The organism is Woronichinia naegeliana WA131, from assembly GCA_025370055.1.
Classification (GTDB): Bacteria; Cyanobacteriota; Cyanobacteriia; order Cyanobacteriales; family Microcystaceae; genus Woronichinia; species Woronichinia naegeliana.
In genome coordinates, this window is the sequence record CP073041.1 from 5,478,789 (window position 1) to 5,536,459 (window position 57,671).

A 57,671-nucleotide genomic window follows, 5' to 3' on the forward strand; every position below is an offset into this window, starting at 1 on the left:
ATGATTGCGCTGAGTGTACCAAGCCGTTGTTTCTTGCTCTAAAGTTTCCCGATCTGGAATTCGACGAGCTAGGCATTGCCGAGTCATTGCGGACAGCTCGTTTTCAGCAATATTAAGCCAACTGCCATGTTTTGGGGTATGGTGAATTTCCAACCGTTCGACTAGACGACGAGCCGTGGAAGGCTCAAATGCTTCATATAGTGAGGCAAGTTTGTGAGTATTTAGGGCTTGCTGAAAAAGTCCACAAAACGAACCTAGATGCCACAGGGCGCGAAAAATGGTGACTTCAGAGCTCAGTTTCCAGTTTTACCTCACATTTTTCCAGCAAAGTGCATGGATTTTGAGCCTCCAAATGCCATAACCTTGCATCTGATCGTTTGTAAAATGCCTGAAAGTATTGTCTAGCAAGGATTTCATCCTTATTCAGCAAGCCCCATTTAGCTGATCACATACTAAAATGACTTTGTCGTTATCAGCATAGTCGTTATCGAGTAAATTCTTAATTTCTGTTGCCCAGTCAACCGATGTTCTACGTTCACTGACAACTGTCTTTCGCCACCCAGACAAGGGTTCTGTAAACATAAAGATATTGGCTGTTCCATTGCGTTCATATTCGTAATCATGCGCCTCTGGCTGTCCAGGTTTGGCTGGTAGAGGAAGGCGGGTTTCTTTGACCAATTGTATAGGTTGCTCATCCATGCAAATCACTGGACAATTGGGGTCATAGGGTCGGTGATAAATTTCTAGAACATCTTCCATGTTAGACACAAATTCGGCACTCTTTTCTGGTGGAATCACGTACATCTGTCGCAGATGAGGTTTTAGTTCATTTTTTTTAACACTTGACGCACGGTTTCGTGACTAATTGCTGGCACAATTTCTAACTCGACCGCCTTGTCGGCTAGTAACCTCAATGTCCAACGGGCTTGACCAGCAGGCGGTTCTCCACAACGTAAGGCGATTAGTTTTGCTTCTACCTCTCCATCAATAATCGGTTGACGAGGCGGCGTTTTGCGGGGCTTGCGGCTTAATGCTGACTCCACACCTTCATTGACCAATCTGACTTTTCCCGTTAAGTGCGGATTGCAAGCTGCCAGCCTTGGCAAAGGTCATGCAACTTCAACCAACCGCGCCAAAGGACTTGGATACCGAGAGGAGTTTTACGACGATGTTCAAGATAACCACCAAGAAAAGCAACAGACTCGACAGCCCAAGCAACAGTCAAAATAGGGGGAAGTTTTTGAGAGGCGGCTGCTTTTAACACCTGAAGTTGAAGAGGATTAAGAATTTCAATCGCGAGAGCATCGGGCTGGGTACGATGAAGATAAGTAACGTGTAAAAGTTCAACAGCAATGACACTTAAAAAACCCAAAAGAGTTTTCATTCCATCAGAGGCAAGTCGATAACGCTCACTCTGACAACCAGACTTAAGGACTTTATGAAATTCTTCAACCCGCCATCGGTAGGTGTACCAACGAAGAATAGTGACAGCCATCTCAATAGTCTCAACAACTTCTGTAGTCAGAAGCATCCAAGATAAAGGAGTTTCGCCTTCGGGACAATCGATTTCTGTCGCATAAACAGCATAGACATTCAACGGGTCACGATTATCAAAACGATAGGGAGTTCGTAGATTAACTGAGCAAAATCGGACGGCAAGCTTAACCTTCCGTGCTTTTCTTTTTCCTGTACTCGGAATCTCGATTTCTTGATGAAAACGAATCGGTTCTGATTCCAAATGTTGCCAAAGTCGTTCACTATTTTTGTCTAAACTACGATTATGAGACGCTCTGACCAGCACTCCTGTATGCTTGAGTTGACGCACTGAGTCAAAGACTTCTGAAACATCTCCTTCTCTGTCAAATACATGAATTACCCTCGTTGAACTTTCTACCTGTTTCTCACAGGTGTTTAGAGCCTCTACCCATTTGTAGGATTCTTTTTCCTCAAATGGTCTTTGACGAGCTGCTTTTCTTTGTTCTTTCTGTCTTTCTTTTTTCTGCTTCGCCGTTTCATCTGTTGGGGGCTTTTCTTTTACCTCCCTATTCCACAGTTTTTGCCATAATAAACCTAATACTTGTCCTTTTTCTGGCTCAATTGCTAAAGCACTATGCAGTATTAATCCATTCCCTCCTTTTCCAGTCGGCCCATACCCTTCCCTTTTTTCCTTGATATTGCGATAATCTAAGAAGGTCGTATCTCCGACTGATAGCATTATCTTATATTCTTCTACGGCGGCAGTTGTCATTTCACAGTGCGGCTCTATTATCTTGACAAAGTCTGTTTTCGGATTCCCAAAAATTCATAGGCCCTCTTTAACTCGTTTCCTCCCTTAAACACTTCTGATAAGGCTTTTCCAAACCCCTCACTTAACTTTTTCCCAATCGAGAAGGCACGATTGTTTAGCCTCTCGTCTCCCAATTCACAACTGGCAAAGTTTTTTGTCCACCATTCCAACATTTTTTGACCTGCCCTTTAAGATTTTCTCCATTTTACAGTCTCATACTCCCTTCATCCTTTGTTTTTGAAATTTGAACGATAAGCGGGATGATGGCTTCAGAATATTTTTTTCCTGTCAAGAGAATCATTACTCAAACCCTTGCCAGATAAAGCCTCTAGAAGTTTGCATTGCTGGATTTTGGACTTAACGGGAAAAGTCAGATGTATCTATTGCCGAACGGGTACTGGTATCGTGTGATCAAAGCTAGAAAAAGTTATGGTGTAAGAGTTTGAGAAAATAAAAAATAACTTACGACTGGACATATTCCCGTTTTTGTTATACTATTATTATTGTCATTATATTAAAGAAAGGGAAAACAGAAAGCAATGTCAACATTGAATAAAAGCTCAATTGACCTCCTAAGTGATATTGGCTTACCCCAAGAGAAAGAGGAAGCCTTATTTCAGAAAAACTGCCCTCATTGCTATAGTGAAAACGTAAAAATACATTCTCATTATCAAACGAAAGGTAACGGGGAACGTAAAATGTTCATTTGTCAAGAATGTAGTTCTTGTTTTGCTGAGACTTATGGTAGCGTAATCGCTGGCTTAGAAACCCCATTAAGTGAAATTGTAAAAGTATTAAAAGCCAGAATGGAAGGAATAGGATTAAATGCAGCAGCCCGAGTATTCGGCTACGCGAAAACAACAATATTGAATTGGGAAAAGAAATTATCAGGATTACAAGAGACATTATTTTTATACGCCTTAGTGAATGAATTTATTAAATTAGTAATAGAAGGGGATGAACTATACACAAAAGTTGGAAAAAATAAAGAAGCAAGTGCCTCTGAGGGGTGGACAATCGTTCTCATGGACAGGGCTAGCCGCTTTATTTGGCATTTAAAATGTGGTCGAAAAGAGCAGAAATTATTTCTAGAAGCAATGATGACGGTAACGGAATTATTTGAAAGGAGTGCAGAATCTCTCCAGTTATTTACAGATGGAGAAAAGCGATATAGTCAACTGCTATTTAATATTTGTCACGAAGTATTAAGGACTGGAAAGCGAGGTCGTCCCACCAAAGTATTACCGAAGGGTATGGTGGTAAGACTAAAAAATAAGAGTAGTAAACGTCGAGATTCTGAGGGTAAACTAAAGAAAGTAGAAACTCCGAAACCAGAACATCCAGAGACAACAGAAAAACCAGAAGAAAAGGACATCCATGCCAACCACGTTGAGGCATTTAATAGTGCTATCCGACGCTATTTAGCCGCCTTTCGTCGTCGTACAAATACTTATGCTAAATCTGTTGTGGGATTACAGCGAGTCCTAGATATTTTCTGGATGGTTCATAACTTTGTTCGCAGCCATTTTACGACTAGAGAAGTTCCTGCTGTAGCTCTCGGTATAATTGAAAAAGGGTTAACTTGGGAGGACTTACTCCAAATTCGCCTGATTTCTTAAACCTCTCGTATTGCAACGTTTGTAGCTTCTAGCTAGACGATACCAGTGCCGCCGAACGGCAACAATGGGTAAATCGTTTGCAAGCGGATCGTCAGTTACAGGTTAATGGGAAAGATAGCGGTTTACTTGATCCAAATAAACTATTAATTGAAACTTTTGGACGGGATGATATTGCAGGAAAATTATTGATTTTGGGTGCGCCTGGTTCAGGTAAAACGACAGCATTATTGAGTTTAGCGGAACAATTGGTTATCGGGGCAATTGATCAACCGCAAACGGTAATTCCAGTTATTTTGGAGCTTTCGACCTGGCGCGAGGATAGTCAAAGTATTGAAGCTTGGATTGTTGAGCAGTTGTATGATTTGCATGGGGGAAATCGTAAATTTTATAAGAAATATCTAGAGCGACAGGTTTTATTGCCGTTATTGGATGGGTTAGATGAGTTGGGTTTGAAACGACAAAAAAAGTGTACAGAAAAGTTAAATAAATTTGCGCGAACCTATCCGCAATTAGTGGTTTGTTGTCGGGTTAGGGAATTTGAAACGGCGAATATTAAGTTGAGTAATCTGAATGGGGCGATCTGTCTTCAGGAATTATCGGATGGACAAATTGAAGCTTATTTTCAGAGTATTAATCGGGCTGAATTAGGGTCAGAAATGGAAACTAATTCGGCGTTACAAGGTTTATTGCAAGCAACGGTAGAAGGTGAAGCTGGTTTGTTGCGAGTGCCTTTATTTATTAAGCTATTGGCTGATGTTTATAATCCCCAAAAGCCAATTAAGAATAAGGCTGATTTGTTAGAAAAATATATTGAACGTCAGCTATCTTTTGATCAACGTTCTTCAGATCACAGAAAAGGTATGAAAAATCATCTTTGGGCTTACAAAACTGTAGAAAAAGAACCAAGATTAGATGGGGTGTGACCTTTAGTTGATGAAGGAAAAGAAAAGTGTTAACATGAGATGAAAAGTGACAAAGAGGAAACAATGATGACAGCAAAACTAATTAATGTAGAGGGTTCAAAGATAAAAATAGAACTAACATTAGAACTAAGTCGTTCAATGTTGGATACAGAAATAAATATTCAAAAAGGCTTAAACGAAGTAGGTTGCATCGCCAGCAAAGAAGCCTTGAAATATTTAGATACAGATGGTTCACCCTTAAAAATCGGTGAAGAAATCTGGAAGAGTAAGGGAGAGCAACCGAAAGAATATCAAACACCTTATGGTGAGGTTATAGTGAATCGTCATGTATATCAGCGTTCACCTTTGAGGAAAAACGTATTGCCCCTTAGAAAGAGAAGCAAGGATAATCATAACATCAACGCCATTATTGGCAAAACAGGTATCCTCAAAAATGTCAGGGATGGCAGGCAAAGAGGTGAAAAATGATTTATTAGAAAATCATGGTAGAAAAGTAGCGCTATCCTATATCCAAAGATTGAGTGAAGCAGTAGGAAGTGTGGTACAGGCAAAAGAAGAAGCGTGGAGTTATGCCCCGCCCAAGGAGGATAGCCAAATTGCAACAGTGGGAATAGGATTAGATGGAACCTGTATGCTGATGTGTGAGGATGGCTACCGTGAAGCAATGGTGGGAACCGTTTCTCTATACGATAGTGAAGGCGAACGTCAACCTACAATCTATCTAGGTGCGGCACCAGAGTATGGAAAAAAGAGTTTTCTAGAAAGATTAGAAAGAGAAATTGAGCGAGCGAAAAACCGTTATCCAGAGGCAACATTGGTCGGGATAGCAGACGGGGCAGAATCAAATTGGAAGTTTTTAGAAAAGCAAACGGAAGAACAGATATTAGATTTCTATCATGCCTCTGGTTACTTAGGTGCCTTGGCAGAAGCGTTGCATCCGAATACCGTGTCAAAACAAAAAGAATGGTTGACTGAAAATTGTCGAGAACTCAAGCATGAAAAAGGAAAAGCAGGAGAACTGCTAAATCTGATGAAAGAAGTCAAAGAAGAAAAAAGTCATTCTAAGAATCTTACCGAGAAACTACAAGCGGCGATTACTTATTACGAGAATCATCAGCATCAAATGGATTATGCTGAATACTTAGAGAAAAAGTATCCGATTGGTTCAGGTGTTACGGAAGCAGCTTGTAAGACGTTGGTCAAACAACGATTATGTTGTTCAGGGATGCGATGGAAGGAAAAAGGAGCAGGAATTATTTTGAGCCTACGAGCTTTGGTATTGACCAAGGAACGATGGAGTCAATTTTGGGCAAAACTTGATCAATATGGGTTCCCTGTAGAACCCTGATTACAACAGCTTTTATCAACTAAAGGTCGCACCCATTAGATGAAACGATTAATAGTTTAAGTTGGGTTGCTAAACAATTACAGGCAAATAACACAGTGGAGTTATTGATTGAGCAAATACAACCGAGTTGGCTCGAATCTAAAGCTCTAAAATTACGCTATCGGCTGATTATTGGGCTGATTATTGGGCTGATTATTGGGCTGATTATTGGGCTGATTATTGGGCTGATTATTGGGCTGATTATTGGGCTGATTATTGGGCTGATTATTGGGCTGATTAGGGGTGATGTTGAGGTCGTCGAAGCCTTTCAAATACCCCGCTCAAAAACTGCCAGACAAAGCTTTTTCAAGGAATTTTGTAAGGGGCTGATTAGGTGGGCTGATTGAGTGGGCGATTGTGGGGCTGATTGCGGGGCTGAGTTGGGGGCTGATTATGGGGACTGATGGACTGATTGATGGGCTAAAGCAAGAACTAAAGGAGCAATCGCGTCCGAATCAGGTCATTTGGAATTCTCTGCAAAGTGTGATTTGGACAACCGCTTTCAGTTATCCTCTGGGCGTGATTTTGGGTACTTCATTCTCTTTACTTGAGAAAGGTTCTGTTAAAAATCCTGACTGGCTCCATCTTTTCAGTTCTGCCCTACCCAACTCTTTACTTGTGGGACTTTTCTGGTCGCTATATTTCGGGATTCTCCTGGGTGGCGGTCTTGCTTGTATTCAGCATTTTTGTCTGCGTTTTGTCCTCTGGCAAAGCGGCACAATTCCCTGGAACCCATATCCCGTACTAATTTTGAAAAAATAAAAATAGATTCAAAAATAGCAACAGAATAGTTAAAATAAAAAAGCTAACAAACCGAGGAGAAAATGACCCAATTAAACGTTAAAAATCTCGACCATTTAGGAATAATCGCGGCCGTAGTTGATGAACTAGGTCTAGTGGATTATATCAATGAACAGTTACAAGAAAATGACCGTGCGAAAATCAGTGCGGGTCTGGTGGTTAAAGCCATGATTCTCAATGGCTTAGGATTTATTAATTCTCCCTTGTATTTATTCAGGGAGCATCTCACCTTTGCAATAAGTAGAAATACTTAACGAGGTAAATGAAAGAGTCAAAAAAGGTAATCATTTAAATAGGAACAGCGATGACGAAGGACTTGTGGTACATTGTCAGAATTCCAACTCGCACCAGTAATTTTAAGACGATGACCAATTTGTTTAACTTGAGATTCGACAGAGCCAGAGCCAATGGAAATGCCCTCTGCCTGCAAATAACCATAATTGACAATCCGATGTTTATGCTTGTTTAAATAAATGATAAAATTCTCAGCTTGAGGCTCTGACCATCCCTCAAAACAGGAGATAGCGGCATCCACTTCACCCGTCCAAAGAAAAGACTTGACCTCCTCAATTCGCTGGAATGACCCCCCAACTTTATAGAGGTTTTCAATTAAGTGATACCAGTCCAAAATTTCAATTCGCTCATGTTTCTGTCCTATCTCACGAAATAAGTTCCAGATACCATCATGTCCATCTCCCAAACAAATTAAAGGCTTAGCCAAAATTTGAGAATTAACCAAATCTAATAAAGCCGAGTTATCTTGAAAAAAGGCAGCTACCCCCAATTGATGAAAACTGACTCCTTTATAATCACGCCAAATTAAGGGTTCTCCCTTGGGAGTTCTGAGTCGTACCTTCCCACCATCTATGCTAATTTCTTCGACTTCTGTGTTAGAGCCCGTATTCCGTACTAGTCTTGAAAAAATAAAAATAGATTCAAAAATGGCTACAGAATAGTTAAAATAAAAAAGCTAATAAACCCAAGAGAAAATGACCCAATTAAACGTTAAAAATCTCGACCATTTAGGAATAATCGCGGCGATAGTTGATGAACTAGGTCTAGTGGATTATATCAATGAACAACTAGGAGAAAATGACCGTGCTAAAATCAGTGCGGGTCTGGTAGTGAAAGCGATGATTCTCAATGGCTTAGGCTTTATCAACTCTCCTTTATATTTGTTCAGTCGTTTTTTTGAAGATAAACCAGTAGAACATCTTTTAGGAAAAGGAATAAAAGCCAGCGACCTGAATGATGACCGTTTAGGGAGAGTCTTAGATTTAATCTTTATGGCCGGCATCAGCCGTTTGTTTCTCGGAATTTGTCTAAAAGCCGTAGAAATCTTCAAAATAGTGATGAAAAGTTCCCATTTAGACTCCAGTTCATTATCGGTACAAGGGGAATATAAATTATCGGTGGAGAGAGAAGACAAAGAAAGCCAAATAATCCATATCACTCATGGCTATTCAAAGGATAAGCGACCAGACTTGAAACAATTTGTCTTGAATCTAGTCTGTTGGGGGGATGGCGACATTCCCGCTTTTCTCGAATTAGGAGATGGCAATCAAAGTGATAAAAAAGAGTTTGCTAAACTCTTGAAAAAGTTCAATGAGCAGTGGCAATTCGATGGTTTGTATATAGCAGATTCAGCCTTATACAGTGCCGATAACTTGCAAAAGTTAACCGGCATATACTGGTTATGTTCTGTGCCGAAAACGATTAGAGAAGTGCAGGATGCGGTCAGTCAATTAGCCTCGGAGCAATTCATCACAACTGATTTAGAGGGCTATCGTCTTACCTCCTTAGAAAGTGAATATGGGGGAGTCAAACAACGTTGGATAGTGGTAGATAGCGAGCAAAAAAAAGCTTTAGACCTCAAACAACTGACGAAGAAGACAGAGAAAGCAACGGCTCAAGCTCAAAGACAATTAGAACAATTACAGCGTCAGGAATTTGCTTGTCGGGAGGATGCTTTAACCGCCCTGAGCCGATGGGAGAAGAGTTTAGAATGGCATCTTCTTCAAGACCTAACTGTCGTCGAAAAATGTCATTACGGTCATCGAGGTAAACCCCGTCCCCATGAACAGCCCATTCGTCGTAGCTATCATGCCCAAGCCACTTTCAGCCTCAATAGTGCGAAAGTTCAAGCTTCAGAGCGGGCAGCAGGACGTTTTGTCTTGGCGACGAATCAGCTAGATGGAGACTCTTTGAGCGATGAGCAACTGCTTGTCCACTACAAGCAACAGCAAGGGGTAGAGCGAGGTTTTCGCTTCCTTAAAGACCCTCTGTTTTTGGCGTCCAGTGTTTTTCTCAAAACCCCTGAGCGGATTATGGCATTGAGTTTCATCATGGTGTTGTGTTTACTGGTGTACAGCTTGGGACAACGTAAACTGAGACTGGCTCTGGCAGAGCAGGAGGAGACTGTGCCTAATCAGTTGGGAAAGCCGACTCAGCGTCCGACACTGCGTTGGATTTTTCAGATGTTGAGAGGAGTTCATTGGGTTGTACTGGATAATTGTCCCCAAATAATCAATCTAACGCTTGAGCGAGAGAGGATTTTGCGCTTTTTTGGGGCTACTACTTGTCAGTATTATCTTTTGTCATAATGACTTTTCTTATTTTCTTTGTTCTTTTTTTATGTACGGAATGTGGGCTGGAACTTTGCCCGTTTCCTCAACTACTGCGTTGAACGGCGTTTATTGCTACGAGTCGGGGGTCGTTACCGTTTTCTGCACCGTGAACTCCTCGATCACTTTGCCCAATTACCGCCTGGAACACAGATTAAATAGATTACGCTGATTTCACGGATTTTTAGTTATTAACTCACAATTGGCTCTCAAAATTATAGTCAATAGTTTTCCCGTCAATTCCTTTACAGCGATCGCCTTAACAGACCCTTTACCAGAAACTAACCCTCGCCGTCCTATCAAATTTTACAAGTGCGATTACTAAAAAATATCAAGCAAGGATTAATATTGAGTCAAAATTATTGGAAAAATCCTCAATTTTTTGTTTATATTTTATGATTAATTAGGGCTTGCTGAATAAGTATAGAACCCTTGCCAGATGATGCTTTCAAGCATTTTAAAAACGATCAGGTGCAAGGTTATGGCCTTTGGAGGCTCAAAGCCCATGCACGTCGTTGAAAAACTGGGGGTTGAAATTGGAAACTACTCTCTGAAGTCACCATTTTTCGCCTCCTGTGGCATCTAGGTTCGTTTTGTGGACTTTTTCAGCAGACCCTAATTACAAGAGAATGTCACGATTACAATTCCCAATCCGAAGCCAAATTAATTTGGGTGGATGACCGTAAAGTAATGCCCGTTGATAAAAATCTGAATCTTTAGAAATCACAATGAAATTATTATTTTTGGCATATTCCCAAATTATTTCATCGGCAAATCCTTTCATCCCAATATCCCTAACGTGAAGACTATTAGGAAATTCAGTAGCCAGTAAACGCGGCAATTTGGGTGATAAATTTTCATCAAACAGTAATTTCATCGGGAATAATCATTAAATGGCGATTGCGGTCAGCAGCAAAAGCGAAACAGGCTTGTATATCTTCTAAAGTTAGATCGGGAAAATCGTCTAAAACTTCCTCAATCGTCATCCCTCCCCCCAAATAGTCTAAAACATCATTAACGGTGATGCGAGTGTTAATAATACAGGGCTTTCCGCTACGAATGGAGGGGTTAATTGTAATTCTTTGACGATAATTCATCGTTTTTTCTCAATAAATTAACATAAGAAACTAAATTTATGATCGCGCCGTCTTATCAAATTTTTTAAAAGCGATCGCGTATAGAGATAACATCTATTTTCAATGATTCTGATTAGCGACAAACTGATCAACTAAAGCAATATCAATATCCAACTCCTCAGCAATTTCCGCGATCGTTAACCCTAACTTTATCAGTAGGGGAATTGTCTCAAGTTTGCCCTTAAGCAGACCAATCTGTTCCCCTTTTAAAAGACCGCGTTGTTCCCCTTTGAGAAGACCTCGCTGTTCCCCTTTGAGAAGACCCCGCTGTTCTCCTTCCTGTAAAATTTCCTGATAAACGGCTGATTCCTTCATGATTTCACTCCGTAAAATTGTTTTAATAAGCTCAGGCTTTAGAACAAGTCCTCCAAACACCGAGGCGGCTGTCATCAGATTTCCCCTAACTCGATTGTCCGTAATTGTCTCTAAGACCTCGGCAACCTGTCTCAATTTTAATTCAGGATCGGAACTTTGGGTTAATACCGCTAGGGGCAATAACCCTGGACTGATTAGAAATAAATCGGAAGATTCTTCCCAGAGACGAATCACTCGATAGCGATGAGTTGTTTCTCCGAGTTGAAAGCTATCTTGATAGACCAAATTCGATTGAGTAGGTTTCAGGTAAATGACAACCTGGTGCATGGTTTTAAGCGGAAAACGGCGATAGACCCTGACTCGATAATCTAACATCCTAAAACCCATATTTTCGTCAGGTTCAGTCTGAAATTCCAGGTGCAAAACCAAATCTTCCGATTGTTCGAGAATGAGAGAATCAGCGCGGATCGGTTCTAAAGATAATTCCGTTGGACTCAGTTTTGTCAAGGTAACGGCACGACCGAGTAACCAAGTGGCATAATCTTCAGAAAAGTTTTCGGCGAGAAATTTGGAGACATTATCAAACATGGACAAATTCTAACATTTCTGGGATCGCCGTCTTATCAAATTTTCAAAAAGCGATCGCCACTTTCCCCTTCACCTCACCAAAAGCGATCGCTTAAAAACCACGACTCAAAGTAATAGCGATCGCCTTTAGAAGATAGATTGTTAATGCGATCGCAATAACTTTGATATGGGGAATAAAAACTATGGGTAAATATAGATTTTCTCAACGAGTTATTTCATTTCAGTGCGATTCAGTTACACTTTATAACGTAATCAACCAATTCATTCACGAAATCAAACAAGGGTCTGTCACACTAATATCAGAGACCAGAAGGTTTCTAATTGGTTTCAAATTGATTAAATTAAGGAGAATAACAATCATGGGTATTGATGTTCATGCTGTTCAAATTGGTCGACACATTACTTTGGAGGAATTGGCGGAAGTAGGCATCCAATTATCAGATTGGCTGCTCTTGAAGCATGAATTCACTCTAACAAACAAAGATTGGGAGGATGGTGAGCATTATGTGGTAAACGTGGAAAAGACAGTTTCTTCCGTCAAATGTCTGGGTTGGTCTTCTCATATAAAATCGAAATGAGCCGAGCAGATCATTCACTGCTCATTTCGGTTGATGATGGTGATATTCGCAACCAATTGGTAGGGCTGGGCATCGCTTGGTTTATAGCTTGGCCCATACTTCTTACAGCTGGATGGGGAATGTTTATTAAAGGCAGCAATTCTCAGTTTTAGACACAGCAAGCCTTTTAGGGATTTAAAGAACATTTAAAAGAGGGTTTTTGGGGCAATCCTAGGTGTACTATTATGCCCAAAAGCCTGAAGACTCGTAAAATGAACTTGTTAATCCCGTTGAATTTTACCCCATATTACGCGAACTAAAACCTGAAACCCTTGCTACAGCGCAAATTTAGAATTGCTGTATTAAAGGTGAATTCCGCCAAACAATTTTTTCAAAAAGGCTCTTCTGGATTGACGTTGAAAAATGTATAATAAGATACCCTATATGAGGACGGCATCAATGTTATTTTTTCTAGAAAATCTGGTAGATTTGCCAAAGGTAAAAATAAGAAATGTTATTCAAGAAGGAACAGAGGCTTTTTTGATACTGAGTTGTCAAGAGGAAGAAGTCAAATGTAATTACTGTGGAAGATTAACCGATGAATTACATCAGACCAACAATCTACTCATAAGGGATTTGCCCATTTCTGGTCAAACGGTGTACCTACAAGTCCCTCGTCGTAAGTTTTATTGTAAAAAATGTCAAAGGTTTTTTACAGAAAACTAGAATTTATGGAAGCACGTAGAAAATATACAGGGAAGCATCTCACTTATGCAATAAGTATTAATACTTAGGGCTTGCTGAAAAAAGCTGAAACCTTTACGGAGAAAAATAGTAGGCGAATTAAGAACCGCTAGAATGCACGAAAATAGGGTAGAATGCCTCAAAACCATTGCATTAAGAAGAGAGAAAGCAGATGTACCGAAAGCAACAGTACTCAATTGAAACACCAGAAAACTTGAAAAATCTGTTCGGCGGGCAGTTAGACGAAGAAAATCGTTGGATAGAAATGTCAAAAATGATTCTTTGGGAAGAATATGAGGAAGAATATGCAAAAAACTTCACAGAAAAAAAAGGAGCCCCAGCCAAATCATTTAGAATGGCATTAGGAGCATTAATTATCAAAGAAATTTCAGGAAAAAGTGACAGAGAAACAGTAGAACAAATAAAAGAGAACCCTTATTTACAGTACTTTATAGGAATGGAAAGCTATAGTAGCAAAGAAGCATTTAATGCGTCAATGATGGTTCATTTTCGTAAAAAAATAGGAATGGAATTAATAAATAAAATTAATAAAGAAATAGAAAAAAAAGCGACGGGTGTAGCGTCAGAAAAAAAAGAAAATGAAGGAAAGTTATTGTTAGATGCGACTTGTACACCAGCAGATATAAAATATCCAACGGATATAGGAATATTGAATGATGCCAGAGAAAAAACAGAAAAAATAATAGATAAGCTGTATGAAGAAATAAAAGAGAAAAGGAAAGAAAAGCCGAGGACTTATAGGGAAGTGGCAAGAAAAGAGTACTTAGCCATAGCAAAAAAACGTCGTGTGTCAAAAAAAGAAAGAAGAAAAGGAACAAAAAAACAACTAGGATATATAAAAAGAAACTTGTCTCATATAGAAAAAATGATAGAAGAGGGAGCAAAGTTAGAAAAACTAACGAAAAAAGAGCAAGAAGAGCTTGTAACGATAGGAAAAGTGTATGAGCAACAGTTAGAAATGTATGAAAAAAAGACAAATAAAGTAGAAAACAGAATTGTGAGTGTAAGCCAACCTCACGTGCGTCCAATAGTGCGTGGAAAAGCGGGAAAAGCAGTAGAGTTTGGAGCTAAAATATCGGCAAGTAATGTGAATGGCTTTGTCTTCTTAGACAAATTAAGTTGGGATAATTACAACGAATCGGGAGATTTACAAGCGCGAATAGAAGAATATAAAAGGGAAACAGGATGTTATCCGGAATCGGTTCATGTGGATAAAATCTATCGAACAAAAGCGAATCGAGCTTATTGTAAAGAAAGGGATATAAGAATGAGTGGTCCCCGATTGGGAAGACCGCCGAAAGAGGTGAGCAAAGAAAAAAAGAAAGAGGCACGCTCAGATGAAAGAGTGCGTAATGCCATTGAGGGTAAATTCGGACAGGGAAAGAGGAAATTTAGTCTTGGTCGAGTGATGGCCAAACTACCTGAGACCTCGGAAACGGTAATTGCGATGAACTTTTTGGTAATGAATCTTTCTACTCTACTTCAGAAGACAAAAAGTAAAAAGTTGTAGAGTCGTTTTTCTTGTGAAAAATGGTGTTAATTTTCCTCTCTTTTGTGAGGAGTGATTTGTGTTGACCTTTTTAGACAGAAAGGAACAATAGATTAAACAAAATCTGTATTTTGATTTGTTTCCATAAGGATAAGTTATCTATGCTTTTTCAGTCCATACTTCCCTAACCCACATTTCTTTCGTTTTTTGACTTTTTCAGCAAGCCCTACTTATGGGCAGAAAAATAAGACTTTGAACTTCAGGGCAAACGCATCTTATCCGAGTAAAACCTTAAGGAGATAGTCCTCGTCCCAACCAGCGCGTAGCCGTTTATTCTTGATACCAAGTTTCAGAGTATTTTCCTTTGTGAGCAAGTTAAGAGCGATATGGCGTAAGACGGCTAAATTCTCAGGAGCAAAATCCTTACGAATGCGACAAGCATCCTCGTTGAAGGCCAAGTCTAGAACCCAATGTAAAGAGTTTTCTATCAACCAATGACTACGAACAGATTGGGATAATTTTTGAGCATTACTCGGCAGGCTACTGATATAGTAGCGAGTCTCATACTCTGTTTTGTCTTTCAATCGTCTCTCCGCTTTAATCATACAGATGCTCGTCAACTTTGCCCATTTCTCCCCACCCAGCAAAAATTCTGTTTGTTCCATCGTCCAGCAACGGCGAATTTCAATCCGTCCATGTCCCTTGTCTATTGTTTGATGAAAATCATGCTTAATTCCCACAAAATTAACCGATTGAGCATGAGCAAATAATTGTTCAACATCCTCACATAAATTACCTTGATTGCCTTTCAATGCCAAAACATAATCTCCCCCTCGCCCTACTATCTGTTGGGCAATCTTTGTCTGAGTTCCCATGGCATCAATCGTTACGATACAACCTTTGACCTCTAGCATTTTCAGGAGTTTAGGAATCGCCGTGATTTCATTCGATTTGCTTTCCACCTTGCACTGTCCTAGTACTAGACGATTTGCTGTTGCCCATGCACTTACCATCTGAATTGCGCCCTTTCCGTTGGCATTGTCATAGGAGTGGCGAAGGGTTTTGCCGTCAATCGCTATCACTTCTCCTTCACTTACCTCCGCTATACTTTTGACCCAATGCAGAAAACAGTCTTGAAATTGCTCTGGATTCAGACTAGCAAATACACGCGCAAACGTATCGTCGGAGGGGATGCCATTCGGCAATTCCAAAATTTTTTTTAGCCATTGATGTTTAGCCTTGCCGAAACTTTCCATGGCTACCCAACCTTCTGCTCCACAAATGACGGCTAAGATGGCAATCGTTAGAATATCAATGAGTTTATGCCGTTTTGTTCGTTCGATGCGAGGGTCATCTATTTCGGCAAAGTGTTCTACCAGTCTATATTTGGGTCGGAGTTTCATCGCTTTTGTTTTCTATGCACTTTCCCTTATTTTCCCTTATCCATCCCTCTATAATGTTCTTGTATCTGTATCATTTTTAGATGCGTTCGCCCTGCTTTGAACTTTATCGAACTTTATCAAAAAAAGAAATGAGAGTATAATAGTCGAGACCCACTTTCCAAAATCTATCCCAATTGAGGAACAATCTCATGTTATCAGTGTTATCAGAAAATGAAAAAAGGATTCAAGAGTTATGTCAAGAGTTGGGAGAATGTCTCTATCAACAATCTCAAGTTAAAACATTTAATAATTTGGGCGAAATAGAGGAGACTGTCAGAGACTTAATGATTCAGTATGTCAACCCAGAAATAGGTATTTTTTTGTCAAAACAAGTACCGAGGAAACCACAGGTCGGATACGAACAGTAAAAAGTATTTTGGGGGAATTGCCCATTACAGAAAAACAAGCGAAGAAATTAGAACTAAAGCCTCGAACTCAGATGAGTCCAATGTTAGAGAAGAACTGTTTGCTACTGAGTGGCGATGAGTCTTATGAAAAAGCAGCTAAGAAAATCCAATCATTGACGGGAATTGCTGTTTCTCACAGTACGCAACAACGCCTTGTACATCGCTATCATTTTGAAGAATTACCCTCTAACACAGAAGTCGAAGAAATTAGCATAGATGGTGGGAAGGTACGACTCAGAACTCCCAAGGGAGAACCCTTAATTTGGCGTGATTATAAAGGAGTCAGTTTTCATCAATTGGGGGTAGCTGCCTTTTTTCAAGATAACTCGGCTTTATTAGATTTGGTTAATTCTCAAATTTTGGCTAAGCCTTTAATTTGTTTGGGAGATGGACATGATGGTATCTGGAACTTATTTCGTGAGATAGGACAGAAACATGAGCGAATTGAAATTTTGGACTGGTATCACTTAATTGAAAACCTCTATAAAATTGGGGGGTCATTCCAGCGAATTGAGGAGGTCAAGTCTTTTCTTTGGACGGGTGAAGTGGATGCCGCTATCTCCTGTTTTGAGGGATGGTCAGAGCCTCAAGCTGAGAATTTTATCATTTATTTAAACAAGCATAAACAGGCACTGGTATCGTCTAGCTAGAAGCTACAAACGTTGCAATACGAGAGGTTCAAAAAATCAGGCGAATTTGGAGTAAGTCCTCCCAAGTAAACCCTTTTTCAATTATACCGAGAGCTACAGCAGGAACTTCTCTAGTCGTAAAATGGCTGCGAACAAAGTTATGAACCATCCAGAAAATATCTAGGACTCGCTGTAATCCCACAACCGATTTAGCATAAGTATTTGTACGACGACGAAAGGCGGCTAAATAGCGTCGGATAGCACTATTAAATGCCTCAACGTGGTTGGCATGGACGTCCTTTTCTTCTGGTTTTTCTGTTGTCTCTGGATGTTCTGGTTTCGGAGTTTCTACTTTCTTTAGTTTACCCTCAGAATCTCGACGTTTACTACTCTTATTTTTTAGTCTTACTACAAGACCCTTCGGTAATACTTTGGTGGGACGACCTCGCTTTCCAGTCCTTAATACTTCGTGACAAATATTAAATAGCAGTTGACTATATCGCTTTTCTCCATCTGTAAATAACTGGAGAGATTCTGCACTCCTTTCAAATAATTCCGCTACCGTCATCATTGCTTCTAGAAATAATTTCTGCTCTTTTCGACCACATTTTAAATGCCAAATAAAGCGGCTAGCCCTATCCATGAGCACGATTGTCCACCCCTCAGAGGCACTTGCTTCTTTATTTTTTCCAACTTTTGTGTATAGTTCATCCCCTTCTATTACTAATTTAACAAATTCATTCACTAAGGCGTATAAAAATAATGTCTCTTGTAATCCTGATAATTTCTTTTCCCAATTCAATATTGTTGTTTTCGCGTAGCCAAATACTCGGGCTGCTGCATTCAATCCTATTCCTTCCATTCTGGCTTTTAATACTTTTACAATTTCACTTAATGGGGTTTCTAAGCCAGCGATTACGCTACCATAAGTCTCAGCAAAACAAGAACTACATTCTTGACAAATGAACATTTTACGTTCCCCGTTACCTTTCGTTTGATAATGAGAATGTATTTTTACGTTTTCACTATAGCAATGAGGACAGTTTTTCTTGAATAAGGCATCCTCTTTCTCTTGGCACAAGCCAACATCATTCAGGATTTCCATAGAGCTTTTCTTTAATATTGACATTGTTTTCTGTTTCCTTCTTCTTTGATATAATGACAATAATAATAGTATAATAAAAACGGGCCGATGTCTAGTCTTAAACTATTTTTCTATTTTCTCAAAGCCTTACACCATAACTTTTTCCAACTTTGATCAGACGATACCAGTTCCCGTTTTTCCTCGACAATCCATAGGTGGTAAATAATTTTTTCCTGCCCAAATAATGGGATTATGTTTTGAAGAATGGAAAGCAAAGAGGGCTTGTCTTGACGACTAACCCGAAATACAATAATTCCTAAGAATTGTTCAGGGGGATAATTTCTAATATTAGCAAAATCCAGATCAAGAGTAACTAATATCCTACCTTCTTGTTGACAAATCTCTAAAAGAATTGGGTCTTTTTCTCCTTTTAGTTTTTGCTGATGTACAGTCATTGCATCATAACCGTATTCTTGAAGTATTTCCGCAAATTCTATTGGTAAGTTTTCATCAATTTTAAATTTCATGTTATCCCTATTAAGCCGATATGATTCTTTCACGAGCTAGTTCTGCGGCATAGGAAATCGCTGCTTTTAGATCAAGTTCGCTCAGAGATGGATAGCTTTTTAATATTTCTGCATTACTGACTCCAGCCGCTAAGTTATCTAGAATAACAGACACCATAATGCGGGTTCCTTTAATGCAGACTTTACCATGACAGATGGAAGGATCACTTGCAATTCTTTCTTGCCATTTCATATTTTTTACTCTGAATGTCTTTCATCTCGAATTATATCAGACAATTTCCGTAAGTGACAGATGCTCACGGTAAGCGATCGCAATCATTACTTAAACTAACTAAGAGAGGCGATCTCACTCTTTCTTTACACTAACTAAGAACGGCGATCGCAATCATTCTTTAAACAAACAAAGAGCGGCGATCGCCTTTTTTAACTTCGATTCTTTAACCAACGCTGAAATGAGGTTTGACTTTCGCCCGATGGCTGTCCTAGAATTAAATTTTTAAGACTAATATCTTCATCCAGTTGATGCCAATGAATACCACTACCGTCAGCAATTAAACGATAATCATTACGCTCTAAAATGGAACCATTTAACAGACGTGGATACCATGCCAGAGGGACGGAAATGGTGCGTCCATCGGATAAATCTACGGAAAGAGCCTCGTCAGTGATGGTTACTTTTTGAATGATTGGTATGGTCAATAATTCAATCGTTGAAGAAGTCATGCCAGCCTCTTAGTAATTGTTCTTGATGAGTTTCAACTAATTTTTGAATGCGGTTAATTTCTACACGGCTAAATCCTTGCTTATTTTGAAGACGGACGGGCTGAAGCCAAAATTTAGTGAGAGATTTATCCCGTTCAATGTGAATATGGGGAGGCTCATTTTGATCCCCTGCATAGCAAAAAAATCGGTATGGGCCAACGGTTAACAGGGTGGGCATTCAAAAATATTAACTCTATTCTTTACAACATAACTGATGTCTATATTAAGTGTCAATAAAAATTTGTATTTTTTTAAATTGTCCTTACTAGGGTGATCGCCATATTTCTTTAAGGAGATTAAGAACAGCGATCTTGGAGTATATTTTTAAATTTCTCCGCGTATTCTGAATGCGTTTTTCCTCGACAATCCATAGGTGATGAATAATTTTTTCCTGCCCAAATAATGGGATTATGTTTTGAAGAATGGAAAGCAAAGAGGGCTTGTCTTGACGACTAACCCGAAATACAATAATTCCTAAGAATTGTTCAGGGGGATAATTTCTAATATTAGCAAAATCCAGATCAAGAGTAACTAATATCCTACCTTCTTGTTGACAAATCTCTAAAAGAATTGGGTCTTTTTCTCCTTTTAGTTTTTGCTGATGTACAGTCATTGCATCATAACCGTATTCTTGAAGTATTTCCGCAAATTCTATTGGTAAGTTTTCATCAATTTTAAATTTCATGTTATCCCTATTAAGCCGATATGATTCTTTCACAAGCTAGTTCTGCAGCATAGGAAATCGCTGCTTTTAGATCAAGTTCGCTCAGAGATGAATAGCTTTTTAATATTTCTGCATTACTGACTCCAGCCGCTAAGTTATCTAGAATAACAGACACCATAATGCGGGTTCCTTTAATGCAGACTTTACCATGACAGATGGAAGGATCACTTGCAATTCTTTCTTGCCATTTCATATTTTTTACTCTGAATGTCTTTCATCTCGAATTATATCAGACAATTTCCGTAAGTGACAGATGCTCACGGTAAGCGATCGCCATCATTCCATAAACTAACGAAGAGCAGCGACCGCATTTTTTATTTTGTTAGAGGGAAGTCCGCGATCGCAAGTTAAGAGGAAGACAATTTTTGTTGACCATGTACGACAGTCAAGACATCAATTCTATCAACTCCAACGTAGTAAATAACTCGATAATTTGCTTCAATAATTTCACGAATTTGCTCCAGGTTAATTTCAGGTAACATTCGACCTGAATTAGGAAAGTTACCTATTTGTTCTGAACGTTTTGTAATGAGATCAACTAACCGATTGGCGTATTCAGGGGAAATCTGAGCATGGTAGTTATGGACTGCTTTCAATTGCTAAATTGCCTTGTTTGTCCAAAATACTTTCATGGTTGAAGACCAAATTGCGATCGCACTTCCTCTATGGATTTAACCTGCCCCGCTTGGCTGTCCGCTAAACCTGCTTCGACAGTTAAAATCAAATAAACTTGGTGCATAATATCATCCCAAGTACAGTTATCAGGTAATTGTTCAATGAGACTATGGGCTTGTTGTTTAATGTTTAATGTTTTCATGTTTTAGCGTTATCAAGATTTTGTTGAAAATGCAATTGTTGATCATTATAGTCCATTTTTTAAATCATTGTTTACCTTTTCTAATCTTGTTATAGAAAAATCTGCGATCGCAATCATTCTTTGAAGGGATTAAGGATGGCGATCGCCTTTTTAATGTTGTTACGCTAAAGTTGGTGATCGCAATCATCCCTTAAACTAATTAAGAGCGGCGATCAAACTACACATTCATGAAATCTAAAGAGTTAGGTTCAATACGAGCTAAGTTGACTTGTTGTCGCCAAGTTTCTTGTAAACGTTTTCTTTCTTCAATTTGACGAAATTCTGTCCATACAAGAGAGCGTATTTCTGTATCATCTAAGAAAGCAAACCACTCATCTTTCATGCCATCAGCATATAAAATACGATCTATAAACTCCTCAAGCATATAGTATTGAACCTCGGAAGGCACAGTTAACCAGTTGTTCAATGTCACTTCACATTTTTTGATGATTTCATCATAAAGCGATTGAAGATTTTTTTTGACAGTTTGAGGAGTCATTTCTTTTAGCTCAAGAGTATTAGTGTCTGGGGACAAAGAACTATTTAAATGGCCTCTGATAATCCTTAGAAGCAATGAACCATAAGACATTTCATAATCGTAAAATGTCCTAAATCCTAGCTCTAGTTTATTATTTTTTTCCGCAAATTTATCAGCCATTACTAATATAAAATCAGCATTTCTTTTAGTTGTTATGTCTCCCAAACCAACTTGAGAAATAAGAGTGTCGGCCACACGACTCTTGAAATTAGCAATGGAATCTTGTAAGCCACAATCTAATAAATGAAAATTTTGCGATATATTAGCTCTTAATTCAGCGATATATTGTAAATACGCAATTTGATGAGAGCCTTTGTCATCAGGGCTATAAGCCCTTTGAGTGATCTTTCCTTCATCAGGAATATGTAAATGGAGTTTGCAATCCTCCAAGGCTTTCTTAACCTGCTTTTCAAATTCAGGGTCATTTTTTGTCATGCCTTCTTTGAACTCTTCGTTTAAAGTTCTCATAGATTCAGACAACTTGTCCATAAATTGATTAAACAAACCTAGAAATTGACGAGACGTATTTGCATAATTAGATAGCAAGTTGCGAACATTTATCAATTCTTCGTTCACAGTTTTTTCTAATTCTTGCAAACGAATCTGGCAGGAACGTGCATACTTTCTATCCAAGTCATTAATAGAATGAGCTAGATAGTTAAGAATTGTGTCAAGAAAGCCAGCAACTTGATCTTTATCCGCACAATCAACAATTAGAGACTGGATAACATCAATATGCTGTTGTTTAATAGATTTTTGTAAATCCTGACAGTTTACATAGTTGTCAACGAGAGTAGGCGTATAATTTAGGATCATGTAAGACCATAAATTGACGGGAAGTTCAATTAATGACCTTTCAGCGATATCATATAATTTAACGTCAACATCAGCCCAATAATCTCCTTTTTGAGGTTTTTTGATAAAGATAATGACATCAACATCCTCTCCTACTGTCTTGACTAAGCGAGCTTCATCGCCGATACCAGTATCTCCGAGACCAGGCAGGTCAATTAAAGCAATCTTTCCTACTTCCTTTTGAGGAAAAGGACAGAAGATTTTAACTTCCTTAATTGCTAAATAACGAAAGTAGATTCGCTCACCATTTTCATCATCTTGAGCAACATATTCTCTAATTTGCTCTTTAGTAATTTCTAAAGGTTTATCTTGAGTTGTTCCTAAAAATTTGAAATACTTATCAAAATAGTCTTTATATTTTTTGAGATGCTCATACTTAGCTTTATATTCAGCAAGTTTTTTAGATGTTTCAGGAAGTTCAGGGAGTGAGTTTCGAGCAAAATCTTGAATATTTGGTAAATTTCCTAAACTCAATTGCTCATAATAAGGCTTAATAATTTCTTCCAAAAAGCTTTCTTGTGTATGAAAATAAACTAATCCATGAGTTTTTTGACTACCATCTTGTTTATGATAGATCGTACTACGAACACCAGTACAATGCTCTCTGTCTCCATCAGGAATTTCTGAACGAGTTAAACCACTTACGCTTTGTAAAAATCGACTTTTTCCTTGTCTGGCACGTCCGACTACACCGATATTGAGTGTAGAACGCTTAAAACGGCGTTTCAATTTTTGCAATGCTCTTAAATCTTCGTCAATTAATTTTTGTAAATCATCTAAACTGAGTTTTTTAAACAATTCCAAAACAATGGGGTCATCTAACTTAGGAATCAGTGAAATCCTTAAGTTCTCTAATTCTTTAAGATTTTCCTGAGATTCCTTAAGTTTATGTTCAACCTGTTCAATTCTCTGGACAAAAGGCTGTCTCTGCTGAATAATCTTGCCAATAAGCACTTCCCTAGTAACCATAATTTAGATACCTTATAAATAAATTAAATTTGCTCAAAGCAGAATAGCACATCAGGACAATACCACTTTTCAGAACCCTTGTAATAGATCAGCGAGGTCAAAGCCTTACGGTGAGCGGATCGAGTATGTCGGACATTTTGAAATTTGGTATAACTACTGTGCTCTGGTTATTCTAAACCAGTTTTCCTGAAATATCACAATCATTAACAAATCTTTACGTTGCCAATTGCTTTCCTGTGAAATAAAGCCAAGCTTACATCAAAAAAACAACCATTACTTACAGGAACCACGCATCTAACCTTTCTGCGATTTCTGATGATTTTTGTGTATTGTGTTACATACAGATAAAAACTCTTGTTTCTTATGATCAACCTAATTTGAGCAAGATTGGTCTCTAAATCCTTCTTCAAGTAACGAAAATTCAGTCCTTACACCACGTTAATACTAGAAATAGACGGAAGATAAAAAAATACTCAAAACTTAGAGATTTACCTAGTTTTTGGGAAGAGAACTTACAGAAATCACTTTCTCTGTGGTAAATGATACCGATTTGTATGCCTAGTCCATGTCATAACTCAAGGCGGGGTTGTCTTCTCATACAAACAGAAGCCAATATATTAATCAGTTCTTTTAGTAAGCTGGACTAACCAGTGGGGATGAATTAGGTATTGTATTTATGGACAGAGAACACTATTGCTTTGTTTATAAATTCCAAGTTTTATTGTAATTATCATTTAAAATCTCTCAAGCGATCGCAATTAACAGAGCAAAAACTGCTATAATTTCATCAAAAGTTTCTTCTTCCCAATAATGCCCTCTCTCAACATCTCCCACACCTTTAAATTCACCCCTTCCCTCGCCCTAGAAGCCCTACAAAACCAACGATTTGATGATCTAGACCACTATCAAGTGCGTTTAGACCTGTTTAACCTGTCCATCATGGCAGACTACGATCAACTCCTTTGTTTGCCCACCTTAAACGCCATTGATAAATATTGGTATCAAATCGAAACCGCTAGAAAAGTAATGCGTCAATTAGGTGGTAGGGCCCTATTAGCAGATGAAGTCGGACTCGGTAAAACCATCGAAGCAGGATTAATTTGTAAAGAATATTTAGCCAGGGGACAAATTCAATCTATCTTAGTCTTAAGTCCCGCCTCCTTAGTCTCCCAATGGCAACATGAATTAAGCGAAAAATTTAACATAGATAGCATCACCACCGACTCTAAATCACTCCAACAAAACCCCGAAGAATTTTGGAATAATAATCAAAGAATTGTCGCCTCTTTACCGACTGCCAAATCCGCCAAACATTTTCCTTTTGCCACTGGACGCAATTGGGATTTAGTAATTGTCGATGAAGCCCACCATCTCAAAAATAGGAATACCCTTTCCTGGAAACTCGTTAATGCCCTCAATAAACGCTTCATTTTAATGTTGACCGCGACCCCTGTACAAAATTCCTTAGTCGAATTATTTAACCTTTTAACCCTACTCAAACCAGGACTATTAAAAACCGAAGCCGCTTTCAAAAAAGAATATGTAATGTCGGGCAATGGTCGCGTGCCGAAAAATCCCGAAAAACTGCGTCAATTAATGCGAGAAGTGATGGTACGCAATACCCGCGCCTTAGTAGATGTTAAACTGCCCAAACGCTTTGCGACAACCATTTCTGTGACCCCTTCCCCTGCCGAGAAAAAATTATATCAAGATGTAACCGAATTTTTGCGCCATCCTGATGTTCCCCTTGATAAACTTTCCACCACTAATTTATTAATGCGTGCAGGGTCTTCTCCTAATGCCTTGACCGATTCTCTTAAACAACTCAATAAACGCATCGAAAGTGATGTGTTGAAAAGCTTAGTCAAACGTGCTGCCCAAGTTAAAAAAGCCGAAAAAGCCAAAGCCTTAATTGATTTATTGCAACAATCTAGTCAAAAAACCTTAGTGTTTGCTACCTTTAAAGCTACCAGTGATTATTTACAAACCATGCTTCAGGAAGCAGGCATTGTCTTTGTCACCTTTCGCGGCGATATGTCTCTCAAAGAAAAAGATGCGGCCATAGAAGCCTTCCGTAATGAAGTGCCAGTGCTTTTGGCTTCGGAAACAGGGGGAGAAGGTCGTAATATTCAATTTGCCAATGCGATCGTCAACTATGATTTGCCCTGGAATCCGATGAAAATTGAGCAACGCATTGGACGGATTCATCGGATTGGACAAGTGCAGGATGTGTTTATTTTTAATTTTTGTTTAAAAGATAGCATTGAAGAATATATTTTAAGCGTTCTCCATGATAAAATTAATATGTTTGAGTTAGTGGTTGGCGAAATTGAGACAATTTTGGGGAATATGGATGAAGACTTAGATTTCAGTGAAATTGTGCGGGATTTATGGCTTAAAAATCAGGCTAAACCAGAGCTAGATTCGGCTTTTAATCAGTTGGCTAGTGATTTATTAAAAGCGAAGGATAGTTACAAAGAAGCCCAGGAATTGGAGGAGCAAATCTTTGGGGAAGACTTTGAGGCTTAATAGAACTCTTGCAACAGTCTGAGAAGTCCCCCTTTTTAAGGGGGATTTAGCCGATTATGTGCAAGCAATGGCGGAGTCCATGCCCTTTGCCGACGCTGAATTTGATCTCGTGCATACCAAGTGTGGCTCTCCATGAAATGACTCCAGAACAATTACAGCAGATTTTGCAGGAAGTTTATCGGGTCTTAAAACCCAATGGTATTTTTACCTTCATTGATCTGCACCGTCCCCACAATTTTCTGTTCTGGCCACCCTTATCTATTTTTCTTTGGCTTTTTGAAACGGAAACTGCTTGGCAATTGATTCAAACGGATTTAACCAGGATTTTAAGCGCAGTGGGTTTTCGCGATTGTCAAATACGGGATTATGCGGGCGGTAGTTTACAGGTCATTCAATCTAAAAGGTAAGGAAAAGAGTTGACTACTGTGTTTTTTAATCTTGATGCTGGACAATTAAGACTGAGCAAAGAGCTTGATGTACGATGTAGTTGCTGACACTGCCTAAAAAGATTTCTGAGATTCCTTTTAAGCCTCGTCGTCCTAACACAATTAAATCAGCTTGCCAACTTTTAGCCATATCGCGGATTAAACGACCAGGTTCGCCAATTTTACAATTGCATTCGGTAGTAACCCCTTGCTCTGTAGCCATTTGCTCGTACTTTTTCAACCATTGCTCCGTTTCAGTCATCTCTTGATGAAGCTGTTCATGAACGTGTTGGGAAAAGTTCAGCATTTCCTCACTGTAAAAACTCGGATAGGGCGTTAAAATTTGGCTTTCTATCGGTACACAATGAAAGAGCATTAGGGTAGCCTGGCTCTGTTTTGCCAGGACTAAACCCTGTTGAAAGACCTCTTGGGATAGCTCCGAACGATCTAGGGCGACCAAAATTTTTTGATAAGACATAATTGTTTTCTCCGATTTGTAATTGAAATAATTTAATACTATTTTAAGATTAAAACCAACTTTTTTTGTTATTTTAGACTAAATTATTTATACTATTTTAGGTTAGATCACTAATCCAACCGCGATCGCCAAGGGTCTGCTTAAGTTCAGATTCCAAGTCCATAAAAGCAGGTAATTGTTTTAGGGGGTGAAAATCGTCAATCAACTCAGCTATTCTTGCTCTTGCGATCAAAAATTTTTGGGATTTACGAGAAGAATGACCACGAGCAAGCTCCAGTAATGCTTTCAAATTTTCTTTTGGATCAGATAGTTTCTCAATTGTAGAGGGTTTAGGTAGATTTAGGGATTGACTGCCTTTGGGATTGCCTGCTGCTTCTCTAATCGCCTTTTCATCTATTAAAAGCCAGGCTTCAGTCATTTTAACTGGAATTACACAGACAACAGGTAATTTGACATCTTCTTTGAGCAAGTTAACGGCCTGATGGATTTCCGATACTCTTTTTTGACGGGTTTCTTTTTCCGCGTCACGATGAATAAACAATAAATCACAGGGATAAAGGGCGATCGCTTTTTCAATTCTATCTTCTAATTTTTTAGGCGGATGAGGAAGCCGTGCTAAATCGGCCCAAGCTGCCTGAATAGGGATGTTAACACCTAGCTCCATCAGTAACCAATTGAGAATCGGCATTAAGGCACGGTCTGAACTGCCATCGGTAATCAGAGTATAGCGAATTTCTTTCATAACTATAACTCTGGAAAAAGGGTTAACTGACGAATATCCTCTTCCAAATTTTTTTCGGCCTAGTATTTTTAGATATAGAAGTTTTAGGCTGCTCATTCTGTGAAGTTTCATCAAAAATATCATCTTCATCTATTGCTTGTTCATCAATCACAGGATTAAGATAGGGCAGTAATTTTCCCATCGAAATAATACTAATATTTTCGTTCTCAATCTTCGTTCGCCAGGTATCCGGTAAACAACTAAAACAGACTCCTTTATAGCGATGGTTATTAGCGATCATTTCTTTTAATTCTGCCACTAACAAACTATCTTCTGGAACCTGTTGAACAACGGCGGGAGAGTGGGTATTGATAATTACTTGACGCAGAGGATTATTAACATCTACAGGACTATTGACATCGGTTGCAATACTTTGTAATAAATTCAGAATGGCAGGGATTCGTTCGGGATGGATACCATTTTCAGGTTCTTCTAAGCCCATAACACCTTGATTATTCGGATCAAGAGCAAGAACCGCTAATGCTAAAAATCGCAATGTGCCATCACTCAGAGCTTTTGCTGGATGGGAAGTTCCGTCTTTTCCCGTCACTAATAAAGTGAGAAGCTGACGTTTTTCATCTCGATCAATACTAACACTCCTTACATCTGTAATTAACTCAGCCAAACTATTGGCAATTTGACTATAAACTTCCTCAATATTTTCATAATCTGATTCTTCTACTAATTCGTGAGCAAGACGGTATAAAGCCGCAGGTAAATGGGAACCATCCATTCCTAAAACGGCTTCCGATACGGACATAAAATCATCCGGTTTTCTGAGGGCCGAAGGTTCCAATTGCAGAATGCGCCAGGATTGCATTTCTCGACGCGCTAATAAGGCGGTTGGGCTTTCGGTTGCATTCGCATCAGATAAAACAGTTCGAGGTAGTTTTTTAGCTAAGAATCGTCTGGGCTTCCCTCCCGCTCCCCTTCTTCGCCCTTTTTCCGTTCCACTGTCCTGATGAAGACGAATTGCTAGGTCTGAAACGACTTCACTATCTGATTTTGATATGTTATCCGATTGCTTCCCTGTTGAAATATAAGGGGCCTTTCTCGCTTGAGCCTTGAAAACTGAATTTAACCATAAAGAAGAATAGTTAAACCTTAAACTTTGCTGAAGTTCTGTCTTATTTTTAATATGAACTAATTCTTCCTGTAAAATCTCTAAAGAACCCGAAGATTTTAAATAATTCTGAGAATCCACATATTTCAAAACCAGAGTGTAACGCAGAAAAGTGCTGCTGGCTTCTGCTTCTTGTCCTAAATCATCCATACCTGTTTTAGGAATGATCATTTCCACTTCAAAACGCATGGTTTCGTCGTAGCTGTCTCCTACCCGATGAAAAAGACTTTTAATATCTGTTGTTTTGCCACTCTCATCCCGCACCGATTTGGCCGCTTCGATTAAAGAGCGATCGCTTAAGGCACTTAAAAATTGAATAGCATCAAAAAGATTGGACTTGCCCACTCCATTGGCCCCTGCAATACAGGTAAAGGGAGAAAAGCGAATGTCCACATTTACAAGATTCTTAAAACCAGAAACTTTCAGCCTTGTAATCATAGTTTTGATTATATCAGGCTACCCAGGCGATCAATAATTTATCGCCTTTAGAAATTCTCCCTTTTAAAGACGACTAACAAATTTAGCTAACCGATCTAAGCCTTTTTCTATGGTAGCCATATCGGTCGCATAGGAGAGACGAATACATTGATCATCCCCAAAGGCAATGCCTGGAATAACTGCGACTTCCAGACTTTCCAGCAATTTATCAGAAAAGGTAAGGGAATCTAAACCTGTTTGACTAACATCCACAAACACATAAAAGGCTCCCATGGGAGTCGGACAACTCAGTTGAGGAATGGCATTGATCCCTTCGACAATCACTTTACGCCGTTCGGTAAAGGCCGTTAACATGGTTTGGATACAATCTTGAGAGTCTTGCAAAGCGGCGATCGCGCCATATTGGGCAAAGGTACAGACATTAGAGGTACTATGACCCTGGATAGTGCTGGTTTTTTCGATTAGCTCCTCTGGCCCCGCTAAGTAACCAACGCGCCAGCCCGTCATGGAATAACTTTTGGCAAAACCGTTACTAATAATAGTGCGCTTAAAGGCCTCTTCGCTGACGGCTCCAATACTCAAATGTTCTGCGCCATCGTAGAGAATTTTTTCATAAATTTCATCAGACACCACTAAAATATCGTTCTTTACCACTACCTCAGCCAAGGCTCGAATCTCCTCCGGCGTATAAACGGCTCCTGTGGGATTAGACGGAGAATTGAGCACAAATAATTTGGTGCGTGGTGTAATAGCAGCCTGAAGTTGTGCGGGTGTAATTTTGTAGTCAGTGGCTGCCGTTGTCTCGACAATGACAGGTGTTCCCTCTGCTAATTTGACCATTTCGGGATAACTGAGCCAATAGGGAGCGGGAATAATGACTTCATCCCCTGTTTCAATAATGGCCAACATCAAGTTGAACAGAGAATGCTTACCGCCATTGGTGACAATCACATTTTTCGCTTCGTAACAGAGTTGGTTGTCCTGTTGAAGTTTGAGGGCGATCGCTTGACGTAATACGGGTTCTCCGGCAGAAGGGCCATAGCGAGTTTTTCCTTGATCCAGGGCCAACTTAGCGGCGGCTGTAATGTGGGCCGGTGTGGCAAAATCGGGTTCTCCGGCCGTAAAACTACAGATATCAATGCCCTTGGCTCGCATTTCCTTGGCTTTGGCCGTGATTTCTAAGGTAATGGAAGGTGGAACTTGGCTAACACGCTGTGTAAATTTCATCGTAACTATCCCCTAAATCAATTGTGATAGCAAAGGTAATAAACCGATTCAGATGTCTGAATATTGTCTCACTGTGGCACTGAAATACGGGGCAAAATTGATTTTTCACAACCGTAATTTATCAACTAATCTTGATTTTTACAGTGCAGTACTTACTAAAAAGATAGACTGGCAGGAGTTAAGCTTCAACTTTTTCTCGACCATGAATAGGAACATCTCGTTCCTGAATTGGCAAATAGGCCAGGTCATGTTCACCAACATAAATTTGGGTGGGACGATAGATTTTATTCACCGTTAATTGTTCTTTCCAATGGGCTAACCAACCGGCGACACGGGCGATCGCAAAAATGGGCGTAAACAAATCCGTGGGAATGCCTAATTTACGGTAGAGTAAGCCTGAATAAAAGTCCACATTGGCATAGATACCCTTGGAAGCTCCCACATACTCTTCGACCGTCTTTTCCAATTCAACAGCGATGTCATAGTATTCATCGTGGCCCATTTTTTCAAAGAGTTGCTCTGCCAGACTTTGCAAGATAGTAGCACGAGGATCTTTGACTTTATAAACCCGATGGCCAAAGCCCATAATTTTTTGCTTATTGGCAAGACAATGTTCCACAAAGGGACGAACCTTTTCAGGAGAACCAATATCCTGCAACATGGTTAATACTTCTTCATTGGCTCCTCCATGTAACGGCCCAGCTAAAGTTCCTACCGCCGAGGCAATCACCGCATAGGGATCGGTCAGGGTCGAAGCTGTCACCCTAGCGGAAAAGGTAGAAGCATTCATCGTATGTTCGGCATGAAGGATTAAGCAAATATCAAAAATCTTGGCAGCCAAAGGATCAGGCTTGCGTTCCGTCAACATATAGAGAAAATTTGCTCCATAGTCGAGATCGTCGTTGGGCTGAATGGGATCATTCCCCTTACGAACCAAATGAAAAGCTGCCACCATTGTGGGAATTTTGGCTAACAAGCGAACAACCGCAGCACGGATATAGTTGGGATCATCCAAAGCGCGACGAGCATAGAATAAACCTAGGGCAGCAGCAGACGTTTGCAGTGCGTCCATGGGGTGTCCCGTTTCAGGAAAACACTTCATCATGTCCCGGATATGAAACTTGACGCGGCGATGATAGCGGATTTCCGTCTCAAACTCTTCTAATTCTTCTTGGGTAGGCAGTTTTCCCCAGATTAATAGGTAGGCTGTTTCAATAAAACTACTTTTTTCAGCCAGTTCTTCAATGCGAATGCCCCGATACTCTAGAATTCCGTTTTCTCCGTCCACATAGCTTACGCGAGACTTGGCGGCGGGGACACCAGCCAGTCCATCTTTAAAATCACTTATTTGCATGGCCATTCGAGTATTCCGATAAAAATATAAACTAACGCAAGGACACTGATGTCACTTTAACAAATGGTTATCGCTTTATAAGCCTGGAACAATGATCATCCGATGACAACCACTTGGGGGAAGTGAGCAGAAAAAGTTGTCCCTGACCTTCTGCGATCGCCGTTTCAGCAAAGTTAACTCCGATAATACCGGCTTTTTTAAGAATAAGTTTATCCCGAACCTCTCCCCATACCAATTTTTCCGCCCAGTCTCCTAAGTCAGGCTGATGTCCCACTAGGGCCAGACAGTCATCGGGTTGATAGGAAGAGGCAGCTAACCGATCTAACAAATCTTGGAGATCGCCAGCCGGTGCTAAGGCGGTTAATACTTCCAGTTGGGACGTTAATCCCTGCTCTTGCAAAATTTGGGCTGTTTGTCGCGCTCGAACGAGGGGGCTGGTGAACAGATGGGCAAAATGAATGTCCAATTGTCGAATTTTTTGGGCCACTTGAATAGTCTTTTCTTGACCTTTAGAAGTTAAGGGGCGATCGCTGTCCTGGGAATAATCTAGAGGATCAGCCGCAATGCCATGACGAATAAAATAGAGGTTCATTGTCAGTAAGTAAGTGGGCTTAATTAATTGTTAGATAGTAGAACAGGCTTCTAGCCTGTGGACGGGCAGGATGCCCATCCCACGTTTTATATTTAATTGTAACCAGCTACTTAAGAGTAAATTCAGATTTTAGATTAATTTTAGATCGACTTTAAACAACAGGTAAACAAAATCGAAATTGACTACCTTTTCCCAACTCACTTTCTACTTCTATTTTTCCTCCTTGTAACTCTACCAAACGACGGGCGATCGCCAACCCAATGCCAGTGCCTCCAGAATAGCGTGATCTTGATTTATCAGCCCGCCAAAAACGCTCAAAAATTAAAGACAAATCCTCTTGGTCAATGCCAATGCCAGTATCAATAATCGCCAGCCATAGCCATTTTTTCTCTCGCCAAGCCTTGAGGGTAATCGAACCATTTTCAGTATAACGGATAGCATTACCTAAAAGGTTGACTAAAATCTGTTCTGTCCGATCTAAATCAGCAAAAACTAACGGCAAATCTCGCGGCGATTCTAACTGTAAAATAGGGCCATCTTCAAGTAATTGATCCCTAAATTTTTCCACTAAACTTTCTAAGAGCGGATAGAGTTGAAGCGGTTGGCGATTAATGGATAAATAACCCGCTTCTGCTTTGGATAGTTCCTGTAAATCTGAGGTTAAACGTTCTAATCGTCGGGTTTCTTGCACCATTTTCTGAAATAGTTCTTCTGAAGGTTCAATACGATGATCCGCTAATTCTTCTAAATAGCCCCTAACAACGGTGAGAGGGGTGCGAAGTTCATGGGTCAAATCACTAATTAATTCTCGACGACGATTCTCGACATTTTCTAAACTATTGGCCATGCGATTAAAACTGTAACCCAGTTCATTGAATTCAGGAATTGCACTTTCGGGCATTCGCTCCTGAAGATTGCCAGCCGCTAGTTTATGGGTAATATCTTTCATTTGATTAATCGGTTTCATAATTCTTTCTGCTGCTAAATAACTTAATCCACCTGCTGCACTAGCTCCAAAAATAATGGCCCAGCCAGCACTGCCATTCCAAGCCGTTTCAAAGCCTTTAATTAAATAAGTACGAGCAGAACGAACGGTAATAAAACCTTTATTTTCTAGTTCTTCTAATCGTAAGATAAACATCCTCGGCGAAGAGAGTTTCGCTAAAATAACAAAGCTGCTTAGTCCCACTAGCATGACAATAAAATGGGAAAGAAATAGTCTTGTACCTAAACTGAGTTTGGTCATAGCAAGAACCTATTGATGAATAACAACTCCAAAACCAATGAGGGTAATACCAAACAATCGCTCCCGTCCAAATTCTTCCTTAAGCAGAAACTTCGCACCGACCATACTACTAATATAGGTTAGGGCTGTTGCCGGACGCACAAAACTAATATCAGCCCAACTTAAAACCGAAATAAAGATGACAAAGGCGATCGCTTGACAGGCAATACCACTCAGGACAGTAGGATTGGTGATAATTTGGCGCAATACCACGAGAATCTGGGAGAAATTCATTTTACCAATGGCCCCAATTTTTTTCATCCCCAGGGCTAAAAGGAGATCGCCCGCCGAATCCGCTAGAGATAGAACAATGACGGCTAACCAAGTTTTAGAGAGAGATAAGCCTAAGGGGAATAAAAAGAGAGGAATATTGCGGGATTTAAGACTGATCTTCGCTAAAGCAGGGGTTTTAAGTTCACTATTGGGTCGCTTACTCAATCCCACCAGTAAAACTCCTAGGGAAATAATAAAAGTACTGAGCCAACGCAGAGGAGCCACCTGTTCACCCAAAAGCCAACTCGCAAAAACAGCATTAACAACGTAGCTAAAGGCATGAATGGGTAATACGTAACTGAGATCTAGACGGGAAATGGCGGTGAGATATAAAGCTAAAGAACAGACTAAGAAGAAAATAGCTGCCCAGATCCAGATATTAGTGAGCAAGAAAAAGAAAAGAGGAATTAAACTCGGTAAATCCAATGGGTTTACTGTCCCAAAGGTTTTCATGGCATGGCTGATTCCAATATCTCCTAAGACCTGAGTGATAATCAGGGCGGCTAATAAAAAGAAAGTTTTCACTAAAGCTGAAGATTGCTGTTAATTTGAGGGTTTGATTTGGTGGTAGTTTACCAGTTGGAAGCCTTCTTTTTTTAGGCGATCGCGGACGGCAGGACTCAATAGGGCTTGTAGTTCTAGAGGGCCAGTGGGATTGACAGCATTGGGTAAGCGATCGGGATGGGCATAGATTTCTACCAGGGTTGCCTGAATTTGGGGAAGTAGTTGCAATAAATAGAATTCGCTAATCTTACCGGTTTGCAACAATCCATAAACTCTCTCTGTCGTCAGAATTCCCGCCGATTCCAATACTTTTTCGCCATGACGACGGAGTTGGCCAAACACCTGCGACCAGAGAATTTTAGTTAATAAGTTACTAGAATCAATAGCCAGATTAAGTTTTAATTCTTCTTTTGGTAAACGAATAAAGGGAATAGAAAATTCTGAAGCTAATTCTTTTAAAATATTTAAAACGACCGGATGAACGTGCAGATGTAAATGGCCATCCACATGGGATAGGGATAAACCTGTTTGTTGAAATTTTTCTAATTGGGCCCGAATTTCTAGGGCTAATTCCTGTCTGGCAGCTTGATTAAATTGATAGGTTAAACCAGCTTTAACAGCATCATCAGGAAAATTTCCCTGACTATCAACCAGATGGGGAATGGTCGTAGCGGGTAATACTGAGCGACCACAGACCAACACTAGATGTAAACCAACACCGAGATCGGGATGTTGTTTGGCTAGGGTAACGGCTTCTTGACAGGCAAGGCCAGAAACCATCAAACTGGTGCTCGTTAAAATGCCATTTTTGTGAGCCTCAATAATCGCTTGATTGACGCTAGAGGATAGTCCAAAGTCATCTGCATTAATAATCAATTGTTTTATCATTCTTTGACTATTACTAATGAATAATTTTTCTATCTACTATACACTTTTTCCTCACATTCTAAAGGCATATTGCGCTCTCCTCTAAACTCTGAACCCAAAGCGTGATCGCCCCTTCACCCTTCACCCTTCCGTCTAAATCTAAGAGGTATCAGCTTTATCGGCCTGATGTAGAGGCTTTAAAGTAGGAGTTAAGGAGGCTTTTGGGTAAGGTAAACAGTGTTATTATGACTTTTATCTAAGTTATAGAAATACGGCTATGGCAGATCCTTTAACGGCTGGGGCCTTGGTGGCATTAGCGGCGCAAAAATTCATTGAGTCGAGTGCAGGTGAGTTAGCCAAGAAATTTACAACTGAGGCGATCGCTAAAATTCCTGAGCTATGGCAGCAAATTAAGAACAAGTTGCAGGGAAGATCGGCTAAGGTCGATGAGGCTTTGGTGAAGTTGGAAGCGGGCGATCGCTCTGGTATTGATACCGTGACTAAAAATCTTGATGTGGTGTTGGATGATGAGCCAGAGTTTGCGAACGAGCTAAAACTTTTAGCGCAAACTATTCAAGCTGGCAAGATTCAAGACAGAAGTACGATGATGCAGAACAATTCTGATAATGCGAGAGGTTGGCAGACTAAAGTTGAAGGTGGTACTGCTTACATTGGCGAGATTCATATTCAACATGGTCAAACTCCAAATTCTTAGTTAAAAAGCTTAGTTAATGGTGATCGCTTATGTCAGATTTAATTACGCAACTATGTCAGCTAACGGCGGAAATCCTGCAAAATAATCCTCATGCGGATTTGGCTCGGTTGGTGGGACTGGTGAAGCAGGGTATTGATGCTAATTCACGGTTAGGTGAGGCAATTCAAAGCGATCGCCAATTGATTCAAATCAATGAAGGCAATGCAAAAGGGTTTCAAACCTTGGTTACGGGTGGTATTGCTAATATTGGCGTTCACCTAAATGATGTGAATCGGGAAACGTTACAAGAGGTTTTACAGGAGGCTCTAGGAGACTTACTAAAGTCACTGCAAAAGCGGATTCCTAGCAATGTGCGACAGGGTTCCAAAAACTTTGTGGGACGAGAGGAAGAACTTGCGGAAATTCATTCAAAACTGCAAGAGAGGCAGGGCGTAATCGTCTGTGCGGTTGAAGGTATGGGCGGTGTGGGTAAGACCGAACTTGCCCTGCAATATGCGAATCGCTATCAACAGGAATATGTGGCGCGGTATTGGTTGTCCTTGCGAGAGATGGGATTAGCTCAGGTGGTTGTGACTATGGCTAGTCCTTATCTTGACTTACCCGAACCAATGCAATCGGCTAGCTTAGATGAACAAGCGGCATGGTGTTGGCAAAACTGGTTGCCTGAGACTGGCAAGTTATTAGTGATTCTCGATGATGTGCCGAAGGCGGAGAGCATTCCCGATGTGGCGATGCCGATCGATCCGCGTGTGCGGGTATTGGTAACGACGAGAGAACGGGAATTAAATGTGGGCTTTGAATCTGTACCTCTGGATGTGCTGTCAGAGGAGAAAGCTCTGGAACTGTTGAGAAAAATAGTTGGCGCAGCAAAGGTAGATAAAGAACTTGTCACCGTCAAGGAAATTTGCAAAACTCTGGGTTATTTGCCTTTGGGTTTAGAGTTAATCGGTGAATATCTGAGCAAAAATCGTTTTCTGACTTTTGCCAAGTTACAAGAAAGGTTAAACCTTGCCGATGAATCAATTGCACGGGAACGCAAGTATCGGTTTTATGCCCATCGTGGTGTGGAAGCAGCAATTCAACTGAGTTGGGATGACATTAGTGCTGACTCTCAGAGAGTGGCGACGTTGTTAGGGTTATTTGCGCCTACAGAGATTTTGTGGGAGTTGGTGGCAGCAATTGGATTAAGTGCCGAAATTACGGAAGTAGAACTCAATGAGGCAAGAAGACAGTTAGATAGTTTGCATTTGATTCAACCAGTTGATGAAGAATGCAACTTTTACAAGATTCATACCCTAGTGCGCGAGTTCTTCCGTGCCAAGCTATTAAAAGCTGAAGAAAATCATCAGTTTCGGCAAGCATTCGTAACCAGTTTGCTTTCTGTTGCTAAAGAAATACCAGAAATGCCAATGAGAGATCTGATTGCAAAGGTAGCTCCTGCTATTCCCCATTTGGATATGCTGAGTCGCGAAATGCTTGATGATATAACCAATCCTGAAGAAGACTTATGTTGGGCATTTGAAGGAGTTGAAGTGTTTTATTTTTGCCAAGGGCTATATTCGCTCGCAGAAGATTCACACTTGAGATGCTTAGAAACGACAAAAAATCGGCTGGGAGAGCATCATCTCCTTGTCGGTGATAGCCTCAATAACCTTGCGCTATTGTATAAATCGCAAGGACGTTACAATGAAGCAGAACCTCTCTATCACCAAGCCATACAATTGTGGCGAAAACTTTTCGGAGAAAGCCATCCAAATATTGCTATAGGTATCAATAACTTAGCAGAACTATACCGTTTTCAGGGGAAATATGAAGAAGCAGAATTGCATCATCGTGAAGCTCTACGATTGCGGAAAGAACTCTTTGGTGAGTATCATTCTGATGTTGCTCAAAGCCTCAACAACTTAGCGATAATATACCACAAACAAGGGCGGTATTCAGAAGCAGAACCTTTGCATTACCAGTCACTGCAATTATGGCGAGAGATTCATGGAGAACGTCACCCCATTATCGCTACTAGTCTAAATAATCTAGCAGAATTGTATCGTTTATTAGGGAGATATGAGGAAGCAGAACCACTCTTTCTTAATGCCCTCTTATTAAGTCAAGAGCTTCTCGGAGAGAGTCATCCTGATGTCGCTCAAAGCCTAAACAACCTGGCGATACTGTATAGGTCACAAGGACGGTATAAAGAAGCTGAACCGCTCAGTCAAAAGGCTTTACTAATGCAAGAAAAACTTCTTGGAGAGAGTCATCCTGATGTTACTCAAAGCCTCAACAATCTCGCAGAAATTTACAAATTACAAGGGGATTACAGCAAAGCTGAACCTCTCTATGTAAGAGCATTAGACATTCTGGAAGTTTCGCTAGGTAAGGAGCATCCAAATACAAAAACTGTTCGCAATAATCTCCAATCTCTACGCGATCTACAAAACTAATGAATATGACTCCTAAAAGTATTGTGACTATTTATGATAAACAAGGGCGTGATTACCAAATTGAAGTTAATGAGCAAGAATCCATTCTTTCGCTTAAAGTTTATCGTTCGCTGCATGGACTGAGGAATATGGTCGGTCATATCAAGTGCATTTTTAAGTCTCATAATGAAATGCTTCTAGCAGATATTCACTTTGAAGACAACATAGCCCGTAACCCACTAGGACGCATTTATGCATTTTTTCACCAAGAACCGAAAAGCTACCGCAAACTGGGACTAGGAACTGCCACACTAAAATTTCTTATCAAATATGTTAAGGAGAAAGGAATCAAAAAGCTTCATGGGTCAATAACTCAACGCGATCTTAATGCTAAACCGAACCTAATCAAATGGTATCAAAACAATGGTTTTACAGTAGAAACTCTAACGGTTCAAGAAATAGAAAATAGTGTAGCCAGAATCTGTCTTTACCCTCAAAATCAAGGAAAAAGTTAAAAGGAAAAAGGAAATGGCAAAAGATTTATTTCATGATGCAGTCAGAAATGCCCTAATCAAAGATGGTTGGCAGATTACTGAAGATCCATTATTTTTGAAAATAGGAGGAGTTGAACTTTATATCGATCTTGGAGCCGAAAAATTAATTGCTGCCGAACGAAACAACGAAAAAATCGCCGTAGAGATCAAAAGTTTTATCAATCCTTCATCGCTAACGGACTTTCATCTAGTGATCGGACAATTTCTTAACTATCGAGTAGCATTAAAAGCAAGAGATCCAGAACGCAAACTATTTTTAGCAGTTCCAAATACTGCCTACGCAAGCTTTTTTCAAAAAGAGTTTGCCTATATGGTTATTGCTGAATATCAATTGGAAATCTTTGTTTACGATATTGAAAACGAGGTAATTATCACATGGAAGATCTAGAAAAAATCGCCAAGTATCGCACCATTATCAAAGATATTTTGGGACACTATGCCTCCTACAAACCCTCTCATGGCGAGATCGAGATGCAGTTTCTATCGGATACAGAACACGATCACTATCAAGTATTAGGTGTGGGATGGGATCAAAAAACACGAGTTTACGGTTGTTCCATGCACTTAGATATTAAAAATGGCAAAATTTGGATTCAAATCAACAATACCGAACTCGATATCGGTCAAGCCCTCGTCGAAAAAGGTGTCCCAAAAGAAGATATCGTCATCGGTTTTCAGCCCGTTTATATCCGCCAAGTATCAGGCTATGCGATCGCCTAACTACCAAAAAAATATCTGTAATTTTTAAAGCAGCCAAGCGATCGCGAGTGTATTTTGGTTTTGATTTAGGCGATCGCGTTGAGCAGATTGGTTCTAGAGAGGTGAACGCAACTGGTGATACTGTTTTTAAAGTTAAGCAAACCATAGATTAGGGGAAAAAAGTATGGAAGAGTTGTTAGAATTACGGACATTGCTGATTGGTGGCAATATCTCCGATGCTTTGTTATTGGTGGAGGAGATGACTGAGATGAGCAAAGATGACAAGCTGAATAAAATTTATAGTTTTGCCAAAATCTTGCTGCTCCATTTGATCAAACAACAGGCGGAAAATCGCACTACAAGGTCATGGGATCTGTCAATCAAAAATGCGGTACGAGAAATTCAGCGAACCAATCAACGACGCAAGGTTAAAGGGAATTATTGTGAACCTTCAGAACTACGAGAGACTTTGGAAGATGCCTATGATATTGCGTTAGATGCGGCGGCGGCTGAGGCTTTTGAGGGGAAATATGAGTCGTCTAAGTTGGGCGAAATGGTTGATCGTGAAGCAATTATTGACCGTGCGATCGCTCGTTTAAGTTAGAATTAGTTACAGTCAATCTTAATTCCCTTTATGGCTGCCAAAGATATTGTCCATGATATTGTTCGAGAGGCTTTAGAAAAAGAAGGATGGTTCATTATTCGTGATCCTTTTTTTCTAAGAGTTAGTGAAAATATTGGTATGTTTGTTGACTTGGCCGCAGATAAACTACTTCTCGCAGAAAGAGAGACGCTTAAAATAGCAGTCGAGGTAAAAAGCTTTGTTGGATTATCAAATTTAAGCGATTTTCACTTAGCCGTTGGTCAATTTCTCAATTATCGCTTAGCATTAGAGGAGCTTGAATCTGATAGAATTTTGTATTTAGCTATTCCTGATGATATTTATAACACATTTTTTCAAGATAGTTTTATCCAAAAAGTTATTGATGCTTACTCTATTAAATTAATAATTGTTAATCCTAAAAAAGGAGAAATTACCTTATGGAAACCCTCACCTATCAGAAATTAATTCAAAATATTCTTCAAGATTATGTGGCTCAACATCCTAAAGATGAAAATATAGAAACTCAGATAATTTGTGATACGCAAAACCATCACTATTTATTATTGTATGTGGGATGGGAAGAGGAAAAGCAGGTTTATGGTTGTCCCATTCATGTAGATATTAAGGATAATAAGTTTTGGATTCAGCGAGATTTTACCGAGGTTGGTGTCGCTAATCAGTTATTAAAGGCTGGAATTTCTAAGGAAAAGATTGTGTTAGGGTTTCGCTCTCCTTTTAATCGTCAGTTTACAGATTTTGCGGTAGTTTAGTTTTGCAATGGGCGATCGCGGTTTATTTTCTCAAGTTGGCAAGAGGGCGATCGCGGTTTATTTTTATAAATTAGTCAAAGGGCGATCGCAGTTTGTTTTTGTAAATTGATAAGCAGGCGATCGCGGTTTGTTTTTGTAAATTGATAAGCAGGCGATCGCTCTAAAAATGGTCTTGCTGTAAAATTTTCGTTGATTATATCTGACGCGAGCTCGAAAGCCCTATCGTACCGTTTCACAGGATAATCTATCAACGAATTATTTACAGGTAGAAAATGGTTAAAATAGCTTATAAGATTTCTTGAGGAAATTCTAATGTCAACATCACGCTCTGTAACTTTATCATTACCGATAGATTTGTTAAACAAGGTCGAAGTCGTTATCCAAAACCAAAATGAAGAATAGTTTGGATGAGTTTGTTACTTTAGGGTACCTCGAAAAATCGAAAGATTTTATAAAAACAGAGTGGGAGTGGGCAAAGAGGCTCTAACTTAGAGAGAAGAGTCATGATAAGGAGGCGAAAATGGTCAAAAGACAAGGAAGAATCAAAAAACGCCAGTCAAGGCAGTCAGCAATTCTCAGTTTTAGACACAGCAAGCCTTTTAGGGATTTAAAGAACATTTTAAAGGGGGTTTTTGGGGCAACCCTAGGTGTACTATCATGTCTAAAAGCCTGAAGACTCGTAAAATGAACTTCTTAATCCCGTTGAATTTTACCCCATATTACGCGAACTAAAACCTGAAACCCTTGCTACAGCGCAAATTTAGAATTGCTGGCACCCCAGCAATCTTAGGAGTCCAATATTTCGATGAATAGCCGTTGGTTAGGGATTGATCCTGGTTTGGCCATTATTGGCTGGGCAATATTAGAAGGCAATGAACAGAGTGAGGCTAGATTACTCGACTATGGCACGATGGAAACCGACAAAAGTTTGCCGACTCCAGCCCGACTATTGGAAATTGAACAGGATGTTAGTGCTTTAATAGCGGAGTTTAAACCCGATCAAGTGGCGATGGAAATGCCTTTTTTTAGTCGTCAGATCAAGGCGGCAGGGGGAGTTATTCAAGCGGTTGGGGTAATCAATTTAGTCATCTATCGAGAAGGCCATTGCTTGCCGATTCTGTTGCACCAATCAAGTTGGAAATGTCATTTAGGCAATGGCAGAGCCACAAAAGCCGAAGTGGCGGAAATGATCCAGCAGTTTTTCGACTTAGAAGATCTTCCTATTGACGACAGTGTAGATGCGATCGGGATTGCTCTAGCTGCCTTAAATGGTGTTCGGAATGATATTCAGTAGAAAAACACTATTAAGATCAATATCGTAAAAAGATCTAGACAGGAATTAAAGGGAACTCCCCGGGTAGGATTCGAACCTACGACCAATCGGTTAACAGCCGACCGCTCTACCACTGAGCTACCGAGGAATGGTTGCAACAGTCATGCATCATAACAATAACTGAGGAAATTTTGCAAGGGGGTTGACGATATTTTTTTTCTGACCCCTAAACCGTCTGTATTGTCGAAGCTATTGTCGGCGATCGCCGTTGAGTTTTATCCTATAAGTAGAACGCTACTCTCCTCTTACTATGTTGACTCACCACCGTCTGCCGGTTTGCCTGTCGCTGATTTCCACCGATTTACCCATTCTCTCCACCATAGAGACAGCGGCCACCCTCTATCAGCAAGAGCAGGGACGTTTCCATCTTTTACTGCATCAATCGCGGGAAGTCGTTGTGGGAGTCAATCCAGGCGTTGTAATGCCCGCCCCGCCCCAATTGCTTTGGTTAGAAATTTCGGCCAATCGGGTTATTTTGACCTTACAGGGCAATAGCCAATTTTCCTATCGGCATTTTTGGGAAAAAGGAGTCTATGGTATTAGTCGCTACTGGCTCAATGATGGCAATCAACATTTAAGTGACTCATTTCGATTACGCAACTTTACTCGTGACCTTACCTTAACGGGAGATATCCTACCGGAATTTTTACGGGTTGAATACGAACTCTGGTCAGCCAAACTTTGTTTAGGTCATTATGTTCTCCATTTAGAGATTTATCATTGATTCCCCCCCTCTCCCAGTCTCCTCCTCACCCCCCAATCTGAGACATGGTGCGAGAATACAGACTGGTTCCCGTACCAGACTCTCGTTCTTTAAAGTTAATTTCTGGTTTCAGGGTTAATAATTCCCTGACTTTTTCCTGTAGATATCCAACATCCTTGCCGGAGCGCAGAGCCGTTTTTAAATCTAATTGTCCTGTTTCATTGAGTAAACAGGGTCTTAACCAACCATCTGCCGATAGTCGCATTCGATTACAGCGATCGCAGAAACATTCTGACATTTGACTAATAAAACCAAGGGTTCCCTTGGCTCCTAAAATTTGAAACACATCGGCGGGGCCATTGCCTCTAATCTGAGCGTTTTCTAAGCCCCATTTTTGACGAATACGTTGACGGAGTTCTTCTGAGGGAATCCAGGCTTGTTTCTGAAACAGAGCACTGTTACCGATGGGCATAAATTCAATAAAACGAATATGCCAATTCCTATCAATGCTTAACGCGGCTAACGCTTCAACTTCATGATCGTTTATATGGGGAATAATCACCACATTCAACTTCAAGGGATCAAAGCCAACTTGATAAGCTTTTTGAATACCTAACCAGGTTTTTTGCCAGCGATCGCCGTTTGTATTGCCAATAATCTGATTAAACGTATCGGGGTTAAGGGAATCTAGACTAATATTAATACGCCGTAATCCTGCCTGATAAAGTGGAGAGGCTAATTGATCTAGAAAAAAACCATTGGTTGTCAAAGATAAATCCTCTGTTTCTGGCCAATGGGCAATCTCCGCCACAATTTCCACAATATCAGGGCGTAATAAGGGTTCTCCTCCCGTAAGGCGAAATTTACGAAATCCGAGGGGAATAAAAACCTCTCTTAACAGGGAAAATAATTCACTTTTGGTCAATAAATCTTGTTTTAAAATATAATCTAGTTCAGCCCCTTCAGGTAAACAATACTGACAACGAAAATTACAACGGTCAATCAGACTGATGCGGAGATAGTCAATAGTATTCATGGCATTAAGGGCAAATACTCTTATTTAAACTTCACAATCATCTGAAAATTTTGCTCAGAAAACCCAGGTTGATTAAGAATGATTATGAGCAGATTGATCCGCTTCTTGTTTCAATTCTTCCACCTTTAATAAAATTAAATATTCATAAAATGCTTGTAAAGTACACCAAGCAAAACCAGCTTTACCATCCCAAATTCCTCCTAAAATAAAATACATATAAAGCCAACGAATAAGAGGACGAAATGGTACTCTGAGAGATAAATCCTTTAATGCCCGACGACGTTCAACTTCGGTTTTTCCTAACCATAATTGTGACCAATTAACGCGACCTTGGGCTAACTGCTGAAGTGTTTCCTTGGCTTCATCACTGGAATAACGATTATGTTTGTCGATCCAACGGTTCAGTCCTTTGCCGCAGGTGTAGTGGGGATAGGTTTCTGTTAAAAAGCCAACCGGGCCCTCATAGACTTCCCGTTCGGTGTGACCATAGTCGCTGAACCAAACTGTTCCTTTTTTAAAGAGACGCATTTGATAGCGAGGATATTGGGTGCTATGGCGTATCCAAGTTCCCATAAACATGACTCGCTCGGCAGCATAATAAGCTTTGGGAGGAGAGGATTGACTGGCGGTGACACATTCAGCAAAGAGTTCTGGGGTCATGCGTTCATCAGCCTCTAGAATATAAACCCATTCGTATTGAGTGGCAATTTCCTGAAGCATCCAGGTGCGTTGCTTACCATGACTTTCAAAGGCGTGTTGATAGATTTTTACCGGATACTGGGCAGCGATCCCTGTCGTTTGATCGGTACTGAAAGAATCTACCAAAATAATGTCATCCGTAAGGGCGGTGACAGATTCAATGCAACCAGCAATTTCGCTTTCTTCGTTGTAGGTCAGAATATAAATTGAAATCATTTTGTTTTAAGATAGAGCTATGACATTTGGCATAAGGTTTCATGCTTGAAAATACTTTTAGCGATCGCCCTTGAGTGTTTTGACATACTCCCCCGCGTGAACGACGGGGGATTCTTATTCATAGTTCACAGAGATCCACTTACGATTGTTGGTTTCCCTTCAATGATAGAGATGGTTCTCTCCCTATGCTTTCCCTCTTCCGAGGCAGATTCCTTTTGCCCAAAGGTACTGTTTTGCCATTCCATTCCCAGAATTCCCATTCCCTTTTTAAGGATGTTAATTGCCGCATTTGTATCACGACAAATTTCTATTCCACAATTGGGACAAGAATGAGTTCTGGTACTCAATGATTTTTTCGCCCGATGCCCACAATTAGAACAATCTTGAGAAGTGTAGTGAGGTGAAACCGCCACCACTGCTTTGTCCCAGATTTTCCCGTAGTAGTCTAACCACTGGGTGAATTGATACCAACTAGCATCAGAAATTGACTTAGCCAAGTGATGATTCTTGACCATATTCGACACCTTTAAATCTTCATACACCACGACATCGTTAGATGCCACCACGTTTCGGGCTTGCTTAATTGCCCAATCTTGCCGTTGGCGTTGAATTTTAAGATGGGTTTTACCCAGTCTTTTTCGTGCTTTATGGTAGTTATTGGATTGGGGTTTAGCCCCTTTCACGAATTTTTTGCTTAATCGTTTCTGAGCCTTTTTTAGTTTACGCTCAGATTTTCTTAAGAACTGGGGATAGATTACGGCATTATCGTTTTGGTCTTTGGTGAAATATTTTAATCCCAAATCCAAACCAACAACATTACCGGTATATTCCCCTTGTTCTTTGCGGTCAGCGTCAAAGCAGAACTGAGCATAATACCCATCTGCTCTTCTGACTACTCGAACTCGATTAATCTTTAGCCGAAACAGGTCTTCTCTCGTTTCTTTGTTGCAATATAGGGAAAAGGAGCCAGCATTAAAACCATCAGTGAAAGCAATTTTCATGCAATCATCAGATAGTTTCCATCCTGAGACTTTATATTCTACAGAGCGACAATGTTTTGTAAACTGGGGATAGCCTTTTTTCTTTTCCCCTTTTCTGCAACGACTGTAGAAACTGGATATAGAAGCCCAAGCACGTTCCGCACTAGCTTGTCTAGCCGCCGAATTTAACTTTTTCGCAAAAGGAAATTCCTTGGCTAATTCTTTGCATAGCACATACAAATCGGCTTTACCTACCCCTTGATTATCCATCCAATACCTGACCGCTTTATTCCTGATAAATTGCGCGGTACGGATAGCTTCATCAAGAGATTGGTATTGCTCTTTTGCTCCGTTCAGTAGCTTGGCTTTTCTGACTATCATTCCCCTAGTTTATCACAAAAGATTGCAGATAAAACATTGAGTTGCTCTGGAAGTCGCCCTAGAAGGGCAAGGCTTTTACCCATTTTTCTGGTAAAATTTTACTCAATTTATAGTATTTTGTTGACAAAAGAGATGAGTAAAACAGATTGCACCCACCTGATTTATAGGATATTATACAGTATTCCTTAAAAGTCCAAGACAGTTAAACTTGCGGTGAAAATCAGATCACATAAGCATCCTTGCCGACACAATCTATTTGTTATGCCTAACTCTTCGCTCCTTCACCAAGGTAATCATATTACAAAACCATTTTAAATTTAATAGGTATATCGTAACTCGGTGAGGGTTAAGTTGGGATGACGTAACTCTAATCGTAATTTTTCTTTACAACTCTAATTTACTTTCCCGCTTCTGAGTAGAGGAGCATCTCATCTTTGTATACTCTGAACGGGTTAGAAATTAACTTTTTGAAAATACCTAAAAGACTTATCCGCAATGGATTTCAGCCCTTTTCTAATAAGTCCATTTTTTAGCCGTTTAGAGTATAACTCCTAAATTAGTGCGATCTCCGCTTTCTTAGTTTGCCGTCATTTTGTTGATTAAACTTTAAAATTGTGTCGTGTATTACCGTCTTCATAATGCGATCGCCGTCATCTTGTTGATTAAACTTTAAAAGTACGATCTCTTTGATTGTTATTAGTGCGATCTCCTTACATACAATGCGATCGCCTCTCGTGAGATTAATCTCTCAACAAAGCTCGAAAACCAGCTTGCTGAAAATGAATATCCGTTGTTAATGCTTCCGTTATTCTGCGCTCTCCCATTACAATAAAGGAAATACAGTCAACAATTCCCCAATTTTTATCGTTTTTTTGACAATATAGTTGAAAAGCTTTTTGATAAAGAGTTTCCGATAAGGGAATAACTGTCACCGTTTTGTTCTTTTCTAATGAGGACAATAATTTAATTGACTTAGAGCGATATTTTTGTTTAGATAAAGCATTACCAATCTCTAAAATAATGGCTCTGGTTGTAACTAAAGGTGTTTTTGAAGCTTTTAATTGTTGGGCAATGACAAGTGCTTTATGATGATAATCGTCCGTAGATGAAGATAAAGCGATCACATAACTTGTATCGAGAAATTTCTCAGGATTCATGCTCTTTTTCTTCACCATATAAATATGTATCTAGATTTTCTGACCAATCAGAGGGGCCGTCTAGTTGTAATGATTCTGCTGTCTCTAAAAAAGAAGCGAGTTCATTATTTTCATCCGATAAGTTGTCGACAATAATGCGGACACGAGTATTAGCCTTCAATGTAACGGGTTGCTCTGGATGAAAGACTTTTCCGTCAAATAATGCGTCAATAGAATTAAGCATGATCTGTTAATGAAATGATTTTTACTTGAAATATCTATATTATAAATGTAACGCACCAAATTGATTGTCATTCGCTGTCATTTTGTTGATTAAACTTTAAAAATTGCGATCGCTGCGTCGTAGATTGGGTTGACAAAAGAAAACCCAATGCAATAGATAAAACACTCGATCAACATCTGACTTTTCCCGTTAAGTGCGGATTGCAAGCTGCCAGCCTTGGCAAAGGTCATGCAACTTCAACCAACCGCGCCAAAGGACTTGGATACCGAGAGGAGTTTTACGACGATGTTCAAGATAACCACCAAGAAAAGCAACAGACTCGACAGCCCAAGCAACAGTCAAAATAGGGGGAAGTTTTTGAGAGGCGGCTGCTTTTAACACCTGAAGTTGAAGAGGATTAAGAATTTCAATCGCGAGAGCATCGGGCTGGGTACGATGAAGATAAGTAACGTGTAAAAGTTCAACAGCAATGACACTTAAAAAACCCAAAAGAGTTTTCATTCCATCAGAGGCAAGTCGATAACGCTCACTCTGACAACCAGACTTAAGGACTTTATGAAATTCTTCAACCCGCCATCGGTAGGTGTACCAACGAAGAATAGTGACAGCCATCTCAATAGTCTCAACAACTTCTGTAGTCAGAAGCATCCAAGATAAAGGAGTTTCGCCTTCGGGACAATCGATTTCTGTCGCATAAACAGCATAGACATTCAACGGGTCACGATTATCAAAACGATAGGGAGTTCGTAGATTAACTGAGCAAAATCGGACGGCAAGCTTAACCTTCCGTGCTTTTCTTTTTCCTGTACTCGGAATCTCGATTTCTTGATGAAAACGAATCGGTTCTGATTCCAAATGTTGCCAAAGTCGTTCACTATTTTTGTCTAAACTACGATTATGAGACGCTCTGACCAGCACTCCTGTATGCTTGAGTTGACGCACTGAGTCAAAGACTTCTGAAACATCTCCTTCTCTGTCAAATACATGAATTACCCTCGTTGAACTTTCTACCTGTTTCTCACAGGTGTTTAGAGCCTCTACCCATTTGTAGGATTCTTTTTCCTCAAATGGTCTTTGACGAGCTGCTTTTCTTTGTTCTTTCTGTCTTTCTTTTTTCTGCTTCGCCGTTTCATCTGTTGGGGGCTTTTCTTTTACCTCCCTATTCCACAGTTTTTGCCATAATAAACCTAATACTTGTCCTTTTTCTGGCTCAATTGCTAAAGCACTATGCAGTATTAATCCATTCCCTCCTTTTCCAGTCGGCCCATACCCTTCCCTTTTTTCCTTGATATTGCGATAATCTAAGAAGGTCGTATCTCCGACTGATAGCATTATCTTATATTCTTCTACGGCGGCAGTTGTCATTTCACAGTGCGGCTCTATTATCTTGACAAAGTCTGTTTTCGGATTCCCAAAAATTCATAGGCCCTCTTTAACTCGTTTCCTCCCTTAAACACTTCTGATAAGGCTTTTCCAAACCCCTCACTTAACTTTTTCCCAATCGAGAAGGCACGATTGTTTAGCCTCTCGTCTCCCAATTCACAACTGGCAAAGTTTTTTGTCCACCATTCCAACATTTTTTGACCTGCCCTTTAAGATTTTCTCCATTTTACAGTCTCATACTCCCTTCATCCTTTGTTTTTGAAATTTGAACGATAAGCGGGATGATGGCTTCAGAATATTTTTTTCCTGTCAAGAGAATCATTACTCAAACCCTTGCCAGATAAAGCCTCTAGAAGTTTGCATTGCTGGATTTTGGACTTAACGGGAAAAGTCAGGATCAACATAGGTTACTCCGTTACTAATTCATCCTACAAATAGTTATCATATTAAAGAAACCTAGTCCACACAAATCAGTTTAGAATTTTAATTAACAAAAAACAAATTTATCATGGATACTTCCTTAACTCAAAACCTCAATTTTCCCAAACAAAATCCCCACCTTCTCGAAATTCTAGAAAAATTTAAACAACAAATTAAAAATATTTATCAAGAGCAATTAGTTAAATTAATTCTCTTTGGCTCCCAAGCAAAACGACAAGCCAAATATGACTCAGACATTGATATTTTAGTGGTTTTAAAAGATAAGCCAATTAACGATGAGCAACATCAGGAAATCATTAATCTTATCTCTGATTTGTGTTTAGAATATGAAGTATTGATCAGTTGTGTTTATGTTAGTGAAGCTCAATTTAACCAAGAAAAAAGTCCATTGCTCTTAAATATTGAGCGAGAGGGAATTATTGTATGAAAATTGAGCAACAACAATTACTAGAAAAAGCCAAAGAAAGTTTGCGGGCTGCACAATTATTAGCCAACAATAACTTACTAGCCTTTGCAACCGCAAGAGCTTATTATTCAATGTTTTATATTGCAGAAGCATTTCTATTAGGAGAAAACTTAACTTTTTCCAGCCATTCAGCCGTTATTGCTGCCTTTGGCAAAACCTTTATCAAAACAAAACGCCTGCCTGTAGAATATCACCGTTATTTAATTGACGCACAGGAACAGCGAACAGATGCGGACTATAGCCTTACTCCAAATATCAACTCAAAAAAAGCCCAATATATTATAGAGAAAGCTCAAATAATGCTCGATTTTGCTCAAGAAAATATTGACACGGTATAAAGTGCGGTCTGCTTCGCAGTGCCTTCGGCAACGCCGTCATTTTGTTGATTAAACTTTAAAATTGCGATCGCGTATTATAATCTTCATAGTGCGATAATTTGTTAGTTTATTTGAAACTCTCTTTATGTTGAATCATTTTCTATCGTCCCTAAATCGTCTCTCTTCTAAGGCATTCCCATTGGCAACGAAAGCCAAAAGGTTATCAATGACCGCCTTAGCTCTCATTGTCATTACTACCAGTTTAGTTGTTATGTCCTCTCCCAGTAACGGCCAATCTCTGACGGGTTCTCCAGCCAACCCTAAAGTAAAATTCTCAACTCCCCTACCCCCAGGAATCGCTTCACCTGCCAAGGTAGAGACTCGTTTGGGGACGCTCAATTTCTTCGATGGGTTGCCCGACCAACCCACTGCCGAAAAGCTCTACGATAACCTCGACTTCCAACGTGCTGTTCAAGCTTATCTATTAGGAATACCTGCTGTTAACCAAGCGGCCAATCGTAACGCAATCCGTACCTTGGGGCCTGTGAATACCGTTGTGCCGATTTTTGAGCAGCTTTTAGATTCGCGATCTATTTTTCTGACTGCTAATGACAACACTGTTTACAGTTGGACGTGGCTCGATCTTACCAAGGGGCCGTTAGTTTTAGAAGTCCCCCCGAAGGTATTAGGAACCGTTAATGATATTTGGTTTCGCTGGGTGATCGATGTGGGCATTACTGGCCCCGATAAAGGCCAAGGCGGAAAGTATCTCTTTTTACCACCAGGCTACAAAGGAGAAATTCCATCGGGTTACAATGTGGTGAAATCGCCGACTTTTAATATTTGGGTTCCTTGGCGTAGTTTTTTGGTCAAGGGCGATCCGAAACCTGGCGTTGAGTTGGTGACAAAGAACACGAAAATTTATCCCCTAAACAGTGCCAATAATCCCCCCGCTTTAAATTTTGTGAATATGTCGGGTAAGCCGTTTAATACGGTTGCGCCCGCCGATTATCAGTTCTGGGAATTGCTTAATCAAGTGGTACAGGAAGAGCCGAGTGAATCTCTCGACCAGATTCGTCTGGGTTACTACGCCTCTATTGGGATTCAAAAAGGTAAGCCTTTCAAGCCCGATGAACGCATGAAAAAAATCCTGACGGAAGCGGCGGCTGTGGGGGATGCAACGGCACGGGCGATCGCTTTTCATAATCGCCAGAAGGATGCCTATTACTATGCGAACAGTGCTTGGCAGTTACCTTTCATCGGTGGCTATAAGTTCCAGACCCAGCCTGATGTTCTGAATATGGATGCTTATATCTATTACTATTTCATGGCGACAGGGGTTACGCCTGCGATGGAAGAAAAAATGGTCGGACTGGGTTCTCAATATGCTTGGACTGCCCGTGATGCTAAGGGGAATCTCCTTGATGGTGGCAAGAGTTATCGCCTCCATTTACCGCCCAATATTCCCGTTAAGGATTTCTGGTCAGTTATTCTTTACAGCAACCAAACGCGATCGCAGATTCAGACGGATCAACAGTTTCCTAGTGTCGGTAGTCAGACTAAAGGGCTTTTGGTTAATGCCGATGGTTCTGTGGATATTTATTTCGGGCCGAAACCGCCTGCTGGCAAGGAGAATAATTGGGTGCAGACGATTCCTGAAACGGGTTGGAATACGATTCTTCGGCTTTATGGCCCGCTTGAGCCTTGGTTTGACAAGACTTGGCGACCAGGGGAGATCGAGTTGTTGAAATAGCCCTATCCAGAATATTTCTTGATCGCCGATATGTAGTTTGAGTTGGAGTGATAAAATTCGGTGATCGCTATTTCCCCTTATCCTAACAAGCGATCGCTGTTTTCTCATTGGAGGAGAGGGCGATGTTTTCATCCTAAGTACAGGACAAAAGGCTTGAAAAGTATACGAGAAAGGGGTTTCATGGAAGATGAACGTAATGTAAGAAAACCCATGAACCAATATAACGCATTGAAACAAGCCCTAAAACCCCATTTGGGATGGCATGGTGCCAGACTCTCCTTCCTAGCCTTGTTCTTACTCGCCCTCCTCAAAGTGAAAACGGTTAACCTTAAAGAATTGGCTCTGGGTTTTGAAGGTCGGGCATTGGTGGATTCTCATTACAAACGCTTACAACGCTTTTTCTCAGGATTTGAGCTGGATTACCATCACATTGCCCGTATTGTAGTCAGTTGGCTGGATATCCCTCAACCTTGGGTATTAAGTATTGACCGCACAACCTGGGAGTTTGGCAGTCATGGTTATAATATCCTCACTGTCGGCATTGTCCATGAAGGAGTAGCCATTCCCATCTTGTGGTGGATGCTTAGCAAGAAAAAGGGCAATTCTAACAGTGATGAACGAATGCGTTTTATCGAGGAGATGCTCAAGATTTTTCCCACCGCCCTGATTCGTTGTTTATGTGGCGACCGTGAGTTTATTGGTCAGGCTTGGCTTCGCTATCTTCTGCTCGAACCGCTACTGGCTTTCTGTCTGAGAATTCGGGCTACGGACAAGATTGAGCACAATGGCAAGCTTTTGGCCGCCAAAGTCATTTTTGCCCATCTTGCAAAAGAGTGAATCTCAACGTCTTCAAGGGAGTTGTCGGGTTTGGGGATATCCTGTTTCTGTAGAGGCTCTTCGCTTGCCTGATAATTCTCTACTCATCGTCATTGGACATCCCGATTCCCAAGGTCTTATTCACGATTATGCCCTGCGTTGGGGCATTGAAACCCTTTTTGGCATCTTTAAGACTCGTGGCTTTTGCTTGGAATCTACTCACTTTACTGACCCCAAGCGTCTTCGTAAGCTTTTGGCTTTACTGACTTTAGCTTTGGCTTGGTCTCTCAAAACTGGTCTAGCAATTCATCATCTTCATCCCATTCCCCTCAAGAAACATGGTCGCCTAGCGCAGAGTCTTTTTCGTCTTGGTTTTGACCATCTTCGTCATCTTGTTCTTAATCCTTCTCTACCCAATTTTTCTCTTTTTCTCGACTCCCTACATTTTTTGTCCTGTACTTAGGTTTTCATCAGACTATGACTATTAAGCGTGTTGAATGATTGTAAATTTTTTTTACAAATTTGGTGTCGAATAGAGGAACCCCTGCCACACTAACGTGCTTTTGGGCGTTGTCAGATTAGAATATGAAAGATGAACTGCAAAATAACGAAAGCCTTGCTATCAAAGCGTTTTCAAGTCTGCGCAGATTTAGATCATCTTTAAATTTGACAACGCCTGCTTTTGAGTGTAATATACAGAAAATTTCTTGCGATCTATCCTAAATGGGGTGATATGGGTTCTTCTGGCTTTGCGGTAGAAGATGTATAATAAGATACACTATATGAGGACGACATCAATGTTATTTTTTCTGGAAAATCTTCTGAATTTACCAAAAGTAAACATAAGAAATGTGATTCAAGAGGGAAAACAAGCGTTTTTAATACTGAGTTGTCAAGAGGAAGAAGTCAAATGTAATTATTGTGGTAGCTTAACGGATGAATTACATCAGACGAACAGTGTATTAGTAAGGGACTTGTCTATCTCTGGTCAAATGGTATATCTGAAAGTCCCTCGTCGTAAATTTTACTGTAAAGATTGTCAAAGGTTTTTTACAGAAAATCTAGAATTTATGGAAGCCCGTAGGAAATACACAGTGAGGTATGAAGAATATATTTATGGACGAGTAAATGTGAGCAGTGTGGAACAAGTAGGTAGAGAGGAATCTCTATCATGGGATCAAGTGAATGGAATTTACCAACGTCAATGTGAAGCTAAAAAAAAAGATTGGCAAGGAGTAAAACACCTCGGGATGGATGAAATAGCGAAACGAAAAGGTCATCAGAATTTTGTAACAGTGTTAGGAGATATAGAGAAAGGAGAATTAATAGAAGTGATAGATAGTCATCAACAAGATAAAATCATCGAAGTGCTGATGAAGAAAGAATTAGAGGTGAGGGAAGGAGTAGAACAAGTGAGTGTAGATATGTGGGGAGGATTTCCTAAAGTAATAGAAAAAGTATTTCCGAATGCAGTAATTGTAACAGATAGATTTCATGTAATGAAGGCGTTGAATGAAGAATTGAATAAAATCCGTAAACAGACAAAATTGAATGTAAAAATCAAGGGAGAAAAGTGGCTATTATTAAAAAATAAAGAAGACCTAAAAGAGGAAGAGTTAGAAAAACTAGAATTGGTGTTAAAGCAATCTGCTCGTTTGCGTAAAGCGTATGAATATAAAGAGTCATTTAGAGAGATATATGAAAAAGTAAATGATAAGGAAGAAGGAAGATTAAAATTTACAGAATGGTTAGAGAATGCAAAGAGCATTTATACAGATGTAATTAGCACAATTCGTAGGAATTTGGACTCTATTTGTAACTACTTTTTGAGTCGAACGACGAATGGGGCAATGGAAGGCATCAATAATCGTCTTAAACTAATCAAGCGTCAAGCTTATGGATTTATGAACTTTGATAATATGCGAAATCGTTTTTTAGCTTGCTTTTCATGATAAGCTTTAATTATCACTCTTTGTTCAGGAGAACCTGATATGCTGAAAGTTTCCACATATTGTTACTGTTGAGAGTGTTATACAGAAAGTTTCTGTATAATCAATAGTTAGGGCTTGCTGAAAAAAGCTGAAACCTTTACGGAGAAAAATAGTAGGCGAATTAAGAACCGCTAGAATGCACGAAAATAGGGTAGAATGCCTCAAAACCATTGCATTAAGAAGAGAGAAAGCAGATGTACCGAAAGCAACAGTACTCAATTGAAACACCAGAAAACTTGAAAAATCTGTTCGGCGGGCAGTTAGACGAAGAAAATCGTTGGATAGAAATGTCAAAAATGATTCTTTGGGAAGAATATGAGGAAGAATATGCAAAAAACTTCACAGAAAAAAAAGGAGCCCCAGCCAAATCATTTAGAATGGCATTAGGAGCATTAATTATCAAAGAAATTTCAGGAAAAAGTGACAGAGAAACAGTAGAACAAATAAAAGAGAACCCTTATTTACAGTACTTTATAGGAATGGAAAGCTATAGTAGCAAAGAAGCATTTAATGCGTCAATGATGGTTCATTTTCGTAAAAAAATAGGAATGGAATTAATAAATAAAATTAATAAAGAAATAGAAAAAAAGCGACGGGTGTAGCGTCAGAAAAAAAAGAAAATGAAGGAAAGTTATTGTTAGATGCGACTTGTACACCAGCAGATATAAAATATCCAACGGATATAGGAATATTGAATGATGCCAGAGAAAAAACAGAAAAAATAATAGATAAGCTGTATGAAGAAATAAAAGAGAAAAGGAAAGAAAAGCCGAGGACTTATAGGGAAGTGGCAAGAAAAGAGTACTTAGCCATAGCAAAAAAACGTCGTGTGTCAAAAAAAGAAAGAAGAAAAGGAACAAAAAAACAACTAGGATATATAAAAAGAAACTTGTCTGATATAGAAAAAATGATAGAAGAGGGAGCAAAGTTAGAAAAACTAACGAAAAAAGAGCAAGAAGAGCTTGTAACGATAGGAAAAGTGTATGAGCAACAGTTAGAAATGTATGAAAAAAAGACAAATAAAGTAGAAAACAGAATTGTGAGTGTAAGCCAACCTCACGTGCGTCCAATAGTGCGTGGAAAAGCGGGAAAAGCAGTAGAGTTTGGAGCTAAAATATCGGCAAGTAATGTGAATGGCTTTGTCTTCTTAGACAAATTAAGTTGGGATAATTACAACGAATCGGGAGATTTACAAGCGCGAATAGAAGAATATAAAAGGGAAACAGGATGTTATCCGGAATCGGTTCATGTGGATAAAATCTATCGAACAAAAGCGAATCGAGCTTATTGTAAAGAAAGGGATATAAGAATGAGTGGTCCCCGATTGGGAAGACCGCCGAAAGAGGTGAGCAAAGAAAAAAAGAAAGAGGCACGCTCAGATGAAAGAGTGCGTAATGCCATTGAGGGTAAATTCGGACAGGGAAAGAGGAAATTTAGTCTTGGTCGAGTGATGGCCAAACTACCTGAGACCTCGGAAACGGTAATTGCGATGAACTTTTTGGTAATGAATCTTTCTACTCTACTTCAGAAGACAAAAAGTAAAAAGTTGTAGAGTCGTTTTTCTTGTGAAAAATGGTGTTAATTTTCCTCTCTTTTGTGAGGAGTGATTTGTGTTGACCTTTTTAGACAGAAAGGAACAATAGATTAAACAAAATCTGTATTTTGATTTGTTTCCATAAGGATAAGTTATCTATGCTTTTTCAGTCCATACTTCCCTAACCCACATTTCTTTCGTTTTTTGACTTTTTCAGCAAGCCCTAGTTAGGCTACAAGTTTACGAACACAGAAAACCTTAAATTTAACAAAGGAGAAAACCATGCCAACACCAGCTTCAGTTATTTCTGGAATAATCACTGCAGGAAAACTTGCAGAATCCATTGGTAAAATGTCAAGCCTAATTCCCGATGTTCCACAAGACCTCAAAGATAAACATCGTTGGGTAACTGTAACCGTATTTAATCAAAGTCAATATGCTTTAGTATATAAAAGCTCCTATTTTGATAGTGGGAGATTTTGGACAGCACCAACTAACGTCGAGCCATTTCAAGAAATGACATTTTCGGGATGTGATAAAGATGGTTCATTTCTTACGGGGGTCAGTGGAGGCACTACATTTACACTTCAAATGCCAAAAGAAGGGGGTGGGTATCAAGAGTTAGATATAGGAATTGGATTTACCAATCCTCAAAGTGGATCGCTAAAAAGCTCAGGTGTTTTTACTTCTAGTGCTGAAACAGCCTATGATGATGCTACAGATAGCACTACAAACAACACTTCTTCGAATTATTCGGGAAACGACACAAATGGCGAAAGTACTACAATAAATTTTCTATTGGTGTCAGCTCCTGGACAAGAAGCAAGAATAACCATAACTGAGCAGATAGTATCTGGTGGTAATTAAATTAACTAAGTCATTGTCAAAGCTGTAGGGTGCGTTACTCAAACGCACCTTATTTAATGTTCGTTAAACCTGCAATATTTTGTGCGTTACGCTACGCTAACACACGCTACATTGACTGACTGATGGACACAAATGTGATCGCTGTTATCTTGTTGATTCATGTTTAAAACGCGATCACTTTGGCTTTTGAAAGTGCGATCATTTTGGGATAGTGCGATTATTTTGGGAGAGTCAATTTTTTGGGAATGGCGATCCCGTTTTGACGAGATTTAGAGCGATCGTTATGGCCCAGTGCGATCGCCAAAAAGGGATTTTTTTAAATTTTTCTATCATCATTTTTGACACACCTATTTTATAATTGACATCATCTTTCAAATTAACAAAAAAAGTAGTTATAATTATAGTTACATCAGAGCAAAAAACAAGATGTTATGTCCTGTGTTGTTGGTTTACTAG

57 protein-coding genes, 1 tRNA gene and 8 pseudogenes (1 of these 66 only partly in view) are annotated in these 57,671 nt (G+C 39.7%); 28 read left to right on the plus strand and 38 right to left on the minus strand.

Annotated features, from left to right (window positions below; genetic code table 11):
* From KA717_27565 to KA717_27585, 5 genes and pseudogenes are all read right to left on the minus strand, one after another.
* A pseudogene (locus KA717_27565) lies at positions 1-225 on the minus strand (transposase) (it extends 84 nt beyond the left edge of the window).
* Between the two features lie 198 nt (positions 226-423).
* Positions 424-804: a transposase gene (locus KA717_27570; GenBank protein UXE59518.1), complete on the minus strand. Its 381-nt coding sequence runs from the start codon at positions 802-804 to the stop codon at positions 424-426.
* Positions 805-821: 17 nt separating this feature from the next.
* Positions 822-1,106 (minus strand): helix-turn-helix domain-containing protein, encoded by a 285-nt coding sequence (locus KA717_27575; GenBank protein ID UXE59519.1) that lies wholly within the window; start codon positions 1,104-1,106, stop codon positions 822-824.
* Positions 1,073-2,248: an IS4 family transposase gene (locus KA717_27580; GenBank protein ID UXE59520.1), complete on the minus strand. Its 1,176-nt coding sequence runs from the start codon at positions 2,246-2,248 to the stop codon at positions 1,073-1,075. The genes KA717_27575 and KA717_27580 overlap by 34 nt, the downstream gene beginning before the upstream one ends.
* 17 nt (positions 2,249-2,265) lie before the next feature.
* Entirely contained in the window at positions 2,266-2,460 is a 195-nt protein-coding gene (locus tag KA717_27585) for a transposase (protein ID UXE59521.1), read from the minus strand.
* A 366-nt stretch (positions 2,461-2,826) separates the two neighbouring features.
* On the opposite strand from KA717_27585, the gene KA717_27590 reads away from it, so the two are divergent.
* The 3 genes and pseudogenes from KA717_27590 to KA717_27600 all read left to right on the plus strand — a co-directional run bounded on the left by KA717_27590 (position 2,827) and on the right by KA717_27600 (position 6,177).
* Positions 2,827-3,906 (plus strand): IS1 family transposase, encoded by a 1,080-nt coding sequence (locus KA717_27590; protein UXE59522.1) that lies wholly within the window; start codon positions 2,827-2,829, stop codon positions 3,904-3,906.
* Between the two features lie 77 nt (positions 3,907-3,983).
* Positions 3,984-4,829, plus strand: coding sequence for an NACHT domain-containing protein (locus tag KA717_27595; protein ID UXE59523.1), 846 nt, complete (start codon positions 3,984-3,986; stop codon positions 4,827-4,829).
* A 66-nt stretch (positions 4,830-4,895) separates the two neighbouring features.
* A pseudogene (locus KA717_27600) lies at positions 4,896-6,177 on the plus strand (ISKra4 family transposase).
* A gap of 152 nt (positions 6,178-6,329) precedes the next feature.
* Here the strand turns inward: KA717_27600 and KA717_27605 are convergent.
* Positions 6,330-6,488 (minus strand): hypothetical protein, encoded by a 159-nt coding sequence (locus KA717_27605; GenBank protein ID UXE59524.1) that lies wholly within the window; start codon positions 6,486-6,488, stop codon positions 6,330-6,332.
* Positions 6,489-6,609: 121 nt separating this feature from the next.
* On the opposite strand from KA717_27605, the gene KA717_27610 reads away from it, so the two are divergent.
* Positions 6,610-6,978 (plus strand): hypothetical protein, encoded by a 369-nt coding sequence (locus KA717_27610; protein UXE59525.1) that lies wholly within the window; start codon positions 6,610-6,612, stop codon positions 6,976-6,978.
* A gap of 62 nt (positions 6,979-7,040) precedes the next feature.
* Complete coding sequence (locus tag KA717_27615) at positions 7,041-7,271, plus strand: DUF4277 domain-containing protein (GenBank protein ID UXE59526.1); 231 nt, start codon at positions 7,041-7,043, stop codon at positions 7,269-7,271.
* A gap of 17 nt (positions 7,272-7,288) precedes the next feature.
* Here the strand turns inward: KA717_27615 and KA717_27620 are convergent.
* Positions 7,289-7,903: pseudogene (locus tag KA717_27620) on the minus strand (ISKra4 family transposase).
* Between the two features lie 103 nt (positions 7,904-8,006).
* Here KA717_27620 and KA717_27625 point away from each other — a divergent pair.
* Positions 8,007-9,620, plus strand: a complete 1,614-nt coding sequence (locus tag KA717_27625) for an IS1634 family transposase (protein UXE59527.1) — start codon at positions 8,007-8,009, stop codon at positions 9,618-9,620.
* A 640-nt stretch (positions 9,621-10,260) separates the two neighbouring features.
* Here KA717_27625 and KA717_27630 read toward each other — a convergent pair.
* The 3 genes from KA717_27630 to KA717_27640 form a co-directional block, all read right to left on the minus strand.
* Positions 10,261-10,518: a DUF5615 family PIN-like protein gene (locus KA717_27630; GenBank protein ID UXE59528.1), complete on the minus strand. Its 258-nt coding sequence runs from the start codon at positions 10,516-10,518 to the stop codon at positions 10,261-10,263.
* Positions 10,502-10,738: a DUF433 domain-containing protein gene (locus tag KA717_27635; protein UXE59529.1), complete on the minus strand. Its 237-nt coding sequence runs from the start codon at positions 10,736-10,738 to the stop codon at positions 10,502-10,504. The genes KA717_27630 and KA717_27635 overlap by 17 nt, the downstream gene beginning before the upstream one ends.
* Before the next feature lie 99 nt (positions 10,739-10,837).
* Positions 10,838-11,680, minus strand: coding sequence for an Rpn family recombination-promoting nuclease/putative transposase (locus tag KA717_27640; GenBank protein ID UXE59530.1), 843 nt, complete (start codon positions 11,678-11,680; stop codon positions 10,838-10,840).
* Positions 11,681-12,039: 359 nt separating this feature from the next.
* On the opposite strand from KA717_27640, the gene KA717_27645 reads away from it, so the two are divergent.
* Together KA717_27645 and KA717_27650 are read left to right on the plus strand one after the other, a co-directional pair.
* Positions 12,040-12,258: a hypothetical protein gene (locus KA717_27645; GenBank protein ID UXE59531.1), complete on the plus strand. Its 219-nt coding sequence runs from the start codon at positions 12,040-12,042 to the stop codon at positions 12,256-12,258.
* 895 nt (positions 12,259-13,153) lie between these two features.
* A pseudogene (locus KA717_27650) lies at positions 13,154-14,491 on the plus strand (IS5 family transposase).
* 275 nt (positions 14,492-14,766) lie between these two features.
* On the opposite strand, the gene KA717_27655 reads toward KA717_27650, so the two are convergent.
* A complete protein-coding gene (locus tag KA717_27655) occupies positions 14,767-15,894 on the minus strand; it encodes an ISAs1 family transposase (protein ID UXE59532.1) in 1,128 nt (375 codons plus the stop codon).
* A 197-nt stretch (positions 15,895-16,091) separates the two neighbouring features.
* Between KA717_27655 and KA717_27660 the strand changes: the two are divergent.
* Positions 16,092-16,981: pseudogene (locus KA717_27660) on the plus strand (ISKra4 family transposase).
* Between the two features lie 37 nt (positions 16,982-17,018).
* On the opposite strand, the gene KA717_27665 reads toward KA717_27660, so the two are convergent.
* From KA717_27665 to KA717_27705, 9 genes are all read right to left on the minus strand, one after another.
* Positions 17,019-18,098, minus strand: coding sequence for an IS1 family transposase (locus KA717_27665; protein ID UXE59533.1), 1,080 nt, complete (start codon positions 18,096-18,098; stop codon positions 17,019-17,021).
* A gap of 86 nt (positions 18,099-18,184) precedes the next feature.
* Complete coding sequence (locus tag KA717_27670; protein ID UXE59534.1) at positions 18,185-18,580, minus strand: DUF5615 family PIN-like protein; 396 nt, start codon at positions 18,578-18,580, stop codon at positions 18,185-18,187.
* 10 nt (positions 18,581-18,590) lie between these two features.
* Positions 18,591-18,812: a DUF433 domain-containing protein gene (locus KA717_27675; protein UXE59535.1), complete on the minus strand. Its 222-nt coding sequence runs from the start codon at positions 18,810-18,812 to the stop codon at positions 18,591-18,593.
* Between the two features lie 191 nt (positions 18,813-19,003).
* A complete protein-coding gene (locus KA717_27680) occupies positions 19,004-19,279 on the minus strand; it encodes a DUF2442 domain-containing protein (protein UXE59536.1) in 276 nt (91 codons plus the stop codon).
* 4 nt (positions 19,280-19,283) lie between these two features.
* On the minus strand, positions 19,284-19,520 hold the full coding sequence (locus tag KA717_27685; GenBank protein ID UXE59537.1) for a DUF4160 domain-containing protein: 237 nt from the start codon (positions 19,518-19,520) through the stop codon (positions 19,284-19,286).
* 87 nt (positions 19,521-19,607) lie between these two features.
* A complete protein-coding gene (locus tag KA717_27690; GenBank protein UXE59538.1) occupies positions 19,608-20,027 on the minus strand; it encodes a DUF5615 family PIN-like protein in 420 nt (139 codons plus the stop codon).
* Positions 20,028-20,037: 10 nt separating this feature from the next.
* Positions 20,038-20,259 (minus strand): DUF433 domain-containing protein, encoded by a 222-nt coding sequence (locus KA717_27695; GenBank protein UXE59539.1) that lies wholly within the window; start codon positions 20,257-20,259, stop codon positions 20,038-20,040.
* A gap of 435 nt (positions 20,260-20,694) precedes the next feature.
* The gene (locus KA717_27700) at positions 20,695-20,883 is read right to left on the minus strand and encodes a hypothetical protein (GenBank protein ID UXE59540.1); all 189 of its coding nucleotides are present in this window, start codon (positions 20,881-20,883) and stop codon (positions 20,695-20,697) included.
* Positions 20,884-21,100: 217 nt separating this feature from the next.
* Complete coding sequence (locus KA717_27705) at positions 21,101-23,284, minus strand: hypothetical protein (protein UXE59541.1); 2,184 nt, start codon at positions 23,282-23,284, stop codon at positions 21,101-21,103.
* Between the two features lie 810 nt (positions 23,285-24,094).
* Here KA717_27705 and KA717_27710 point away from each other — a divergent pair.
* Together KA717_27710 and KA717_27715 are read left to right on the plus strand one after the other, a co-directional pair.
* Positions 24,095-25,813, plus strand: a complete 1,719-nt coding sequence (locus tag KA717_27710; GenBank protein UXE59542.1) for an SNF2-related protein — start codon at positions 24,095-24,097, stop codon at positions 25,811-25,813.
* Between the two features lie 49 nt (positions 25,814-25,862).
* Positions 25,863-26,220: pseudogene (locus tag KA717_27715) on the plus strand (class I SAM-dependent methyltransferase).
* A gap of 25 nt (positions 26,221-26,245) precedes the next feature.
* Here KA717_27715 and KA717_27720 read toward each other — a convergent pair.
* The 9 genes from KA717_27720 to hpnK all read right to left on the minus strand — a co-directional run bounded on the left by KA717_27720 (position 26,246) and on the right by hpnK (position 35,181).
* Positions 26,246-26,716 carry a universal stress protein gene (locus KA717_27720; GenBank protein UXE59543.1) on the minus strand — a complete coding sequence of 157 codons (471 nt, stop codon included), beginning with the start codon at positions 26,714-26,716 and terminating at the stop codon, positions 26,246-26,248.
* Positions 26,717-26,813: 97 nt separating this feature from the next.
* Complete coding sequence (locus KA717_27725) at positions 26,814-27,458, minus strand: DUF4276 family protein (protein UXE59544.1); 645 nt, start codon at positions 27,456-27,458, stop codon at positions 26,814-26,816.
* 22 nt (positions 27,459-27,480) lie between these two features.
* Entirely contained in the window at positions 27,481-29,058 is a 1,578-nt protein-coding gene (locus KA717_27730; protein UXE59545.1) for an AAA family ATPase, read from the minus strand.
* 63 nt (positions 29,059-29,121) lie between these two features.
* On the minus strand, positions 29,122-30,285 hold the full coding sequence (locus tag KA717_27735) for a pyridoxal phosphate-dependent aminotransferase (GenBank protein ID UXE59546.1): 1,164 nt from the start codon (positions 30,283-30,285) through the stop codon (positions 29,122-29,124).
* A 178-nt stretch (positions 30,286-30,463) separates the two neighbouring features.
* Positions 30,464-31,645, minus strand: coding sequence for a citrate synthase (locus tag KA717_27740; GenBank protein ID UXE59547.1), 1,182 nt, complete (start codon positions 31,643-31,645; stop codon positions 30,464-30,466).
* 61 nt (positions 31,646-31,706) lie between these two features.
* Entirely contained in the window at positions 31,707-32,231 is a 525-nt protein-coding gene (gene sixA / locus KA717_27745; protein ID UXE59548.1) for a phosphohistidine phosphatase SixA, read from the minus strand.
* Positions 32,232-32,382: 151 nt separating this feature from the next.
* Positions 32,383-33,477: a HAMP domain-containing histidine kinase gene (locus tag KA717_27750; GenBank protein ID UXE59549.1), complete on the minus strand. Its 1,095-nt coding sequence runs from the start codon at positions 33,475-33,477 to the stop codon at positions 32,383-32,385.
* A 9-nt stretch (positions 33,478-33,486) separates the two neighbouring features.
* Positions 33,487-34,314 (minus strand): hypothetical protein, encoded by an 828-nt coding sequence (locus tag KA717_27755; GenBank protein UXE59550.1) that lies wholly within the window; start codon positions 34,312-34,314, stop codon positions 33,487-33,489.
* A gap of 18 nt (positions 34,315-34,332) precedes the next feature.
* The gene (hpnK, locus tag KA717_27760) at positions 34,333-35,181 is read right to left on the minus strand and encodes a hopanoid biosynthesis-associated protein HpnK (GenBank protein ID UXE59551.1); all 849 of its coding nucleotides are present in this window, start codon (positions 35,179-35,181) and stop codon (positions 34,333-34,335) included.
* A gap of 256 nt (positions 35,182-35,437) precedes the next feature.
* Here hpnK and KA717_27765 point away from each other — a divergent pair, with 256 nt between their 5' ends.
* The 8 genes from KA717_27765 (at position 35,438) to KA717_27800 (ending at position 40,919) form a co-directional block, all read left to right on the plus strand.
* Positions 35,438-35,875 (plus strand): hypothetical protein, encoded by a 438-nt coding sequence (locus tag KA717_27765; GenBank protein ID UXE59552.1) that lies wholly within the window; start codon positions 35,438-35,440, stop codon positions 35,873-35,875.
* A 29-nt stretch (positions 35,876-35,904) separates the two neighbouring features.
* A complete protein-coding gene (locus KA717_27770) occupies positions 35,905-38,313 on the plus strand; it encodes a tetratricopeptide repeat protein (protein ID UXE59553.1) in 2,409 nt (802 codons plus the stop codon).
* Positions 38,313-38,807: a GNAT family N-acetyltransferase gene (locus KA717_27775; GenBank protein UXE59554.1), complete on the plus strand. Its 495-nt coding sequence runs from the start codon at positions 38,313-38,315 to the stop codon at positions 38,805-38,807. Before KA717_27770 ends, KA717_27775 begins: the two co-directional genes overlap by 1 nt.
* 13 nt (positions 38,808-38,820) lie before the next feature.
* Positions 38,821-39,234, plus strand: a complete 414-nt coding sequence (locus KA717_27780; protein ID UXE59555.1) for a XisH family protein — start codon at positions 38,821-38,823, stop codon at positions 39,232-39,234.
* The gene (locus tag KA717_27785; GenBank protein ID UXE59556.1) at positions 39,222-39,566 is read left to right on the plus strand and encodes a XisI protein; all 345 of its coding nucleotides are present in this window, start codon (positions 39,222-39,224) and stop codon (positions 39,564-39,566) included. Before KA717_27780 ends, KA717_27785 begins: the two co-directional genes overlap by 13 nt.
* 163 nt (positions 39,567-39,729) lie before the next feature.
* On the plus strand, positions 39,730-40,149 hold the full coding sequence (locus KA717_27790; protein UXE59557.1) for a DUF29 domain-containing protein: 420 nt from the start codon (positions 39,730-39,732) through the stop codon (positions 40,147-40,149).
* 30 nt (positions 40,150-40,179) lie between these two features.
* Positions 40,180-40,614 carry a XisH family protein gene (locus KA717_27795; GenBank protein ID UXE59558.1) on the plus strand — a complete coding sequence of 145 codons (435 nt, stop codon included), beginning with the start codon at positions 40,180-40,182 and terminating at the stop codon, positions 40,612-40,614.
* Positions 40,587-40,919 (plus strand): XisI protein, encoded by a 333-nt coding sequence (locus KA717_27800; protein ID UXE59559.1) that lies wholly within the window; start codon positions 40,587-40,589, stop codon positions 40,917-40,919. The genes KA717_27795 and KA717_27800 overlap by 28 nt, the downstream gene beginning before the upstream one ends.
* A gap of 74 nt (positions 40,920-40,993) precedes the next feature.
* On the opposite strand, the gene KA717_27805 is transcribed toward KA717_27800, so the two are convergent.
* Positions 40,994-41,170: a hypothetical protein gene (locus KA717_27805; protein ID UXE59560.1), complete on the minus strand. Its 177-nt coding sequence runs from the start codon at positions 41,168-41,170 to the stop codon at positions 40,994-40,996.
* A 554-nt stretch (positions 41,171-41,724) separates the two neighbouring features.
* Here KA717_27805 and KA717_27810 point away from each other — a divergent pair.
* Positions 41,725-42,213, plus strand: a complete 489-nt coding sequence (locus KA717_27810) for a crossover junction endodeoxyribonuclease RuvC (protein ID UXE59561.1) — start codon at positions 41,725-41,727, stop codon at positions 42,211-42,213.
* A 55-nt stretch (positions 42,214-42,268) separates the two neighbouring features.
* Here the strand turns inward: KA717_27810 and KA717_27815 are convergent.
* Positions 42,269-42,340 (minus strand) — tRNA-Asn (locus KA717_27815).
* A 162-nt stretch (positions 42,341-42,502) separates the two neighbouring features.
* On the opposite strand from KA717_27815, the gene KA717_27820 reads away from it, so the two are divergent.
* Complete coding sequence (locus tag KA717_27820; protein ID UXE59562.1) at positions 42,503-42,976, plus strand: hypothetical protein; 474 nt, start codon at positions 42,503-42,505, stop codon at positions 42,974-42,976.
* A 25-nt stretch (positions 42,977-43,001) separates the two neighbouring features.
* Here KA717_27820 and moaA read toward each other — a convergent pair whose 3' ends face one another.
* The 7 genes from moaA to KA717_27855 form a co-directional block, all read right to left on the minus strand.
* Complete coding sequence (gene moaA / locus KA717_27825) at positions 43,002-43,991, minus strand: GTP 3',8-cyclase MoaA (GenBank protein ID UXE59563.1); 990 nt, start codon at positions 43,989-43,991, stop codon at positions 43,002-43,004.
* Between the two features lie 72 nt (positions 43,992-44,063).
* Entirely contained in the window at positions 44,064-44,906 is an 843-nt protein-coding gene (locus tag KA717_27830) for a glycosyltransferase family 2 protein (GenBank protein ID UXE59564.1), read from the minus strand.
* A gap of 125 nt (positions 44,907-45,031) precedes the next feature.
* Positions 45,032-46,267, minus strand: a complete 1,236-nt coding sequence (locus KA717_27835; GenBank protein UXE59565.1) for a transposase — start codon at positions 46,265-46,267, stop codon at positions 45,032-45,034.
* A 740-nt stretch (positions 46,268-47,007) separates the two neighbouring features.
* Positions 47,008-47,424 (minus strand): type II toxin-antitoxin system VapC family toxin, encoded by a 417-nt coding sequence (locus KA717_27840; GenBank protein UXE59566.1) that lies wholly within the window; start codon positions 47,422-47,424, stop codon positions 47,008-47,010.
* The gene (locus KA717_27845) at positions 47,414-47,647 is read right to left on the minus strand and encodes a hypothetical protein (protein UXE59567.1); all 234 of its coding nucleotides are present in this window, start codon (positions 47,645-47,647) and stop codon (positions 47,414-47,416) included. Before KA717_27845 ends, KA717_27840 begins: the two co-directional genes overlap by 11 nt.
* 189 nt (positions 47,648-47,836) lie before the next feature.
* The gene (locus tag KA717_27850; GenBank protein UXE59568.1) at positions 47,837-49,012 is read right to left on the minus strand and encodes an IS4 family transposase; all 1,176 of its coding nucleotides are present in this window, start codon (positions 49,010-49,012) and stop codon (positions 47,837-47,839) included.
* 17 nt (positions 49,013-49,029) lie between these two features.
* Complete coding sequence (locus KA717_27855; GenBank protein UXE59569.1) at positions 49,030-49,224, minus strand: transposase; 195 nt, start codon at positions 49,222-49,224, stop codon at positions 49,030-49,032.
* 314 nt (positions 49,225-49,538) lie between these two features.
* Here KA717_27855 and KA717_27860 point away from each other — a divergent pair, with 314 nt between their 5' ends.
* From KA717_27860 to KA717_27890, 7 genes and pseudogenes are all read left to right on the plus strand, one after another.
* A complete protein-coding gene (locus tag KA717_27860; GenBank protein ID UXE59570.1) occupies positions 49,539-49,898 on the plus strand; it encodes a nucleotidyltransferase domain-containing protein in 360 nt (119 codons plus the stop codon).
* The gene (locus KA717_27865) at positions 49,895-50,275 is read left to right on the plus strand and encodes a HEPN domain-containing protein (GenBank protein UXE59571.1); all 381 of its coding nucleotides are present in this window, start codon (positions 49,895-49,897) and stop codon (positions 50,273-50,275) included. The genes KA717_27860 and KA717_27865 overlap by 4 nt, the downstream gene beginning before the upstream one ends.
* A gap of 205 nt (positions 50,276-50,480) precedes the next feature.
* Positions 50,481-52,007, plus strand: a complete 1,527-nt coding sequence (locus KA717_27870) for a DUF1254 domain-containing protein (GenBank protein UXE59572.1) — start codon at positions 50,481-50,483, stop codon at positions 52,005-52,007.
* 210 nt (positions 52,008-52,217) lie between these two features.
* Positions 52,218-53,286 (plus strand): annotated as a pseudogene (locus KA717_27875) (IS4 family transposase).
* A gap of 334 nt (positions 53,287-53,620) precedes the next feature.
* Positions 53,621-54,775, plus strand: a complete 1,155-nt coding sequence (locus KA717_27880) for an ISL3 family transposase (GenBank protein ID UXE59573.1) — start codon at positions 53,621-53,623, stop codon at positions 54,773-54,775.
* 233 nt (positions 54,776-55,008) lie between these two features.
* Positions 55,009-56,345, plus strand: a pseudogene (locus KA717_27885) (IS5 family transposase).
* A gap of 285 nt (positions 56,346-56,630) precedes the next feature.
* Positions 56,631-57,215, plus strand: coding sequence for a hypothetical protein (locus KA717_27890; GenBank protein ID UXE59574.1), 585 nt, complete (start codon positions 56,631-56,633; stop codon positions 57,213-57,215).
* Positions 57,216-57,671: the final 456 nt, after the last annotated feature.

Excerpts from the sequence above, each read along its gene's own strand:
- KA717_27570 (UXE59518.1), bottom strand. The coding sequence starts at position 804 with ATGTACGTGATTCCACCAGAAAAGAGTGCCGAATTTGTGTCTAACATG.
- KA717_27580 (UXE59520.1), bottom strand. The coding sequence starts at position 2,248 with ATGACAACTGCCGCCGTAGAAGAATATAAGATAATGCTATCAGTCGGA.
- KA717_27585 (UXE59521.1), bottom strand. The coding sequence starts at position 2,460 with ATGTTGGAATGGTGGACAAAAAACTTTGCCAGTTGTGAATTGGGAGAC.
- KA717_27590 (UXE59522.1), top strand. The coding sequence starts at position 2,827 with ATGTCAACATTGAATAAAAGCTCAATTGACCTCCTAAGTGATATTGGC.
- KA717_27610 (UXE59525.1), top strand. The coding sequence starts at position 6,610 with ATGGGGACTGATGGACTGATTGATGGGCTAAAGCAAGAACTAAAGGAG.
- KA717_27615 (UXE59526.1), top strand. The coding sequence starts at position 7,041 with ATGACCCAATTAAACGTTAAAAATCTCGACCATTTAGGAATAATCGCG.
- KA717_27625 (UXE59527.1), top strand. The coding sequence starts at position 8,007 with ATGACCCAATTAAACGTTAAAAATCTCGACCATTTAGGAATAATCGCG.
- KA717_27630 (UXE59528.1), bottom strand. The coding sequence starts at position 10,518 with ATGAAATTACTGTTTGATGAAAATTTATCACCCAAATTGCCGCGTTTA.
- KA717_27635 (UXE59529.1), bottom strand. The coding sequence starts at position 10,738 with ATGAATTATCGTCAAAGAATTACAATTAACCCCTCCATTCGTAGCGGA.
- KA717_27640 (UXE59530.1), bottom strand. The coding sequence starts at position 11,680 with ATGTTTGATAATGTCTCCAAATTTCTCGCCGAAAACTTTTCTGAAGAT.
- KA717_27645 (UXE59531.1), top strand. The coding sequence starts at position 12,040 with ATGGGTATTGATGTTCATGCTGTTCAAATTGGTCGACACATTACTTTG.
- KA717_27655 (UXE59532.1), bottom strand. The coding sequence starts at position 15,894 with ATGAAACTCCGACCCAAATATAGACTGGTAGAACACTTTGCCGAAATA.
- KA717_27665 (UXE59533.1), bottom strand. The coding sequence starts at position 18,098 with ATGTCAATATTAAAGAAAAGCTCTATGGAAATCCTGAATGATGTTGGC.
- KA717_27670 (UXE59534.1), bottom strand. The coding sequence starts at position 18,580 with ATGAAATTTAAAATTGATGAAAACTTACCAATAGAATTTGCGGAAATA.
- KA717_27675 (UXE59535.1), bottom strand. The coding sequence starts at position 18,812 with ATGAAATGGCAAGAAAGAATTGCAAGTGATCCTTCCATCTGTCATGGT.
- KA717_27685 (UXE59537.1), bottom strand. The coding sequence starts at position 19,520 with ATGCCCACCCTGTTAACCGTTGGCCCATACCGATTTTTTTGCTATGCA.
- KA717_27690 (UXE59538.1), bottom strand. The coding sequence starts at position 20,027 with ATGAAATTTAAAATTGATGAAAACTTACCAATAGAATTTGCGGAAATA.
- KA717_27695 (UXE59539.1), bottom strand. The coding sequence starts at position 20,259 with ATGAAATGGCAAGAAAGAATTGCAAGTGATCCTTCCATCTGTCATGGT.
- KA717_27700 (UXE59540.1), bottom strand. The coding sequence starts at position 20,883 with ATGAAAACATTAAACATTAAACAACAAGCCCATAGTCTCATTGAACAA.
- KA717_27705 (UXE59541.1), bottom strand. The coding sequence starts at position 23,284 with ATGGTTACTAGGGAAGTGCTTATTGGCAAGATTATTCAGCAGAGACAG.
- KA717_27710 (UXE59542.1), top strand. The coding sequence starts at position 24,095 with ATGCCCTCTCTCAACATCTCCCACACCTTTAAATTCACCCCTTCCCTC.
- KA717_27720 (UXE59543.1), bottom strand. The coding sequence starts at position 26,716 with ATGTCTTATCAAAAAATTTTGGTCGCCCTAGATCGTTCGGAGCTATCC.
- KA717_27725 (UXE59544.1), bottom strand. The coding sequence starts at position 27,458 with ATGAAAGAAATTCGCTATACTCTGATTACCGATGGCAGTTCAGACCGT.
- KA717_27730 (UXE59545.1), bottom strand. The coding sequence starts at position 29,058 with ATGATTACAAGGCTGAAAGTTTCTGGTTTTAAGAATCTTGTAAATGTG.
- KA717_27735 (UXE59546.1), bottom strand. The coding sequence starts at position 30,285 with ATGAAATTTACACAGCGTGTTAGCCAAGTTCCACCTTCCATTACCTTA.
- KA717_27740 (UXE59547.1), bottom strand. The coding sequence starts at position 31,645 with ATGGCCATGCAAATAAGTGATTTTAAAGATGGACTGGCTGGTGTCCCC.
- sixA (UXE59548.1), bottom strand. The coding sequence starts at position 32,231 with ATGAACCTCTATTTTATTCGTCATGGCATTGCGGCTGATCCTCTAGAT.
- KA717_27750 (UXE59549.1), bottom strand. The coding sequence starts at position 33,477 with ATGACCAAACTCAGTTTAGGTACAAGACTATTTCTTTCCCATTTTATT.
- hpnK (UXE59551.1), bottom strand. The coding sequence starts at position 35,181 with ATGATAAAACAATTGATTATTAATGCAGATGACTTTGGACTATCCTCT.
- KA717_27765 (UXE59552.1), top strand. The coding sequence starts at position 35,438 with ATGGCAGATCCTTTAACGGCTGGGGCCTTGGTGGCATTAGCGGCGCAA.
- KA717_27770 (UXE59553.1), top strand. The coding sequence starts at position 35,905 with ATGTCAGATTTAATTACGCAACTATGTCAGCTAACGGCGGAAATCCTG.
- KA717_27775 (UXE59554.1), top strand. The coding sequence starts at position 38,313 with ATGAATATGACTCCTAAAAGTATTGTGACTATTTATGATAAACAAGGG.
- KA717_27780 (UXE59555.1), top strand. The coding sequence starts at position 38,821 with ATGGCAAAAGATTTATTTCATGATGCAGTCAGAAATGCCCTAATCAAA.
- KA717_27785 (UXE59556.1), top strand. The coding sequence starts at position 39,222 with ATGGAAGATCTAGAAAAAATCGCCAAGTATCGCACCATTATCAAAGAT.
- KA717_27790 (UXE59557.1), top strand. The coding sequence starts at position 39,730 with ATGGAAGAGTTGTTAGAATTACGGACATTGCTGATTGGTGGCAATATC.
- KA717_27795 (UXE59558.1), top strand. The coding sequence starts at position 40,180 with ATGGCTGCCAAAGATATTGTCCATGATATTGTTCGAGAGGCTTTAGAA.
- KA717_27800 (UXE59559.1), top strand. The coding sequence starts at position 40,587 with ATGGAAACCCTCACCTATCAGAAATTAATTCAAAATATTCTTCAAGAT.
- KA717_27810 (UXE59561.1), top strand. The coding sequence starts at position 41,725 with ATGAATAGCCGTTGGTTAGGGATTGATCCTGGTTTGGCCATTATTGGC.
- KA717_27820 (UXE59562.1), top strand. The coding sequence starts at position 42,503 with ATGTTGACTCACCACCGTCTGCCGGTTTGCCTGTCGCTGATTTCCACC.
- moaA (UXE59563.1), bottom strand. The coding sequence starts at position 43,991 with ATGAATACTATTGACTATCTCCGCATCAGTCTGATTGACCGTTGTAAT.
- KA717_27830 (UXE59564.1), bottom strand. The coding sequence starts at position 44,906 with ATGATTTCAATTTATATTCTGACCTACAACGAAGAAAGCGAAATTGCT.
- KA717_27835 (UXE59565.1), bottom strand. The coding sequence starts at position 46,267 with ATGATAGTCAGAAAAGCCAAGCTACTGAACGGAGCAAAAGAGCAATAC.
- KA717_27840 (UXE59566.1), bottom strand. The coding sequence starts at position 47,424 with ATGAATCCTGAGAAATTTCTCGATACAAGTTATGTGATCGCTTTATCT.
- KA717_27845 (UXE59567.1), bottom strand. The coding sequence starts at position 47,647 with ATGCTTAATTCTATTGACGCATTATTTGACGGAAAAGTCTTTCATCCA.
- KA717_27850 (UXE59568.1), bottom strand. The coding sequence starts at position 49,012 with ATGACAACTGCCGCCGTAGAAGAATATAAGATAATGCTATCAGTCGGA.
- KA717_27855 (UXE59569.1), bottom strand. The coding sequence starts at position 49,224 with ATGTTGGAATGGTGGACAAAAAACTTTGCCAGTTGTGAATTGGGAGAC.
- KA717_27860 (UXE59570.1), top strand. The coding sequence starts at position 49,539 with ATGGATACTTCCTTAACTCAAAACCTCAATTTTCCCAAACAAAATCCC.
- KA717_27865 (UXE59571.1), top strand. The coding sequence starts at position 49,895 with ATGAAAATTGAGCAACAACAATTACTAGAAAAAGCCAAAGAAAGTTTG.
- KA717_27870 (UXE59572.1), top strand. The coding sequence starts at position 50,481 with ATGACCGCCTTAGCTCTCATTGTCATTACTACCAGTTTAGTTGTTATG.
- KA717_27880 (UXE59573.1), top strand. The coding sequence starts at position 53,621 with ATGTTATTTTTTCTGGAAAATCTTCTGAATTTACCAAAAGTAAACATA.
- KA717_27890 (UXE59574.1), top strand. The coding sequence starts at position 56,631 with ATGCCAACACCAGCTTCAGTTATTTCTGGAATAATCACTGCAGGAAAA.